Raw genomic sequence first — 53,480 nt, forward strand, 5'->3', positions numbered from 1 at the left:
CCGAACATTCAATAGTTCGGGTTTCACGCTATGGTTCAACTTTTTTACTGTCGCATTTAATTTTACAATTAACCAATGAAATTTTATTCATTTTTTGTGGCTGAAAACACTTGCAATTATATTCCAAATGCCCCGGAACATGTCTTTGACGCGCATCCAAAAAGTTCCATTATCCGTTTCCTCATTCGTGGTACTTTCGCCTTTGCTGTTTTCTTCCTTAATTTCCTGAGTGCGCATTATATATTGTATGCTGGCCGGAGTGTCATTTTTTGGTGAAGTAAGTGAAACAGGTTTGGCGTCTGCATCCATCAGTAACAGGTTGTTTTCGCCTCCGGTATACTTTTCCCATTCATCCTCTATCAAATTGGTTATTGTGTCTTTCGCTCTGCGGATAGTGCTAGTTTCGTTCAAGCCGGTAGCTGATTTGCGAAAAACTTCTGCCAAAGATGCCAGCAGCTTCCTGCTACCTTCATCCAAATCGCTCCCGCTGCTGCGCAGCAGGGATTCAGCAGAGCTGAGAAAACTATTTACGTCCCGCAGGTTTTCCGCCAAGGCGTTAGAAAGATTTATTGCGTCTGATAGAGCTTGCTGAGCGTCCGGCACATATGAGTTAACATTATCGTTCAGTTCCTGGATCAGAGCAAGAGCGGTGTCGGCATTGTTGCTGACACGGATTGCAAGATCTCCCAAGTCGTCCAGGTGCCTTGTCAGCTTTGCTAGTTCACCTTTATGTTCATTCAGGTCTGATAATAGATCTGAGGCTAGTATTGACATGCGCTCCAAATCGCCGCTTATTCCGGAATCTCCCAGTGAACTGCACAAATTTTCTAGATCGCTTACTACGTCTTTTGTGGGCCCTGTAATGCTTGAAATCAATGAATTTATTTCTCGGATTGTCTTATTGACAGTAGGAATTATAGCGTTTGCAGTTTCCATTAACTTGAGCTGCTCTTCAAAATCAGGATCATCTGCGGCATCGAGCAATGCGATTATGCCTTCAACTTCATCGGCACTTTTCCCTCCATATTGAGATAGAAAGTTCTCAAAAGACAGATCCGCTTCTGTTATGCCATTTGCTGCTAAAAACTGTTCATATTTGCTATATGCCTGCCTGGCCTGACTTACTGCTCTCTTCACTTCTTCTGCACTGGTCATGCCGCCAACGTTTATGGTGTCCACCTTAGAAATGCCAGAGACGCCATCCAATGTTTTTTTTAGCTGAGAAAGGCTGCTTTCCAGATCATCCAGATCGTCGCTCAGATCATCTAAGTCATTTTTCAGGAGATATGTTGTCCTTGCAGCAGATTTGTAATAGGATTCGACATCAGCCGTAAGGCTCCTGATATTTGCCATATCGTCCTGTAGTCTCAAGATGACATGGCGAATATCCTCTAATTCAGGCTTTAAGGCAATAGCATTTTGAGTCAAATCAGTAAGGCAATTTGTCACATCAGTTAAGGCACTAGAGGCTGTATGAAGATGTGACGCTGCAGGAACTATTGTATCAGTAAGAATGTTCATGCTATCTAAGGCCTTATCTGCCCTGCTGTATAAATTGTCTTTTCCGCTAGAGATGGTCTTCCTCACCAAGTTGAGCTGATCAAGGCCGTTCGCCGCGGTGCTTAAACTTCCGCTCATACCGTCTAGAGTATCAAGAATCACATCCAAACTGTCACAAATGGCATGATAGGAATCCTCAACCTGAACGCGGGCATTCCGGAGGTCTGCGATCTGGTCCAGTTGGACCAATGTAGCGGGAAAAGCCGTAAAGAGCATGCCTCCGAAAGAAAAGTTGTCAGTACCTACTCGAATGGTAAAGTGCTGTTCTTCCCCTGGCAAAATCATATAGAGTACAGAGCGCAGATTGCCCATAAGCTGAACTTGCGCTCCATCTGCCTCTAGTGACAAAATGTCGTCAGCATTGAAAATTGCAGTTGCCGCAAGCACTAAATTGTTCCGGTTGTATTCAGAAGCATCCCGCTTGGGAATTACATCGAGATTGATTTCAACCAGCCCAGCCTTGCCAGGCAGCTGCTCTGCCATCGTTGGGACGCCGTTGAGGCGGTAAGAAATGGATATGGTCCATGGTAGATCGCGGAAAGGCTTGTCAGTCTTGCCCTCAAAGTAAAAACGTTCGGGCTTTTCGATGCTGAGATCAAAGGTCACTTTGTCACCTGAAATTTCAGGTTCCTTATCGTCAGTGAGGTTTATAACCTCATCGTAGTCACCGTAATCGATTATTTTGGTGTTGCCGTAGGTGAGGTAGCTCTTAACTACGCTGCCTTCTACAATGTTTCCATAACAGTCCAGCAGGGCATAGAATGTTTCATCGCATGAAGGGGCGATAGTGAGAGAGCTAGCAGCTTTATTAGCATCAGTTGATAATGGCTCAGACAGCGAAGATGAAACAGTCGCTGCTACTGCAGGATATTCAGACATGTACATGACCGGGGCAAGTCCGGTACACGCTGTAAGCAAAACTGCGAGGAAACGTTTGAACCATATTGTATGCCTATTAACTCCTCTCATAACTAATCTCCTTTCAGAAGTATGTGAAGTCACGAGATGTTTAACCCGACACTGCAGCCAGATTGGCTTCTGCTTTTGCTATTACCTTTAACATTTTTAAACCCCCCACTTTTTCTCACACTCCTAGTGGTGATGGTTTTCCCAAGCAGCTAACACTAATATGACAATAATCAAACTGCGGAAAGCTTTCCCTCAGCCTGGTCTTTAGGCGGCTTTGGGGTTCGCCACCAGAGCGTAGTTTTCGCAATGAGCGGTTCACATGTCACGAGTATGGATGGAAGGATAAAAGTGATGATAGCGCAAGAAATCAATGCGCCGCGGGCAAGCAGGAGGCATATACTGCTGATGATTTCGATTTTTGAGACCATTGCAACACCAAATGTGGCATAGAAAAGCACCATTGAGCTGGTAATGATGGATTTATATGATGTTTTGGCTGCAATCTTCACGGCTGTTATGCGGTCATGCCTAATCTGTATTTCTTCCTGGAACCTGCTTATCATAAGATTTGCGTAATCGCATGTAGCCCCAAGCTGCACACAGCTTATTACAATGGGTGCTATAAACGGAATGGCATGGCCGGTAAAGTATGGCACCCCCTGATTGATAAAAATTGCCAATTCAATAGACAATCCAATAATGACAGGTATGCTGACCGATTTAAATAGTATTGTTACAACAATTAGGAACGTTATAACTGAGATATATCCGGTAACTTTGAAATCCTCGTCAGCAACGTTAATTAGGTCTTTACTCAATACCGCCTCACCGGTCACGGTTGCGCCTGGATCGTAAGCTTTAACGATCTTATTTATTTGGTCGATTTGCTCAGCTACTTCGTCAGTTGCTGTCTCATAAGCGGAAGTAACCATGATGAGCTGATAGCCATCTTTTTTGAAAATATCGCGGATTTCCTGCGGTACAAAGAAATCTGGCACTGCGTTAATATACTTATTGTAGGCAACTACTGATTCGATCCCTTCCAGATTTTCGATCTCCTCGGTCATTTTTCTGACTCTAGCCGTACTCAGTTCATCTTTTAAAATAATAAAGTGAATGGTGGACATATTGTAGTCGCTTTTGAGCTTGTTTGAGGCTACGATAGACGGCATATCCCGTGGCAGTGAACGGTCAAGATTGTAATATACTGGAGCATTTTGATGAGCATACAAAGCAGGAATAAACATTAACAAAAATAAAATTATTAAACCTTTTCTGTGGTTTAGCGTAAATTGTGCCAAACCGGTCAGATCCGGGAGCAGAGCCTTGTGATGAAACTTGTCAATGTATTTATCAAACTGGAGCAAAATTGAAGGCAGGACACAAACTGAAGTCACTAAGCCGATAGTAACCCCTTTAGCCATTACTACGCCAATATCCAGACCCAGACGCAGGCGCATAAAGCATAGCGACAAAAAGCCGGCTATGGTTGTCAACGAACTACTCATCAATGCCAAAAAAGATGAAGAAATTGCCTTTGCCATCGCGTCTCGGTTATCTTTATAATTTGCCTGTTCTTCCTTGTAGCGTTCATAAATGAAAATTGAAAAGTCCATGGTGACTCCCAGCTGTAATACAGCGGCAATTGCATTTGTTATATAGGAGATTTGTCCAAGGAAAATATTAGTGCCCATATTATAGAGAATTGCCAACCCTGTGCTAAAAAGGAGCGCCACCGGAAGCAACCACGACTCCATAGCAAGGGACATGACTATATATGAAAAGGCTACTGCTAAAGTTACATAAACAGGGAGCTCGCTATCTACTAGGTCTTTGGTATCTTTGATGAGAACGGAAAAACCTGCAAGGAAGCAATGCTTGTTGACCAGCTTGCGTATCCTGTCGATAGCTTCCATGGTTCTCTCCGAAGCCCCTGGCATGTCGTACTGAATAATCATTATTGTAGAATCACCAGAATAAAATTTTTCCCTTAATTCTTCCGTAAACATGTTGGTGGGAACCTGTATTCCTATTAGGCTGGAAATCCAAATCACATTGCTTACTCCGGGCACATCTTCAATTTTCTTCCTAAGTTCGTTAGTATAGCTCGGCGGCATATTTTCCACAATGAGCATGGTAGTTGCCGCACTTTTAAATGGTTCCTCTAAAAGTGCTTCGCCTTTGGTAGAATCTAATTCTGGCGGCAGGTAGGTCAAAATGTCATAGTCTATGCGGGTGGCAACAGCTCCTAAAAGACTGGGGATGAGGAGCAGCAATGCAACGGTAACCACTAGTTTGGGTTTTCTCGTAAGAGCTTGAGCTAGTTTGTGTGACAAGAGTTCCACCTTCTTTATTGCTTTTTACGTTATAAATCTTAGTTTTGCTGCAGGGAAAAGTCAAGATAACACACAGAACCTTTATAATTTTTAATAATTGCGCTCTATATAAAGACGCTATAATAGAAAATGGAGCTGATAACATGAAACGAAAAGTTCTCATTGTGGACGATGACACGTCAATTTTGATGTTGCTTTACGATGTCCTTACTGAAAGCGGCTTGGATGTTGAGATGGCGCAGTCTGGTGAGCACGCTCTCCAGCTTGTTAGAACTCAGCAGTTTGATCTTATCCTGCTAGATATCATGATGAAAGGGCTCAGCGGACTAGAAATATGCCGCGAGATCCGCGGCCAGGTGAGCTGCCCTATTCTCTTTCTCAGTGCCAAGGACAGCATTAGAGATATCATCCGTGGATTGGATCTTGGAGCTGATGACTACATAACAAAGCCATTTGTAGTAGAGGAACTTGTGGCACGCATTCATGCCCATCTGCGCAGAGAGGAACGGGCTGAATCGTCACAGCATCAAGCGCAGCCAATACAAATAGGCGACATCCGACTCGACCCAATGAAAATAACAGTGACGAAAAACGGAACATCTGTAGCTCTGTCTACCAGAGAATTTGAACTGCTCCATTACCTCATGCGCAACGCGGGGCAGGTTCTATCCCGGGAGCAAATTTTTCGAGACGTGTGGAAGACCGAATACGGTGATGTAGGTGCCGTTGCCATCAACATCAAGAACCTTAGAGCAAAACTTGACCCGGACTGGACATATATTAAAACCATCTGGGGTTCCGGTTACATGTTTGTCTCACAAAGCGCTTTTAATGATGAAGAAGCAGAGAAAAGGGAATGTGAGAAATGAAAAATAACAAAATTCGGGTATTCGGTATGACTTGGCTGAACCGTAGGCTGTCCAGAAAAATGGTGCTGGGTCTTATAATTGTTGCTGCTTTGAGCTGGATCTTCATGTGCCGAAGTTTTATGACCTATCTGAGCAACAACGCACGCCGGTCATACGATGTGATGATAAGTCATGCGGATGGCTATGCCCAGGACGTTGCTGCTATTCTTGAGAGAAGCGAAAACTTCAACAGGCTGCAGTATTACCTTGAAAAGCATGAACTAGGATGTATCGTGTGGGATGCAGACGGAAGGCTGATTTTTGCATATACAAACCCGGTAAATGATAACCATGGCGTAATTGCTTCAATCAAGCGTGAATCAACCCTCGGCAGTGGGCAAAATATTACTTTCCAGATTTGGACACACTCAACTCCCCAGCAGGATTTGATCGATTCCCTGCGGTATAAGGTGCGCAGCGGGCTTTTTCTTTTAAATGTTTGTATCTTCCTGCTTATGGCGGTTCTAATTTTTACTATCGTAGTAATTCCCGTTGTCCAGTTGCGTAAAACCATGCGGCTCTATTATGAGCAGGGAAAGCTTCCGAAGCGAAGTAATCGCATGGATGAGATCGGCAAACTGCAAAACACCTTTGCCGATATGGTGGAAGTAATTCAAGCAAAGGAGCAGGCTGAACATCGTTTGGTTGCCTCCATTTCCCACGATATTAAGAATCCTCTCACTTCTATTATGGGATATACTGAAAGGCTTCTTTCAACAGAATTGCCGCCGGAAAAACAGCGTCAGTACCTGCGATGTGTTTATGACAAAGCCCTGGGGATCAAATCACTGGTGGATAAATTCGACGAATACCTGGACGTAGGTTTAAGGGATACAGTGCCAATGATCTCTGTAAAGGCAAAAGACATCTGCAGCATGCTGCAGAAAGAATACGGAGCAGAGCTGGAAGATGCCGGGGTAAATTTTGAAATAAATTGCCGCTGCCCGGAAAGTTGCCTGATGTGCAATATGGACGATCTTAAACGATTTTTTGGAAACCTCATCGGCAACAGTATCTGCCATGCCGGCGCTGAGCATCTAGAGCTGCATATACTATGTCAAAAGCAGGAAGATCAAATTGAATTCTGCTTTTGGGACAACGGGCACGGTGTTGACCCGGTAATTCTGCCAAAAATTTTCGAGCCTTTTTATACTACAGACCGAGGTCGTAAAGTGTCGGGCCTTGGCCTTTCCATCTGCAAAAATATTGCAAAGGCCCACGGGGGAACAGTGTCAGCAGAAAATGTTCCGAAAGGCGGGTTACTGATCAGACTGTTGCTTCCATGTACTAAAAGCTAAAATAACGGGATTGTATGCTGATTTATGATTAAATCTGGCAGCAAAATAAATACAGCCCACTTTTTGTAGGCTGTATTTATAAGATTATCCCCTCTTGCGATGAGGGATTTCCAAGGGAAGTTCTATTGAAATCTCCACCAAACCCCCATAGTTTTCGTTTTCATCATACCAAGGCATCTGATGAATAAGTTTCTTTTTCCCATTTTTTTCGACGGAGTAGGTATTCGATTCCGCATTATCCAACAATCTTTTCAGTTTGCTCTTTGCAGGTTCCGGATGGCAGTCCAGCACGTTTTTGCCTATGAGTCCGCTGCCGCTGCTTTTTTCAAAGGTCTTGCAGGATTTTTCGTTCATGTAAATTATCTTGCCTTCAGTATCGCAAACAGTAATTGCTACGGGAAGATGTTTTACCCAGTCAAGATTCATATTGATCACTTCTCCTTAGTTAGTTTTTTGAGGTCTTCGACGCATTTTGTAAAAGGAAGACCAGTGCTTTCCCTTCAAATATCAGCTTTTCTTCTGTTCTTATACAGAGGCAGAATCGGCTTTTGAATAAGTGTTGATTCTTGTCGAACAGCCATAACATAAAGCTTTTTTAATAAACCTTTGTTCTTTAAAGCTTGTTACTCCATGAGAAAATTCAACTAAAACTTCGAAAATCCTTCCTTTTATTTAACTTTATGTATCTGTCCGGTCCTTATCATTTCACATATTTGTTCATATCTGAAACAGTCTACTACGTGGTCATTTACCAAACCCGTTGCCTGCATGTGGGAATAGATGATTATCGGCCCTAAAAATTCGAAGCCTCTGTTTCTTAAATCTTTGCTTATTTCTTCAGACAGCTTGGTTTTTGCAGGAAGTTCAGAGGTGTTTTTCCAGGAATTGATGATGGGCTTGTAATCGACAAATCGCCATATGTAGTTGCTAAAACTTCCGAACTCCTTTTGAATCTCTATAAACCTTTTGGCATTGTTAATTGATGCCCTTATTTTCCTTTCGTTTCTGATTATGCCGTCAAAGTTCATCAACTCTTCCACTTTTCTCTCGTCAAACTTGGCAACTTTAACGGGGTCAAAACCTTCGTATGCTTTTCTGTAGTTCTCCCGCTTTTTTAATATGGTAAGCCAGCTCAGGCCTGCCTGTGCAGACTCCAGCACCAGAAATTCAAACTGTTTTCGGTCATCAAAGACTGGAACCCCCCACTCTTCGTCGTGATATTTTATGTAAAGCTCATCATTTTCGCACCAAGAGCATCTTTTCATCACAACGTCTCCTTTGTATTTGTATGTGGTAGTAATTCATGAATGACCTTCTTTAATTAACCCAATATAACCGATTTATTTGATATTTAGTTAGATTCTTTTGTTTTTAGCACCCTTGTTTTCGGCAAAAATAGACAATATGGAGTATTTTGATACTCGCAACTGCTTACAGTGTTATTTTTACATTTTCAACTTCAAAGCTTTTCCCTCGAATTTCCTTATTGCTTGTTACAGCTTTTAACTCCACGCTTAACTCCGCTTGGTCACAGAATTGAAAGGCCAAACGGGTGGTCCCCATGTCATAGGTCAGGCAGTTTCCTTTAAATTGGGCGTTTGAAAATAGCTTTTGAATATAAGCCCAGGCTTCTTCGGAAAAGTTTCCTTTAACGATAGCTTCACTGATACCATCAATTCCATTGTCGGCTGCATTTGGCACCATGTACGCCTTCATCTTTTCCATAATATCAGGGCTGTCCAGTTCACCGAAACAAATTTGCAGGTCGGTACCGGGAATGGGTTCTGTAACCAGGCTCCTCCAGGGCATGGTTTTCTTAAGCAGCCCAAAGAACCACCGATAACTTATTCTTTCGGGTTCACTAACACTCATTCCCCTGCTCCTGAGCTCCTCAATTATCTCATCCAACCTGTCCGTCATCAAATATATTGCAATTATGCCGCGATGCCCATTGTTGTACTTTTCTACCCAATCAGTCCTCCAGCCCCCACCGTCCTTTCTCTTAAGCCATACCATTTCCAGATACTGCAATCCAATCCATATGTTTGCCACCTGAAATCCCTTCGTTCCCTTTCCCCATGTGGGTTCAAAGGGAAACCCTAAAGGTTCAATTTGCCTTTTTAACTCTTTTAGTCTTTTTATATCGTTGTCAATATTAATTACAAAATGGTCAAGTCTTATCATCAGTTCCCCCCCTTGAATTGCCCGAATCTTAATTTGATAAATGACCAATAATTCTTGAAATATTTAATACAACCATTTCTTTATTCTTATAAACATCCGCTATTGAAATCAATTAAGCGTTTATTCATAATTTCCCTCTATGAAATTGAGATAACGTCATAGTCATGTTACATAGAGAATCACAATTGATTTTCTATGATAAGTCATTTTCAATTTAAACGTAGATCGGATGGCAACAAGGTCAGGGCTGCGGAAATACCCACAATGCTAGAAATGCTGCAGATACGTCCAAATACATAATATAACAAAGGGTGCTTTGATAGATTTGTTTCATCGTCAAAGCACCCGCTTAAATCTACGATAGTTTCACCAGGTGATAAATCTTCTTACCTTTTCTAATTAGCAAGCTGTTGTCATCGTCAAAATCCTTTGCGGTTATCTTCAAATCCACATCATCGATGCGGGAGTTGGCTACATAAATTCCGCCCTGGCTAATTAACCTCCTGCCCTCGCTCTTTGACGATGTAAGGCCCGTCAGCATCAAGAGTTCAAGCAAGTCCATGCCATCTCCCAATTGTTCCCTGGTAATGTGAGTCTGTGGCACCGAAGACATGTCGGCTCCGTTTTGGAAAAGGGCCTTTGCAGCATTTTGCGCCTTTATGGCCTCCTCCTCGCCGTGTATCAGTTTTGTTACTTCAAAAGCTAGGACTTCCTTGGCCTTGTTAATTTCGGCACCTTCCAGGCTGCTTAAGCGCCTTACTTCATCCATGGGCAGGAAGGTTAGAAGTTTTAGGCATTTTTCCACGTCCCTGTCATCCACGTTTCTCCAGTACTGATAAAAGTCGTATGGTGATACTTTCTCAGGGTCAAGCCACAGGGCACCGGCTTGTGTCTTACCCATTTTGACACCTTCGCTGGTGGTAAGGAGAGCTATGGTCAAACCGTATGCCGAGCCGTCTTCCACGCGCCGTATTAAGTCTACACCGCTGATGATGTTTGACCACTGGTCATTGCCGCCTATCTGCAACTTGCAGTTATATTTCTGATACAGCACCAGAAAGTCGTAAGACTGCATCAGCATGTAGTTAAATTCTAAGAAGGTGAGACCCCTTTCCAGCCTCTGCTTGTAGCACTCGGCTGTCAGCATGCGGTTTACTGAAAAATGCCTGCCAATTTCCCTGAGGAATGATACATAATTTAAGTTAAGGAGCCAATCCGCATTGTTTAACATGTAAGCTTTATTGTCGGAAAAGTCAATGAGCCTTTGGAATTGCTTTTTGAACCGCTCTGCATTGTGCTGGATCTGTTCTAAGGTCAGCATTTTGCGCATATCCGTCCTGCCGGAAGGGTCTCCCACCATGGCAGTTCCGCCGCCCAGCAATGCAATCGGAATGTGGCCTGCCCTTTGCATGTGAGCCATGGCCATCATGGGGAGAAGATGTCCAACGTGAAGGCTGTCGGCAGTGGGATCAAAGCCAATATAAAACACCACCTTCTCCTTGCCCAAAAGCTCACGAAGTTCTTCTTCATGGGTGACCTGTTCTATAAATCCTCTTTCCTTTAAAACATCGTATACGTTCTGCACTTTATGTGTCCTCCTTAAAATTCTTTATAAAAGTAAAGGGCTTCCAAGTCTTTTAAGGACGAGGAAACCCGTGGTACCACCTTAATTCGCATCTCAAAGATGCCTCATTATGATAACGGTGACGATCACCGCCGAAAAATCGGACACTCCCGGGCGTAATTCGCCACTTTCGGTGCTGCGGCCCTTTCACCCGCCGGACCGCTCTCTTTATTGTAACCCGAAGTAACTACTGCACCCGTTCATTGCTCTTTTTATGAAGTTGATGCCTATATATTATCATATTTAGCCATGCTATTGCAACAAATGCTCGCTAGTTTCAGCAGTGTCGCTCTTTTCCCCTGGTTGACTTTTTTCGACCTGGACCTTTAGCTTGTCGATGATCTGTTCGTACTCTTTGATGGTCTTTGCCTGCTTCTTTATCTGAAGGTTCAACTTTATATGCCTTATTACGCTAAAAATCGTAACGCTCAAGGCTCCTAAAATGGCAGATCCTATAATAACTAAAGCCAGCGATGTTGTAAATTGCCCCAACAAGGGGAATCTCACTACAATTTCCGTTGCATTCCACAGGGCAAAGATGGCTACAAGAAATGCAAAAATTAGACCTCCAATCAAATAAAATTGCATTTTTCCACCCCCTATGACAACCTTAAATCATTTATTCTTTAAAGGGCGATGGAAATCCTGCCAGTTTGTGAAATTATTTCGTCTTTTTTCAAGCTTCTTCCAAACAGCAAAGCCCCTGCCTATGCTTTTTCAGGGGCTTTATGGCTATTCTTTTTTGCTTTCCTCTATGGATTTCATGACATCCTGGACATTTTTTTCAGCTATTTGGGCCTTGATTTTTATGAGGTTAGGGTCTTTTTCCTTTATGGCCTGGCTCAGTTCGTCCAAGGAAAACTGAACCTTTGTGGCCTCATTTGTGTCTTCCACCTGGAATTTTACGCTCTCCCAGGAAGCAAGGGCATTGCTCATAGCATCCTGGGCTCCAATTTCGTCATTGTTTAATATTTTATAAGCAGCCATCCTGCCATAATAGAGCACTTTCCTTATTTCAGGAGGAGATTTGGTCTTAAAGAGCTTTTCAAAATCTACCGTTTTGCCGTATAGGTCGTTGATCAACAACAGGCCTTGATATAATTCCTGTCTCGTCAAGGTCATGGTGAGCTGATTTAGAGTATCGCTAAATTCACCTATCATCCCAGAAGTGGCGCCGCTTTTTACAGCTTCTGCCTGGAAGCTGTTCCACTGCTCATGAATTCTGGCAATATCCTGTTCAAATTTTGGCCAGTCAGGTTGAGGTGGGGCACCAGCCTGATTTTGAGAAGACTCCTGCTGGCCCTGCTTGCCTTCCTGTTCTTTATTTGAGCTTGCATCCCCCTGCCCAGATTTTTGCTGCTCCTTGTCTTGGCCCTTTTGTTCATCTTCCTTTTTCTGTTCAGCTTCGGGAGCCTTCGGAGGAGGTGCAGTCTGCATCAGGTATACTTTTTCATACTCCTTTATTATTAACTCTATGTCCGTCTGCAGCTCTTTTAGTGCCTGGGACTCCTTTTTTTGCGATTCAGTGCTCTTGGGAGGTGATTTGGCTGGGCTTCTGGAGCAACCGGCTGCAAAATTTAAAATAATTAAGGCAACAATAAGTATTACTGCTGGGGCAGCAAATATTTTAGGGCCTCTACTATGAAACATTTCCTTCACCTCAGTAAGAAAATTTACCCAAAGCTTTAGGCAATTCTTTTCCTTACTGATTATTTTTCCCGCTTGCTCCCCATTTATCCTAAAACTTAATTTTCTACAATAGCAAACATCAATTCACCTTCTGCTGCAATCTCTCCATCGACGGTAGCCAAAGCTTTCCCTTTTCCGATACTGCCCTTTACCTTGGTAAGCTCCACTTCAAGTCGAAGCTGGTCACCTGGTATTACCTGTCGCTTAAATCTCATTTTGTCAATTCCGGCAAAAAGTGCTATTTTGCCCTGGTTTTCTTCACAGCTTAAAATAGCGCAAGCTCCAACTTGAGCCAGTGCTTCAACTATGAGCACTCCGGGCATTACGGGCTTTTGCGGAAAGTGACCCTGAAAAAACTCCTCATTAGCTGAAACGTTTTTAATACCTACAGCCCTTTTGCCTTTTTCTAGTTCTAAAATTTTGTCTACCAATAAAAATGGGTATCTATGGGGAAGGATTTTTTTTATTTCTTCAATGTTGAGCATAGCCACCATCCTTTTCAAAGATATATTTTATTTATCAAATTCAATCAATGTTTTAAATATACTTCGACCCAAAAAAGCCTTTTAAATCATTTAGGGACGAACAAATTGTTCGTCCCTTTTATTTTTTGCAAATGAGTTCAAACATATTTTGAAAGTTCTTCATAGAGCTGCTTGGCCAAGCCAATTCCACCATTTAAGGAAATCTCCTCAGCCAAAGCCTGATCATGCATTGACAGTACAATATCATAAGTTACGCCTTTGTCAAATAGACCGCCATCCGGCACAGTAGCTCTCATGGATTTTAACATGTAGTTTATAAATATTGATTCAAACTGCTGGCAGACTTCTTTAAGCTTTTCTTTATCTTGGCTTTCTGCCTTTGCTAGAGTTGCTTCGGGCCGATATATTTGGGATAAAACTAAATTACTCCTCATCATTTCCATATTTTATTCTCCTACCGCCTTAGGTTGTTAGCCTGAGCCAGCATTTCATCTGCAGTTTGTACAGCTTTGGTGTTTACTTCGTAAGCTCTTTGAGCAACAATAAGGTTTACCATTTCTTCCACAACTTTTACGTTTGACATTTCCAAATAACCTTGAAGCAAAGTACCGTAGCCAGGAGCTTGATCATCGTCTTTAACTATGGGTTCTCCGGAAGCTTCGGTTGCTTCATAAAGGTTGTTGCCAACTGCCAGCAAACCAGCAGGATTTGAAAATTTCACAAGCCCGATGCGGCCAAGTTCTTCTACTGTCCCATCTTCTGCAACTGCCGTAATCATGCCGTCTGCGGAAATGCTAATATCGGTATATTCCTCAGGAATAATTATGTAGCTTTCATTTTCATCTAAAACATAATACCCATTAGAAGTAGTTAGGATTCTATCCGTTCCATCTAATGACAATTTAAATGAACCGTCGCGGGTAAAGGCAAGGCTGCCATCTGGCCTTTCTACCATGAAAAAGCCAGGCCCTTCAATAGCTACATCTAAAGGATTGTCTGTAGGTTGAAGGTTACCTTCGCTAAAATCCCTGGCAGTAGCACTAGGTCTAACACCGTGACCTACTTGCAGCCCTACAGGAGCTGCAGCACCGGGCAATAAATCGGGACTTTCTGGCCTGCGCAATGTCTCATATATTAAATCCTTAAATTCGGCGCGGTTTTTCTTAAAACCTGTTGTATTAACATTTGCCAAGTTATTGGAAATAATATCAACACTAAGCTGCTGTGCTTGCATTCCGCTGCTTGCACTCCAAAGTGCACGCATCATATTACATCCCTCCTATGATCTTTCACTGCATCAGTCGTTCAGCAGTGGAGGGCCCCTGAAAATTCAGTCCGGCCCTAAAATTAAACTCTCCCTACATCGTTTACTGCCTTGTCCAATGTAGCATCATGGGTTTGAATGACCTTCTGATTAGCTTCATATGCTCTAAAAGCGCTGATTAAATTGACCATTTCCGAAACAATATTTACATTTGCCTCTTCTAAAGCACCTTGGGCAATTTGCACATACTGAAGCGGTATAGGTGGCACATCGGAAATGTACATGTTATCACCTTGTTTTTGAAGCTGATTTGTTTCGACAAAAGTAACTGTATTTAATCTGTCTACATACTCTTCATTGACAAAGATTTCTCCTTGCTCACTTATGACTATGTCGCCCTCTTGCGTAAGTTGCACAGGCCCGTTATTGCCCAACACATAATAACCGTCTTTTGTTACTATATAGCGGTCTCTGTTTAAGGTAAAGCTGCCGTCTCGGGTGTACCTTATGCCATCAGGAGTTTGCACTTGAAAAAAGCCTTCGCCTCTTATGGCCAAATCAAGAGGATTTGAAGTGGTCTTAAAAGATCCTTGGGCAAAATCAGTATTTATTTCATCTAACATTACACCTGTACCTAGCATGCCGATGAAAGGCCTAGGATCAACTACCTTGTCAATGCCGACCGGTACAGGATCGTGGATTCGATGTATGTTCATCTCCGGAAAAGCCCTAAAAATTGCCCTATCTTTTTTAAAGCCCGTAGTGTTTACGTTTGCCATGTTGTTTGATATTACATCTGTCCTTGCCATCTCAACAAGCATGCCAGATGCTCCGGTGTATAGACCTCTTATCAATTTATCACCTCCTGATAAAAGAGCTATTTGGTATATATAGCATGGGGTCCAAGCTTGTCCAAATTTTCTAAAGCCTTACCAGCACCTATAGCAACTGAAGAAACCGCGTCTTCAGCAATAGTAACGGGAATACCGGTTCTGAGGCTGATCAATCTATCCATACCCTTCAGCAGAGAACCGCCGCCGGTCATTACTATACCTTTTTCACTGATATCAGATGCAAGTTCCGGCGGAGTCTTTTCTAACACGCTGAAAATGGCATTTATAATTTGTTCTACCGGTTCTTGCAACGCTTCACATGTCTGAGCTGCAGTTATTGTAACATTTTGCGGTAGACCGCTGATCAAACTGCGACCTCTAACTTCCATTGAAGCGGCTTTATCTTCGTCACTTTCAGGAAAGACATTGGCTATGTTAATCTTAACTTCTTCGGCAGACCTTTCGCCAATCATTAGATTGAATTCTTTCTTTACATATCTTACTATAGCATCATCAAACTTGTCTCCGGCAACCCTTAAAGATTCACCGCAAACTATGCCTCCCAATGACAGGACGGCGATATCAGTAGTTCCACCACCAATATCTATAACCATACTACCAAAAGGCTTGGATATATCCAAACCTGCACCTATGGCAGCTGCTATAGGCTCCTCTATAAGATATGTTTGGCGGGCACCTGCAGCATTGGCAGCCTCGATTACTGCTCGTTTTTCAACCGTAGTAATTACCGCAGGGACACAGACCATCATCCTTGGACGGAATATTCTGCGTGGTGCCACTTTATTCAAAAAGTACTTAAGCATAATTTCTGTTGTGGAGTAATCGGCTATAACCCCTTCTCTCAAGGGTCGAATCGCCACTATATTGCCAGGAGTGCGCCCAATCATTTTGCGGGCTTCCTCGCCTACAGCCAACAACTTGCCGGTAGATTTATCCATAGCTACTACGGAAGGTTCTTGGAGCACTATTCCCTTGCCTTTAACATAAACTAGTATTGAAGCAGTTCCCAAATCTATACCTATATCCATGAAATTCTTACTTCCTCCTGTCAAATTTACGCATTTAGGACTTAATTCTACATTTTTTGTAAAAATCCTCCTTTTTCCTTAATTCAGGCTAAGGTATTTTTTCTTTGTGGCTCTTCCACCTCTAATATGCCGTTGGGATTTGTTATATTCCAAGACTTTCTTTACAAGTTTTGCCTTTTCTGGATTTATCTCTAAAAGTCGTTCCGTCATGTCTTTATGTACAGTGCTCTTTGACACTCCGAAGACTTTGGCGGCTTGCCTAACGGTAGCCTTAGTTTCAATAATATAGTCTGCAATTTCAAGAATTCTTTCCCTCATGTAATCCTTCACGGCAGCTCCCCCTCTAAGCAGTTTTAGTAAATATATATGACGCAACATGCATTTATAGAAGGGAAATAAATAATTATGTTGCACAAAAAAAAGCGGGCAATTTTGCCCTGCTTTCGTACGACTTGCCTGGCACCTAAGTTATTAAGTTGTTGTATAGCAAAAAAAGCGGCCTTATGGCCGCACTGTAAATAGTTAATTGAGTTTGGGGAGATACTGTTCAGGATTTATATTTTTGCCGTCTTTTATTACTTCAAAGTGTAGGTGCGGGGGATCTTCGATCTCAAAGGGTGCCATTTGACCTACAGCTCCTATTACCTGACCCTTTTCTATTTTGTCTCCCTTTTTCACCAGTTTATCTGATTGAAGGTTTCCATAGAGTGTTTGAATGCCACCGCTGTGGTCCAAAATGACCACTACGCCTAACCTGGGGTCATTGTTTTTGACTTCAGCAACTATCCCTTCCATAGCCGCTTTAACTGGTGACCCCAGGTCAGCTGCTATATCAATGCCGTTGTGGGTATTCCATTGCTCCAGCGTTTTTGAATACACTAAGGTATCCATAGCAAAAGCTGTTATAACTTTTCCCACAGTAGGCATTGCCATGGTAGACAGAGCAGAAACCTGAGCTGTTTCCTTCGGTTTTGTTTCGGGTTTTGTCTCAGGTTCTGGTTGGGTGTTAATAGGCTCATCAGTAGGCGCTTCATCCTGTTTTTGTTCAGGTTCTGTTTCTTCAGAGGAAGTCTCTACTATCTCTTGAGTTTCATTTTGATTTTCGATAGGAGTTATTGAAGCATATTGTTTTCGCAGTTCTTCTTCATCAAGGCCCTGCTCGTTCATATCGACTTCCCACTCATTGGTTATTTCTTCCTCAGGCTCCTGGCTAAAGTCAAAGCCTCCGTGGGTAGCTCTGTACCACCAGAATACACTGTTGGCACCTATTAAAAGTGTAATTAAGACAACAGCCAGCACTGCTGTTTTAGGCAGTTCTCTTATGCGCTTAATTGGTTTAGCGCTTAAAAGCACAGTAAATTTGTCTTTTATCCATTTAAAAATTGAGGAAAAATTTACTGGCCATCTCAATCTGTACATATAATGAATCACCTCATCTATATTATGACCAGTATTTTCCTCAATATACATTTTGATCCTCAATTTGTTACTTTTTTTGCATCTTTCTAACTTCTACACCAGAATAGTAATGTTTTATTATATCTATGTAATTGGCTCCAGTTTTTGCCATAGCATTGGCCCCATATTGGCTCATGCCGACTCCGTGACCAAAACCCTTACATGTAATTTTTATATTTTTGCCTGATCTTTCCCACTTAAAGTCTGTGGACTTTAGTTCAAAAAGCTGCCTAAACTCTGTACCTTTGATAACCTTGTTTCCCATCTGCATTGTCTTAATTCTGCCCCCAGCGCTAAATTCGATTACCTTCCACTGCCTTTCCGGATTTTTACTGTCGATGACAATATCAGGCCACTTTTCTTTAAGGCGCGATACAACCAGGTCCACGGGGATTTCTTTAACAGAAACAAAATGCGGTGAATTTTCCTCTCCGGGACTTTCTACGCTTCTAAGATAAGGAACCCGATTTTCCCAAACATCTTCAGAATTCTCAGTTTTACCATTGCTAGTTGAAAAAAACAGTGGGTCAATTGGCTCGTTCTGATAAAGTATGATCATACCTGCTGTAGCGTTTACCGCTTGGTTTATCTTGCTGTAATAGTGATAATATGAAAAAATCCCCCACTTTTTCAACATTTCACTTTTGGTAATCCAAGCCTGACAGTGAGTAGGTTCATCGCATATATCTGCTCCTGGATGTAAGCTGCAGCCTTTGCCGGAAGCTGCCCTCCACCTTTTATAGGCATATGTCCTGGCTGCCACTGCCTGTGCTTTAATTGCTTCAATATTAAAGCTGGCAGGCATTTCAGCAGCGACTACCCCTTTTACATATTCCTCTAAAAGTAGATGTTCTATTTTTCCGGTTGAATTTATGTAAAGGCTGATAGTTTCACTATCAGCAGCCTGCTTTATTCTTTCGGATTCACCAGGGCTTTGAGGCCGTATCGGTTTACAGCCCCTTACCACTCCCGCTGGCACAACAATGATGATAAGAATCATAAAAAAAATTATGTAGTATCCTGCCCCCTTCATTAAACCCCTCCAAAACATAAACTGAATATTATATTTTTATTAGACACATGAGGGATATATGATTATAAAAAAATACGGGTTCCTGTGAACCCGTATACCCGTATTTTAATCAACTTTTTTAATGCTTGCACCTAAATTTTGTAGCTTTTCTACGATATTTACATAACCCCTGTCAATGTGGTATGTGTTCATTACCTTGGTAGTGCCTTCTGCGGCAAGCCCCGCTAAAATCAGAGCTGCTCCAGCTCTTAGGTCGGTGGCTTTTACCGGTGCACCGGAAAGCTTTTCTACACCTTCTATGACAGCACTTCTTCCTTCAATCTTTATTTTGGCACCCATGCGCTTTAGTTCTTCTACATGCATAAAGCGATTCTCAAAAACCGTTTCTATAACCATGCTCGTCCCGAGAGCAGTACTTAAATAGGCCATAATCTGAGCCTGCATGTCCGTTGGAAATCCGGGATATGGCATGGTCTTCACATCTGACGCCATTGGCCTGCCATTGCCAATCACTCGAAGGCCTTCAGGCTCTTCGATAATGGTAGCGCCGCATTCCATGAGCTTGGCAATTACCGGTTTTAGGTGTTCAGGCACTACATTTTCCAGTAGGATATTCCCTCCGGTTATGGCTCCAGCCACTAAAAAAGTGCCGGTTTCGATTCTATCAGGAATAACTGTATATGAAATACCGGAAAGTTCCTTGACACCTTCTATTTTTATAATATCGGTGCCTGCCCCTCGGATTTTTGCTCCCATGCTGTTTAAAAAATTGGCTATATCGATTATTTCAGGCTCTTTAGCTGCATTTTCAATGGTCGTCTGTCCTTCGGCCAAGGCAGCAGCCATCATTATATTTTCCGTTGCTCCTACACTCGGAAAATCCAAGTAGATAGTGGATCCCGTAAGCTTTTTGCATTTGGCTTCTACATATCCATGGCCTAATTCAATTTCAGCTCCTAATGCTGCAAAACCTTTTAAATGTAAGTCTATAGGCCTTGAGCCGATAGCACAGCCACCCGGCATGGATATCCTTGCTCGTCCTTTTCTTGCAAGCAGCGGACCCATTACCAAAAAAGAAGCCCTCATTTTTCGAACTAAATCGTAGGGGGCCTCAAAAGAATTAATTTCGCTAGCAGTAATCTTTATAGAATCTCCTTCTCGTTGGGCTCTAGCTCCCAAAGATTTTAAAACCTCTATCATAACTTTGACATCTTCAAGTTCAGGCGCATCTTCGATAATGCATTGTGATTCAGTTAGCAGTGAGGCAGCGAGAACAGGCAGTACTGCATTTTTGGCACTGCTGATTTTGACAGTACCTACAAGCGGCCTGCCTCCTTCAATGACAATGCTTGACAACGATTTCCCCTCCGATAGTCTATAATACTACTTTCAGTAAAATCTTTTAATATTCTAATGAAATAACTGGTGATCCTATCCATATATATGTCTTATCGTCTTCTAAGTTATATCTCATTGCGATGTGTACATTATAAGTTTTGTCTAATATCTGTATACCATTTGTTAGTAATGGACTGTATCCCATGAAACTAAAAGTATACTCGTCTTCCATTTTTGCTGTATCTGACATTTCAAGAAATCCCTTAATATTCTCAAGAACTTGTTTATGCTTGGCCTCATCTAGTTTACCATTAAATGACCCAGTAAGACAAGAGGCAATTTCTGACTTACCGTTTAATAAAACTACAGCTTCTTGAACTTTTTGCCCGTAGTCAACAAATTTATCCAGTTTCTTGCCGCTGACACTTATTACCAGGTATGTTTGGGGCTCCTTTTCATATTCTTCCGGCAAATGCACCGATTGTAGAATAATCTGTAAAAATGTATCAGAATCTAGTTTTGCCCTAGTATTTAATATTCGATATATTTTGCTGTTTTCCTGCGTTTCATCAAATATTTTCCCTTTTGCGTCAAAAATATGCAAAATTTTATCGCGGTACTGTTCCATCTGGGGAAAATCAAGGAACTCTCTGTTTATCACAGACCAATCCACTATGTCCATCATTTCTGCATTTGCTCCTGCCACTTCAAATGCTTCCAGTAAAAATTGTTCATTTTCCGTGCCAAAAGCCACACTCGGAGTCATCAACATAATTAAAATAATGGCGACAACGATTTTTATAAGCTTCATAAAATAGCCTCCCAAATTTATAAACATAATTTAAATTATGCCTTTCATTTAAAATTATTACCCCTTTGTTTAATATTATGCTGACTTTTCTCATTGAAATATATATTAATTGGACTAAAATCCTACTTAAACAACCTAATAGATGCTCTTAATTATTTCTTTAAAAATTCGAGTGTGTTCCATATATTTCCTTCAATGAATCCTGCCTGTTTTTGTCTATTAGAAAAATATATTTTTTGCATTTGATGACTTATTTTCGTGAAAAAGCTGTTTTAATAACATTTTTTTCGGTATTACAAGTTAGTAATACTACAACTTAAAATGCCCCTCACCGCTGTTTTAGCAGTGAGGGGCTTTGTGGGGCCTTAGATTTAGGCTGCAGAAATATTATCTTAATTTGAAGGCGCTTCAAAAATACCAAGTAAACGTTGATTATTCTTGTAACCAAGCACATTGATGTTTCACAATAAAAAAGGTGAATCTGCAGGGATTTTTCCCTTTTGATTCACCTTAACAATTCAATAATTAACCTTCCATTACCATTTGTTTGATTTTCATAAGTCGCGTTATGTTGCTGCGTTCATTTTCATCCAGTTTCATAGTTATGAATTTGATGGTTTCTTCCATAGAAGGAATCATAACATACTCTAAAGCATTAACCCTACGGCGGGTCTTCTCGATTTCATCAGCCATAAGCTGACAGGCTTTTTCGATTTCGGCTAGTTTCAACATCTTATCTAACATTCCTGACAGTATAGTTATAGCGCTGTCAAGCTCTGCCGACGTCGTGGCAAGGCCATATGAATATATGTTGCTGCCTTCTTCTTTATTGATTTTAATCTTAGGCACGTTTACGCTCATTATATTTTGTTTGCCTATATCAATGCTTATGCGGGCAGATGGAATCATCAGGCTTTCTTCCAGCACTTCCTGGGGCATTTGACTGCGTGCCATTGTAAAGTTGCGAAAAGCCATTTCTAAATCCTTCTCGATTTCTTCCCGCAGTCTTTTGTTTTCTTTGACCATTTCGATAAATGTTTTTATCAACTCATCCTGCTTATCTTTTAGCAGCTTATGGCCACGCCGGGCTGTAACTATCTGCCTCTTTAATCTGGTTAACTCCATCCGGGTTGGATTTACCCGAGTTTGCATCTTTACTCTTCTCCTTTTTTAGGCAGGTATTTTTCAATATACTCGTCTCTAATTCGCTTAAGTTCTGCCTTAGGTAAAATTGTCAAAAGTTCCCACCCCAAGTTCAGGGTTTCTTCTATGCTTCGATCTTCATTTTCGCCTTGGGAGACATACCGCTTTTCAAATTCATCGGCAAATTGTGCAAAGAGTTTGTCTGTGTCGCTCAGTGCAGCTTCGCCAAGGATAACTGCCAGCTCTTTGGCCTGCTTACCTCTGGCATATGCAGCAAACAACTGGTTCATCGTATCGGCATGATCTTCCCTGGTCTTCCCTTTGCCTATACCTTTGTCCTTTAACCTTGACAGAGAAGGCAATACATCGATAGGTGGCATTACGCCTTTTCTGTAAAGCTCTCGGCTCAAGATTATCTGACCTTCGGTAATATAGCCAGTCAGGTCTGGAATTGGGTGGGTCTTATCATCTTCAGGCATTGTCAAAATCGGTATCTGTGTAATGGAGCCTTTTTTGCCTCTGAGACGACCTGCCCTTTCGTAAATTGTAGAAAGGTCGGTATACAGATATCCCGGGTAGCCTCGGCGGCCAGGCACTTCTTTTCTAGCAGCTGATACTTCTCGAAGTGCTTCACAGTAGTTGGTCATATCAGTTAAAATAACCAGAACGTGCATGTCCTTTTCAAAGGCTAAGAATTCAGCACAGGTAAGTGCCATTCTAGGCGTAGATATACGCTCAATAGCCGGGTCGTCAGCTAAATTTATGAAAAGCACAGACCGATCAATAGCCCCGGTCCGTCTAAAATCTGAGATAAAGTAATCGGCTTCTTCAAAGGTAATACCCATTGCCGCAAATACTACAGCAAATTTGCTGTCAGTTCCAAGCACCTTAGCCTGCCTTGCAATTTGAGTCGCAAGCTGTGCATGGGGCAAACCTGATCCTGAAAATATGGGAAGCTTTTGACCACGAACCAGTGTATTTAATCCGTCAATAGCGGAGATTCCAGTCTGGATAAACTCAGACGGATAGTCTCGAGCTGTTGGGTTTATGGGGCTTCCATCAATATCGAGGCGTTTTTCGGGAATTATCTTGGGCCCGTTGTCTTTAGGCCTTCCGGAACCGTCAAAGACTCTTCCCAACATATCAATAGAAACTCCCAGCTGAATGCTCCTGCCCAAAAATCTTATTTTACAGTCATTTATGTTAAGACCGGTGGAGCCTTCAAAGAGCTGAACCAATGCTTTATCTCCGTCGACTTCCAGCACCTGGCCTCTGCGTATCTCACCGGATGCTGTCTCAATTTCTACCAGTTCATTGTATTTTACACCTTCGACGTTTTCAACCATCATCAATGGACCGGTAATTTCTCGGGCAGTTTTGTATTCCTTAATCATTCAGATTCCCCCCTTCCATCAGCTTTTCAACCTGCTGCTTAAGCTCTTGTTCGATTTCATCGAAAACTTTTATATCCTTTTCGTCTAAATACTTTGCCCTAGCTATGCGCTCTCTAACCGGTAAATTTTCGATTTCAGAGAACACTACGCCTTTATCTATGGCCTTCTGAGCTTCTTCATAGAACATTAGGATAAGCTTTAGCATCCGATATTGTTTGTTCAAAGAAGTATACGTGTCAACTTCATGGAAGGCGTTTTGATGCAGAAAGTCTTCTCGGATTGACCGAGCTACTTCCAGTATAAGCCTGTCTTTTATTGAAAGGGCATCAATACCTACCAGTCGCACAATTTCCTGTAAGTTGGACTCTTCCTGCAGGAGGCGCATTGCTTCGCTACGCAAGTTTTTCCAGTCTGGTGAAATGTTTTGGTTCATAAAATCTTCAACTTTATCGGAATACAGCGAATAACTGGTCAGCCAGTTGATAGCAGGAAAATGCCTTGCATATGCCAGTGAAGCGTCCAGTGCCCAGAATACTTTTACTACCCTAAGGGTTGCCTGAGTTACAGGTTCTGAAAGGTCACCGCCGGGCGGTGAAACAGCACCGACTACAGTTACAGCACCTTCTCTTTGTTCACTGCCTAGGGTAATAACTCTACCTGCCCTTTCGTAAAACTCTGCAAGCCTTCGGGAAAGATATGCAGGATATCCTTCATCACCGGGCATTTCCTCAAGACGACCAGACATTTCTCTAAGGGCCTCTGCCCAGCGCGATGTGGAGTCAGCCATCAGCGCTACGCTGTAACCCATATCTCTGAAGTACTCAGCAATGGTTATACCTGTGTATATGGAAGCTTCACGGGCTGCAACCGGCATATTTGATGTGTTAGCTATGAGGACTGTTCTCTTCATCAGTGGCTCCCCGGTTTTAGGGTCAGTAAGCTCGGGGAATTCCAAAAGAACGTCGGTCATCTCGTTGCCGCGCTCGCCGCATCCGATGTAAACTACAATTTCTGCATCTGCCCATTTTGCCAGCTGATGCTGTACTACTGTTTTGCCACTGCCGAAAGGTCCGGGAATACATGCCGTTCCACCTTTTGTTACAGGGAAAAATGTGTCGATGACCCTTTGACCTGTTGCCATGGGCTCTTGAGGCGGAAGTTTTTCACCATATGGCCGTGGCTTTCTTACAGGCCATTTTTGCATCATCGAAACATCTACAATGTTGCCGCTGTCGGTTTTTACCCTTGCAACAGTATCTGTTACGGTAAAGCTTCCTTCGTAAATTTCTACTATTTCGCCTGATATCCCCGGCGGCACCATAATTCGGTGCTCCACTATCACCGTTTCCTGTACCGTGCCAAGGATATCACCACCTGTAACCCTCTGGCCTTTTTTTGCAGTGGGGACAAAATCCCACTTTTTCTCCCGATTAAGGGCGGGTATGTCAATACCTCTTGTGATAAAACTTCCTGCCATGGTTTCAATTACATTGAGGGGGCGTTGGATTCCATCGAATATCCCCTCCAGCATTCCCGGTCCTAGTTCAACGCTAAGGGGAACACCTGTTGAGACCACCGGATCCCCGGGACCTATTCCTGATGTTTCCTCGTAAACCTGTATAGAGAGTTTTTCGCCGTGAACTTCTATAACCTCACCGATAAGGCCCTGTTGGCCCACCTTGACTACGTCAAACATTTTAGCTTGGGGCAGTCCCGTTGCCACAACGAGGGGACCGGAAACCTTAACAACTACACCATTTGTCATTCCTCTCCCTCTCTTCCAAATAAGATATCCACTCCAATGGCTTTTTCCACGGATTTTTTCACTTCTCCTATTCCAATTCCAAGGGTGCCCCGGTTACTCGGGATTAAGGTAATAGCCGGAATCATCTGATTCCTGTACTGGGCTATCTTTTCCGGGATTTCCTTGGCAACCTGCTCCGTAACAAAAATGACCGCATAATTTTCCTTAGCAAGCTTCGTGATTGTAAAATTAGCTTCCTTTTCATTTAAGACGGGAAAGATGTCGACTCCTAAAGACTTAAATGCCAATACCGTATCCTTATCTCCTACAACAGCAATTTTATACATAGACATTTCTCAATCGCTCCCTTATCATATCAGAAGGTATGCCGTTAATCTTTCCCACCATTATAATCCTAAGAAGTTTCATCTCGTTTTCCCTGGCAGCCAAATAGCCTATAACTGTTTCAGACCCAAAGGGCTTGTAAAGGCCTCGTCTTGCCAATGAAATCATGTAATTGTCCATCAGTTTTTCAAAAACTGATGGGCTGCCTGTCTGATCCCAATGGGTAATACCTTCAGATACAACCTGTTGGTAAGGAGTAGCATCGAGAGCCTCAATAAGGCTTTGACTGCTTTCCAAAAATTTCTCTCTAAAAAATACTTTCGGCAAGCTTCCACCACCGACTAAAGCATTGTCAAGTGTTCGAATATCCCCGTCCATTTTTTTTAGTCTCATCATTGTTCTGATATTTGTTAAATCTGCTAGCGCAGTTAAATACTCTTTCAAAAAGGCATCTCTTAAATTATCAGCTATTTTGCCCATTTCATCAAAAAGGGCTTGATCCAAAACGAAATCAATTTGTTGAGGGTCTTTTGTCAATTCATAGGCTTCCATTGCTCTATGATAGGCTACCTTTAGGCTGTCAGGTATACTGGCACTAGTTTCCCCTTCAGCATATTTTTTTATTTCTTCAGGGGGAACTTCGCCTAAATGAGAAAGATACATATTATCATTGCCTAAAATCATCGCCTTAATAATTACTTTCAAATTGTGAAAATCATTTTTTAGTGTAAAGAACGTTATAATCTCATGGTCTTTAAAAGATTCCTTTAAGGTTTTGATTGTGCGAAGCATGCTTTTGCCCAGGGCATTTTCAAATTCATATATATTTTCCATTTCTGCTATATCGCTGCCGTATTCGGAATCACTTAATATTTTAAGTGCTTCATCCGTTCCCGGGGCATCAAGTATGCGTTCGATATCATTTTTGCCGAGGAGTTTGCTTTCCAGATATTTTATACGCGCTGAAACATATAGAAAATCTGTGTCTTTTGCCATTTAATCACTCCTCGAAAAGTATTTTGGCAATTTCTGTTTCCAGTTCTTCCCTTCCCATATTTATAAGGGAATCAAAAGTACTGTTTATCTCCAAGTCTTGGGATTTTAGTATAAAGCCACCTATCATCTGCCCGTAAGTTTCAGAAAGTTTGAGACCTGCTTGTTTGCCCATGCCTTGTAAAGTGCTGTTGATTTTTTCAATAAAATCTGGTGTTATTCTGTTTTTATCATGTTCCGAGATGATTACTTCTTCATTGCCGACAAGAGCACTGTTTATGAGCATGTTTGCAATCAACTTCTGATATTCCTCATCGGGCATCTTTTTAAGTGCAATTTTTGCTTTTTCAAAAACTTCATCTATAATTTGCTGTTTGGCTTGTAATAGTACCTTCCTGTTTTCAAGCTGAGCCATAGAAAGGATTCTGCGCTTCTTTTCTTCTGCAGATTTTGCCGCTTTATCCAAAATGCCATCTAGTATCTCTTTCGCCTTATGCTCATATTGTTTCTTTATATTCTGAGCTTCAGCCTTGGCCTCTTCAATAATCTTTTGTTTTTGTTCCTGGGCTTCACTCAAAATCCTTTCTTTAATTTTCGCTATGCCCTCCATGGTATAACACTCCCTTATATTTGGATGCCGAACAGCATCAATATGGTTGCAAGCAGTGCAAGTACCGCGTATGTTTCTACCATGGCGGCAAAGGTGATACCTTTAGCTACTTCTTCAGGCCGTTTAGATATAATGCCAATACCGGCAGCAGCAACTCTTCCCTGATAAATGGCTGACAAAAAGCCAACTATGGTAATAGGCATACAAGCAGCAAAGATGAGCCAACCTTGATATGCTGTCAAATTTACCAAGCCACCACCTAGCAATCCAATTTTTTGGATGGTAAGGAATCCTGCCAAGAAACCGTATATACCCTGGGTGCCAGGAAGTGCCTGAAGAATCAATGCCTGACCAAATTTGCCTGGATCTTCTGTAACTAATCCGGCGGCACTCTCACCGACGATTCCTACTCCCCTTGCAGATCCAATTCCAGGTAGACCTACGGCTAATGCCGCACCAAATAAAGCTAATACTTGTCCTAATGTTAGTGACATTTATACTCCTCCTCCAAAGTTTTATACTTTTTATTATTTAAATATCTTCTAAATCCACATAAGTTGTTTTAACTCTTAACGGGTCAAAAGCCCTTCCTCCGCTGTCATAAAACTTGCCAAAAAACTCAATATACTGCAGACGACTGCTGTGAACATAAGCACCAAGTACGTTTATGGCCAGATTGAATACATGCCCGCCTAAAATAATCAGCACCATTACGACATATCCTATGAAACTGCCTGATACTGTTTTTGCCATAGTGTTTATAACAGTAGCTATAACACCCGTAGTAAGACCCAGTGCCAGCAGTCTTGAATATGACAGGACATCGCTTAAATATCCGGTTATATTATACAAGCTCAATACACCAGATGTGAATTTCTTAATTATGCTTGTTTGGGCTCTTCCTTGGGTCAATATCAGGCCAACTGCACCAATTATGGCCATGTACTTTCCTATCGGCATTAGCTGTGGCATAGCAAACATTAAAAGACCTGTCAAAAGTACCAGCCACAATCCCTGATCCATTATTGCATCGGCTACGTGACCTGCCCTGATGTTTTTATATGCACTTAGCATAATGCCTGCATATATCTGTACAATTCCCATAATAAAGGACAATATGAGCACTGAAAGGGGATTGTTCAAGGGATTTATCCATAATGGCTTGAGTGCAATCAAGTCTCCAAACCACCCGCCAAAAATTGCTCCCCATATTACCGTTGATATGCCGCAGAGAAAAACCAAAGCGGCAAACTTTTTGGCAGTGCCCACCAGTTTGAACTTGTACAGCGCATATCCTGCCAGCAAGCTCATGATAATGCCGTAGCCTGCGTCACTTAGCATCATTCCAAAAAACACGAAGAAAAACGGAGCCATGTAAACATTTGGGTCGATTCCCCTCGGATCAGGCAGACTATATAATTCAGTTATTACTTCAAAAGGCTCGACTAATTTGGCATTTGAAAGCAACACAGGTATGTCATCTTCATCTGATGGAGCGCTAAATTCCATATAGACTGTATCGGTTACTTTTAATATTTTGCTTTTTATCAATTCTTCGTGTTCCTCTGGAAGCCAAGCCAGCATCGAAAATGTTTTATCAGTATCCATCACTTTCAAAAGGGCACTTTTTCTGTCCTTTTCAACTGTATAATAATCGTAGAGAATCTCAAAATATCGTATATTATCTGATAATCTTTTGGCCTCTTCTTTTACATTTGCCCGGTCATTTTCTATATTTTTAAGTCTTGTCTCAGCTGCGGTGATTAGCTGTTTAGGAGTACCCTCAAAATTTGCAAAATCTTGGAGGTTTACCGAATACTCCTTAAATAAACTTTCCATGTTTTCTTTGTGGTCTTTGTGATATACGACCAGCGTATACACATCATCCTGGCTTTCACTTAAGGTAGTAATTTGTGCTAAAAGGCTCTCCTCGGCTATTTTTTTGTCAAGTTCCACTCTGGCTTTTCTTGACATTACTGCCGCTGTAAAAATAGTCCTTGAGGTTTCGCCCAATTGTTCTAAAGGAATATCCAAGGAGCGCCAGGGCGAAAACATTTCGATTTGATTTAACAGTTTTGATTCTTCTGCCTTAAGCTGCGAAATTTTCTTATCTAATTCAAAAATGGCCCGAAGGCTATCCAAAATACCGTTTTCTTTTGAGAGAATATCTAGCAGCTCATCTTTTTTAATGTTCGGTTTGCCGTGTATAAGAGGATTAGTGGATTTGACATATGGTTTTAAAAAATCAATCCCAAATTTCAGATTATTTAGCTTATTTTCCAACTCTAGCAATTCTTTATTAAGTTCTTGGTTTAGATTAACTTCCTGCACCTCACCACTTAGCTCTTCGGCATCTTCTGATACATCATTTTCCACCAAATCAACTACTTCAACTATACCCGTTTTTTGCAAGGCTTTTAGGATTTTTTCTTTCTCTCTTTTTAGGCCCAGGAGGTGCATTTTTTTCATGTTAACTATTGCCATGGACCTTCACAATCCTCTCTAAAATCATGTCCACCGCTTTGTTCATCTTATCAGCGGAAATCTTCCTTAAGTGCTCGACTTGCTCTTGGCACTCTTTCTTGAAGGACTCAGCCGTTTTTACCGCTTCAGCTTCTGCCTGCTGGATTAGTTTCTTGCTTTGTTCTTTCCCTTGCAGTTTAGCATCTTCAATCATAGCTTCTCCGCTTTTTGAAGCCTCTGCGATTATGGCTTTAGCTTCCTTTTCAGCTTCAGCTAAGATATTATTAGCTTCTTGTTCAGCTGCTTTTACATCTTCTAATGCCTCTTTCAACAGCTACCACCTCCCTTGAAAATAGAAAAAATTATATAAGATTTTAACTTGTAAAAACCCCATACCTTTCCCTAAAAGTGCCTATAAATAAAAAGGCGCTACCACTGAAAAAATCTTGCCCAATTAAGCCTCGTCACTTACCACCTACTATAGGTAGTGCATATTTATTCCAATTAACCACAATATAGCGGAAATTTTTTATCTTTTTTCTATAGATTATACAATACTGATAAATATAATTCAAATTATATTTTAATTTGTCTTTTGTTTGTCAATATATCTAGTTTATATTATATGTGAAAGGTATCACATTCGCAATACCTAATTTTACTTTAAGCATTTTCAGAAAAAAAATAATGGGGAGATACACTCCCTACTCCCTATGTTTATTTAATTTTTATTGTTTTTGTTTCTATTTTTTGTTTTAGCCTCATTTTTGAAATCCCTTGGCCTTTTGTCGTTTTTCTTATCACTGGGATTGTTTTTACGCTGACCTGATTTATTTATATTCTCTTCTTTGTCCTTTAACTCTTTTTTGATTTCTCTGCTGACATTATCTTTAATTTCTTTGCGATAATTTTTCAGTTGTTCTTTGGTTTCTTTAATCTTTTCTTTTAATTCGTCTTTATTTTCTTTTTGTATATCCTTCAACTGTTTATTCATACTGTTTTCCAACTGTTTAATATTTTTCAACTGCTGCTTTTTATCCTCATCTGTCGGCTTTCTTTTATCACTAGAGTTGCCATTGGGCCTGGCTTCTGATTTGTCTTTAAGTTCTCGTTTTACCTTTTCGATTTCCCTAAGAATTTGTGATACAGAAGCTTCCTTGACATGACTTAGGGCCGCATCAGGTTTAACTTGCTTTAATTTTTCATATAATAAAAGTTTACCCTGTGACACTTCTTTTTTCTTAGCTTCCTGGTGCTTTTTATATGTTGTATCCTCAACTATGACTTTAAATTTACTTTTATTTGTATCCTTTACATTATTTTTGGCTCCATTAGTATTGGAGCTTTCGACAAGGGTATCAGGCTTTTGCTGCTCAGTAGGAGTGACTTTCTCTTCTTTTTCAATTATATTGCTCAATTGGGTTTTGGCAATTTCCTCTAATTGCTTTTTTTTGTCAGATGAAATAGAATCTTTTACATTAGATACCGTAAGCATTACAGTATTTGCATCTTTATTTAAAAAATCCCTTTCAACAGCTTTAGAAAGCACCAAATTTAATGCTTTATCAAATTTCATATTCTTGTATTCCCGACCATCGCCGATGATAATCTTACCTTCTTCGTTTAGGCCGCGAGCACCTCTTACTACATCATATCTGTTAAGGGAAAATTCAACACTAGGGTTGATATCTACGGTCACATAGGTAACAGGATTCATGTAGCCATATATGCCATAACTTGTTATCAGCATACACAGTAAACACGCTGCAAGTGTTAAAACCTTTTTTGATGATAGCATTGATCTTAAAAGAACGGCCATGTTTTCTTTTACTGTTATTTCATCACCGATCTGGCAACCCGGGTAATTGTTGTATATTCTTTTAAAGTCGCCTCTGCTGTTTGCGACAATTAAATAATCTCCATCAAAATCCACTATTATAGCCTTCAATGCTATCACCTCCACTTAATGTATTCATTAATAAATTGATAGTCACCTGATAATATCAATACTGCTGCTACTATATAATTTCGGCCTCTTTCAATTTGCTTGCGGGGTATTTTAAGGGCTTCAGCGATTTTTTGTATTGGAAGATACTTCTTAGTTTTGATTATATCAGCCATATCAGGGTTATTCATTATAAAATCTATAACAGCTAAATACCTGCGGCGGGTGCTTTCATGTTTTGGTGAGCTTTTTGCCACATCAGCAAAGGATATGCCCCACTGGGCAAGTTCCTTCTTGATCTCCTGAAGTTCCAGTCTCCTTAACTCACTTTTTTGCGCCTCTGTATATTCTTTTACGGATTCGGCAGCATAGAGATTTGCCAGTTCTTCATCATCCTCTTGCTGATCCGGCTCCACGCAGACTATCTGGCCTCGAAGCTTTTGCTCCTTTCTAAAATAATCTATTAGCCTATTTTTTATTGTAATTTTTGCAAAGGATAGGAAGCTGCCCTTTTGTATGTCATATTTTTCGATAGCTTCATTAAAGGCTATAAGCGCTATACTAAGTTCATCATCAATTCCATATTCTACATATCTGCCCAGATGTTTTTCTACTGTGGAAGCTATAAATGGCTTATACTCTTCTATTAAACGATTTTTTTCTTCAGTATTTTGTTTTATGTTTATAATTCTCTGATTTAAGCTTTCATGTTTTTCCATATTATTCCCCTGCTATCTTTGATTTGAGGTAGCTGACATTTTATCAATTCTACATTATGCCATAATTTCCTTTGAAATTATTAGGAAATATGTGGAAACATATGGATAAAAAATAAAGAGGACACGTAAGTTCCTCTTAATTTAAAAAATTAATCAGGGTACAGGCAACTCAACTTTCTTTTGGCAATACCTTATTTAATATTATACCGAGGATAGCTGCCAAACCCATACCGCCAATTTGTAAGCCCCCACCAAAATTTATAACAGCACCGCCTATGCCTACCACCAGAATAACGCTGGAGATGAAAAGGTTGCGGGGTTGGGTAAAGTCTATCTTATTTTCCACGACAGTTCTCACTCCAACGCTGGCAATCATTCCAAAGAGAACGATTGATATGCCTCCAATTACGGGCGCGGGAATGGTCCTTATGGCAGCACCTAACTTTTGCACGAAGGAAAGGCAAATGGCAACTCCGGCTGCAACTCTCATAACTTCGGGTTTCCATACCCGAGTAAGTGCCAAAACTCCCGTATTTTCCGAGTATGTTGTATTGGCTGGACCGCCCAAGAGACCCGCTAAAGAAGTAGCTATGCCGTCGCCAACGAGTGTTCTGGAAAGCCCCGGATCTTTGACAAAGTCTTGTTCCACCGTGGCACCAACTGATATTACATCACCCACGTGCTCCACCATAGAAGCGATAGCAACCGGAGCTATTAAGCCTATAGCCGCCATGTCGAATACCGGCCATGAAAAGTCCGGCACGGCAAACCATGCCGCTTCTCTGATGGGAGTAAAATCCACTATATTTGCAAAAAGACAGAGTATATATCCCACAATAATTCCGGAAATGACAGGTAACATTCTCAAAAAACCTTTTACATATAAGTTAACATATGCGACAACCAAAAGCACGGCAATAGCTATGAGCCAATTTTCGCTGGCACTTTGTATGGCAGTAGGTGCCAGGTTTAAGCCAATGACCATAATAATAGGACCAGTAACTATTGGTGGCAGCAGTGATTCCATAAATTTTGGACCTAAGAAATACATAAGAGCTGCCATTAGGCAGTAAAGTAAACCAGCTACGATAATACCGCCCTGAGCTGCTGGAATTCCTTTTTCTTGAACGACAAGTGTTACCGGAGCAATAAATGCAAAAGATGAACCCAAAAATATAGGAACTTTCCGGTTTGTGACCAAATGAAACCAGAGAGTTCCAAGACCTGCAGTAAATAACGCGACACTAACACTAAGACCCGTAATAATTGGCACAAGCACAGTTGCACCAAACATTGTAAATGCATGCTGAAGCCCAAGAATAAGTAGTTGACCGAAAGGCAAATAGTCCCCTGGCCGTATGGCTTTTGTAACTGTTTTGTTTTCATCATGGACCTTTGACGTGTTAATAGGAATCGCCACCTTTCATATAAGTTGCAAAATATATGTACATACCTTTTATACTTTAGCGGAAAATAAATGTAAAATCAAGCTGTTTTTTTTCGAAAAAAGTATTATATAAAACTTTAGGTGTAGATAAGGTAAATATTTCTTAAACACTCATCTGCACCTAAAAATAAATAAGCAACTTATATGCAAAATTCTTGTGGCTTGTCCTGTTTTTTACCAAAGTAATAAAGCAAAAAATCTGCAATTCGTATTGAAGCATTGCCGTCACCGTATGGGTTTACGGCGTTTGCCATTCGGTCATATTCATCTTTATCTACAAGCAGTTTTGCAGCTTCTTTAAATATGGTATCGCTGTCTGTGCCTATCAGCTTAACTGTACCTGCCTTTACAGCTTCCGGGCGCTCAGTTTCATTTCTTAAAACCAGCACCGGCTTTCCTAAAGACGGAGCTTCTTCCTGAAGTCCTCCTGAGTCGGTTAAGATCAAAAAGCTCTTAGCCATTAGATTATGCATTTCATCGGTATCTAAGGGTTCAAGGAGCATTATGCGCTCATGATGACTCAAAATGTCAAAAACAGTGTCTCTGACGGCGGGATTAAGATGCACAGGATATACTAATAGGATATCCGAGAAACTGTCCGCCAATCTCCTAATTGCATGACAGATATTTTCTAAAGGCTTGCCTAAATTTTCCCTTCTGTGGGCTGTCACTAAAACTACTTTTTGGCTCTTAAAATCTATTTTATTTAAAATTTCAGTTGAAAATACATAATATTCCTTGACCGTAGTCTTTAAAGCATCTATCACTGTATTCCCCGTTATGAAAATGTTTTTAGGCTCTACACCCTCTCGTAGGAGATTTTCTTTAGCCTGCTGTGTAGGAGCAAAATGCACATCTGCCAAAGCCCCGGTAAGCTTTCGATTCATTTCTTCAGGAAATGGAAGCCATTTGTTATAAGTTCTAAGACCTGCTTCTACATGGCCTACTTTGATTCCATTATAAAAAGCGGCTAGTGCCCCTGCAAATGTGGTAGTTGTATCACCATGGACTAAAACCATGTCAGGCTTAGAATGAGCTAAAACGTCTCTCAAGCCTAAGAGGGATTTCGTTGTAATGCTAAACAGTGTTTGCCTATCTGTCATTATATTTAGATCATAATCTGCATTTATACCAAAAAGGCTCAACACCTGATCCAGCATCTGTCGGTGTTGAGCTGTAATGGCCACCTGGCATTGAAAAATATCTCTACGCTTAAGCTCCTTAACTAATGGCGCCATTTTTATGGCCTCAGGCCTAGTTCCAAAAATCGATAAGATTTTTATTTTATCCAAGACTTATTCCCCTTTACATTCCATGGGTTGATTTTTTAGCATCTAGAGTTATATTTATATACCTTACGCTAACCAATAGCATAAAAATCACCAAAGCCAGGGCTATCATAGCCTGTTTTACGCCAAATATTGCTAGCACAAGCGAACATATGCCTAAAGAAATACTTATTACATACATAAATAACACAGCCTGTTTTTGAGATAAACCTATAGCTATCAATCGATGGTGAACATGACCTTTATCGGCCTGCATAATAGGTTTACCGTTTACAAATCTGCGCAAAATGGCAAATGCCGTATCAAAAATAGGCAGCCCTAAAGCTAATATTGGAACAATCAAGGCTATAGCAGTTGCACTTTTAACAGCGCCTTCTACAGCCTGTGCTGCCAGGACAAAGCCCAAAAACATTGCACCGGTATCTCCCATGAAGATTTTAGCAGGATTAAAATTATAGGGCAAAAAGCCTATAGCTGCACCTGCAAGAATTGCCATAACCAAAACTCCGTCAATCTGTTCCAAGCTAAGGTTTACAAGCATCATTGTAAATGCAGCGATAGCTGCTATCCCGGCTGCCAAGCCGTCAAGGCCGTCAATGAAGTTTAATGTATTTGTAATTCCCACTATCCAAAACAGGGTAGCCGGAATGGCATATTTACCCAGGATAAACATTCCGCCAAATGGATTTGTAATTAGCTGAACTTTTACGTCAAACATTATCAAAATACCAGCTGCTGCAATTTGCCCTAATAGTTTAACCTTCGCTGGTAAATTATATACATCATCTAAAATGCCCACAATTACAATTACGGTAGCACCTAGAAGTATTCCCTGTATAGATGCTTGCTTAATAGGTAATATCAACAAACCTGCCACTACAAAGGCAAAGTATATAGCAAGCCCTCCAAGCCTAGGCATGGGCTTTTTATGGACACGCCGAGCATCTCCAGGCTTGTCGATGGCCCCTATTTTCCAAGCCAATTTCATTACTTGCGGCGTAATCATATATGCCAAAACCATCGAAATCAGAAAACCGTATATGTAACGTGGCATGAAATCGCTCCTTTTGTATGGTTTATCTTTAACCATTGTATTTCATATGTGAATGTTTGTCAATCGTTCTGCCTTTAAGTGCCGGCAAAGGAACGATTTCAATCATGTATAAGTATCTCTATTTAAGATTTTCAACCATTTCCTCAGCAACTTTTACGATATTTTGCGCAGATAATCCATAGTGTTCCAGCAATTGCTCCGGATCCCCAGACTGACCAAAGGTATCATTTATGCCAATCCTTTTCATTTGTGCTTTCATTCCTTTTTCTACAAGCACTTCTGCCACAGCAGAACCCAGACCACCTAAGATCGTATGTTCTTCAACGGTAATAACTTTACTTGTCTTCGCAACTTCCTTTAATATAAGATCCTCGTCTAAAGGCTTGATCGTGTGGATATTGATCACTGTTGCATCTATTCCCCTATCCCCTAGAGTTACAGCAGCTTCCAAAGCTTTAGCCACCATTAGCCCTGTGGCAAAAATAGATACGTCTTTACCCTCTTTTAAGACTTTAGCTTTCCCTATTTCAAAATTGTCTTCTTCTTTAGTTATTATTGGAGCAACTGGCCTTGCTATTCTAATATATACAGGTCCTTCAATATCAGCCGCTGCAAATACGGCTTTTTTCGTCTCAATAGCATCACATGGGACGATTACCGTCATATTTGGCAAAGATCTCATTAAGGAAATATCTTCTATGGCCTGATGACTTGCACCATCTTCACCGACGGTTACACCCCCGTGTGTCACAGCTATTTTTACATTCAATTTAGGATAACATATGGAGTTCCTTATCTGTTCAAAAGCTCTACCTGCCCCAAAAATCGCAAAAGTACTTGCAAAAGGTATAAAACCGCATAAAGATAAACCGGCAGCAACTCCCATCATGTTTTGTTCCGCAATGCCAAGATTAAAAAACCTATCTTTAAATCTCTCACCGAAAAGTGCTGTTTGTGTTGCATGAGCTAAGTCTGCATCCAAGGCCACTACGAGTTCATTTTTTTCTCCAAGCTCAACTAAGGCTTCTCCATAAGCGATCCGTGGTGATTTCATATTTGTCATATTGTTGTACCTCCTATATCTGCCAGAGCTTTTTCAATTTCTTGGGCATTGGGAGCTTTTCCATGCCAACCCACCTGGTTTTCCATAAATGAAACACCCTTGCCTTTAACAGTATGAGCTATAATAAATCTGGGCTTTTGGGCAATAACCGGAGCAGACAATGCATTATATATCTCTTCATGGTTATGCCCGTCGATTTCATGTACATCAAAACCAAAAGCCTGCATACGCTCTCTAATGTTGCCTAGGCTCATTACCTCTTCATTGGGGCCGTCAATCTGCAGTTTATTGTAATCAAGTATGATTGTGAGATTATCAAGTTTATAGTGAATTGATGACATCAAAGCTTCCCATATCTGACCTTCCTGCATTTCCCCGTCTCCGATAATAGCGAAAACCCGATACTTCTTATTTTTCAACTTGGCACCTAGAGCTAACCCCACAGCAACTGATAAGCCCTGTCCCAGAGAGCCAACTGAAACATCTATTCCTGGCGTTTTTCTCATATCAGGATGCCCCTGAAGCATAGATCCAAGTTTTCTCAGGCTCCAGAGCTGCTCCACATCAAAAAAGCCTTTTCGAGCTAAAATAGAATATAATGCAGGACATCCGTGTCCTTTGCTCAGTACCAATCGGTCTCTGTCCTCCCAATTTGGATTTTTGGGGTCTACTTTCATAACTTTATTGTACAGCGTAACCAATATATCGACTATAGACAGCGAACCACCTGGATGCCCTGATCCTGCTTTGCCGATCATTTTGATAACATCACTTCGAACCTCGGCGCTAATCTTTTGTAGTTCATTCACTTGCATCATATGATCCTCCTTTAGAAAGTAAGAAACTATCCTTTAACGGCTCCAGCCGTTAAACCTTCAACTAGTTTTTTCTGTATAAGCATAAACAGCACTACTACTGGAATAGTTGTCACTACTCCTCCGGCAGTCAGCAGGCCCCACTGAATCTCGAACTGGCCAATAAAAGTTTGCAAAGCTACGGGTAAAGTCCTGGTAGCTTCGTTAGTAAACATCAATGCAAAAATAAATTCATTCCAGGCTGTAATAAAAATATATATCCCTGTAGCCACAATGCCGGGTATAGTCAGCGGCAGAGTAATCCTGATAAAAGCCTCTAGCCTGCTGCACCCATCTACCATGGCCGCTTCCTCTAGTGACACTGGCAGATCTCGTATATATCCGGTTAATAGCCAAACTGAAAAAGGTATAGTAAATGTAGAGTAAGCTATCATCAGAGAAAATGGAGTATACAGCAGTCCCAATTTTCGCATTATGGTAAACAGCGGAGTCAAAAGCAATACTGGCGGAAACATGTTAATGAGCAGAAAAGAACCCAGAAAGAATGTTTTGCCCTTAAAATTAAATCTAGCAAAGGCATACGCTGCCAAAACTGATACAAAAAGACTAATAATCGAGGTAACTCCAGCTACTAATAAACTGTTCCACATGTTTTTAAAGAAGTTGCTCTTACTAAAAAGGGTTACATAGTTTTCCAGAGTCGGCTCTGCGGGTAAATACCTTAAAACCGATGTGTAAAGTTCCCTTTCAGGTTTTATTGAAGTGAGAAAGGTCCAGAGGTAGGGAAAAATGGCAAAGGCTATAAGTAGAATCAATGGAATATAAAAAAATAGCAAATCATTGATAAATTTATTTTTCTTCACTTCACCTTACCTCCTTCAAATTTAAATTTTTAAAGTATACAAAAGCTACTGAAGCTAACATCACTGTGAGATATATGGCTAATGTGGCTGAATAGCCGAAATCTAAAGCCTTTTGAGCTTTGATGTAAGTATAAACGCTTAAAGTGTGAGTGCTGTATCCAGGACCTCCACCTGTCATTATATATATTACATCAACTGAATTTGCCACCCATATAATCCTAAGGAGTGTTGAAATGAGGATCGTAGGTTTGAGCATGGGAAGGGTAATATGCCAGAAAGTATGCCAGCTCCCGGCTCCATCCACATAAGCGGATTCATATAATTCCTGAGGTATTGCTTGGAGGCCAGCCAAAAGCATTATTGCAAAAAACGGTATCCCTTGCCAAATAATGGTGATAATAACAGATGCCATAGAAGTATCGGAACTGGAAAGCCATGGAATAAAATTATCTATGATGTGCAGCTTTGAAAGAATGTCATTTATGACTCCATAGTTGCCATCATACATCCATCTCCACATAAGACCTATCAATACACCTGGAGTGACCCATGGAATCAAGATGACTGATCTTACTATTCCTCTGCCTTTAAATTTCCTGTTTAAAAGCAGTGCAAGAATTAACCCAAAGAGAAACTGAAAAAATACACCGAATACAACCCATAAGACAGTATTTAACAAAGACTCTCGAAATATAGGATCGCTCAATACTTTTAGGTAATTTGCCAATCCTACAAATTTTATATCTTTAGGCTTAAATAAGGTATAGTCTAAAAAACTCATATAAATTGAATTTAATATTGGATAACCCACTACAAGAAGCATTAAGATAAATGCTGGCGCCACTAGTATATACGGGATTAATTTAGACCAGTGTTTTTGCATATATACACCCCTTAAGAACACAGTTCAAACAAAAACATAGGGGTCGTATACGAAATATATATTTTATTTTCGATTTTCCGACCCCTATTATTCCTCTAAATTTTTAGCAAATTTACTTTGTCATGCCTTCTGCCAGAATCTCCATCATTGTTTTGCTATCGATTTTACCTTCAAGTGCTTGCTGAGTAGTGGCAGGCCATAAGGATTCGATCCACTCACCCATGTTTTCGTTTATAGGATACACATGAGCATATGGCATTGATTCAAATGAAGCTTGCATGAACCGGTTGTTTTTAAATTCATCTTCATCCTGCAGTGACTTCAAAATAGGAACATTTCCTGTGGTTTTGCACCATCTTAACATCTGTTCTTTTTCAGATAGCCATGAAATGAAAGTAAAAGCTTCTTTTGGATGCTTGGTGGATTTATATATAACATTTTCTGTATCTCCCATGGAAGTCCACCTTCCGTGTGGACCGGCAGGCACTGCAAAGGCATCTACATCGTCACCAAACTGCTGTATCATATCGTTAGAGGATTTGATATGATGAACAACCATAGCCGCTTTTCCGCTCTTGAAATTGGCGATTATCTCATTGAAGCCATCTCCAGGTGCGGTGGGCGGAACAACTTTATGTTTCCTGTACAAATCCAAGAAGAATTCATTTGCCTTAATCGCTTCCGGAGTTGTGAAGGTACAGTTGCCGTTTTCATCGAAGAATGTATTTCCGGGTACGCTTGCCAGAACAAAACTTGCCCACGGCTCATGACCGCCTCTGGCACCTCTCATGGCAAAACCGTATTGATCGATTTTCTCATCTCCGTCAGTATCTTTAGTAAGTTTCTTGCAAACTTCCAAAAAATCGTCCCATGTTTCCGGAACTTCAACTCCAGCTTCTTTGAACATACTGGGTCTATAATACATATAAAGTACCTGAAGCTCCCAGGGCATTACATAATGTTTTCCATCTTCGTACTTCAGTACGTCCCAAAGATTATCAACCACATCGGACTTGCCCTGCCATTCATTTAAGAAATCATCTAAGGGCAAGAGAGCATCCTGACCGATAAATTCAGGTTGCCAGGTGAGTTTAAACGATGAAGTATCAGGGCCACTACCACCAGTTACGCTACTTAACAGCTTTGTGTGAAAGTCATTCCATCCAATAACCTCAAATTCAACCTGTATATTGGGATGTGTGTTATTAAACTCTTCTACCAGCTGAGCAAAGGTCGGATCATTGGGATTATCGAGCCAAAGCCAGTGTTTAAGCTTTACAACTTCTCCTTCCTTATTTTCCTCTTCCCCAGGCTGTGAAGTGTTATTCCCCCCGCCACATCCAGTCATAAGACTTGCCAATAACACAAAGACAACCACTAAGCCTAATACTCTCTTAAGGTTTTTCTTCACAACTTAAAACCTCCCTTTTGTTTTTCTAGGATACCAATATCCTTTAATGTCTCATTTAAATGATCTTTCATGGCTTTCTCAGCCCCATAGGGATCTTTGGCCTTAATGGCCCTAAATATTTTGTAGTGATACTGCAGAGCCTTATGGGCACTCCCTGGGACATTAACCGTTTCATAATAACCTTCCATAATGGACTCAATAACTATAGGTATAATCCTTTCAATAATTGGATTTTGGGTAGCTTTTGCTATGTTTGTATGAAATTCTATATCGATGTCCCTATGGTTTTCCTTATTTGCAATTACCACCTCCATGCTCGTTAAAATACTCTCAAGTTTCGTTATCTCTTCTGCTGTTGCCCTTTGTGCTGCTAAATATGCCACTTTTGGTTCGATCAATAACCTTGTTTCAAATAGGGATACAATAATGTTATTATCACGGATAAAGCTTACTCCTAAAGGATCGTTCACTAGGCCCGGCTTTTCAGCCACAAATGTCCCTTTGCCTCTAATTATTTTTACTATATTGTTTGACGCAAGCGATTTTATAGCTTCGCGAATTGTAGTTCTGCTTACATTAAACATCTTTGACAATTCCATTTCATTAGGCAGCTTGCTACCGGGTTCATATTTATTATTTCGTATCATTTCAATTATTAAACTAGATACTTCTTTAGACAAATTTTTTCTCAAATTAGGCACGATCAAAATAACCTCCACTACGTCATCATACGTCATACGTCGTTTGATTTAATTATTCTACATATTTTATTAAAATCCTTCTTTCCAACAAAAAAATTATTCTTGCACATATAAAATCACCCTCTAATTCTTGATAAAGGGTGACTTGAAGTTTTTTATCTCAATAAAATAAATAATAGTAACACAAGAAATAAGGTGACTTTGTCATAAATCCACAGGTAAATTAACTACTTCTATCCAAGGAGCATCTTTAAACCAATCATAATCAATATGATAGTCTTGGGCATATACGACTCTTTTAATACCCGAGTTTATAATGAGCTTGGAGCACTCGGCACATGGGCGGGCAGTAACATATATAGTGGCACCTTTCCTCTCCTCAGGTGTGCATTCAAGCAGGGCATTGACCTCAGCATGTATAGTCCTTACACAGTGATTTCCCCTCATCATACACCCTACGTCTTCACAATGGGCCATTCCTGAAGGACTGCCGTTGTAGCCGGTACCCTTTATTCTATTGTCCTTCACTACAACTGCACCTACCTGGAGCCTGGGGCATGTAGACCTACCCCTTACTTGAAAAGCTATATCCATAAAATACTCATCCCAATCTTTTCGCATACGCTATCCCCTTTTAATAAAATTAATTGTCGGCCTCTAAAATCATAATTATTCTATCAATAATCTCAAAAACCTTCTTTGAATTTTCTTTGGCTATTTGATACTGCTTTTTAGCCTCATCAATTTTATCATTCTTTATAGCAAGCAGTGCCTGCTGCCCTGCATTATGTAAGTTTTTGTGATATTTATCAATGCTTTTCCAAAGCTCACTTAAAGCACTGTCTTTTATTATGAGGGCATTGTAAAAATGGCCAAAAGCACACCTGTTAGAATCGACCTGCAGAGGTATAAGTTTAGCTTCAGACACTGCCTCTTCTAATGTTTCCATCCAGATGCTGTGCTGTTTCCTGGCATTTTCTAAAATCTGCATCAGCTCTTTTTTTGTAATTAAATTGTTGTTATCCATAAATTTCTGATAATACTCTTTGCTTTGAGCGGTAAATTCCTTATCCATTTTATCAATATGTTCTTTAATGAACCCTAATTTTGCCAAACTGCTGTCTAGTCTATTTACCACATGAACTATATCCTCTGTTTCAAGGGAGACACTGTTCATGGCAGATGATATCTGACTGGCAGCGGTGCTGATCTGTTGAAAAGAAGCTACAAAACCTTCCATATCACTTTTAATTTTATTTACTGCATTGAAATTTTCTTTAACTGCTTCTTTTATTGCACTTGTTACCGACGGAATTTGCTTCATCACATCATTTGTCCGCTTCATGCTTTCAAGGCTTTGGGCTGAATCTTTGTGAATTGCCTGCGCGAAGCTTTTAAACTTGTCCAAACTTTCTTTGGTGCTGTCAGCTAGCTTCCTTATTTCTTCCGAAACCACCGCAAACCCTCGACCTGCTTCTCCAGCCCTTGCAGCTTCAATGCTGGCATTTAGTGCCAGAAGATTTGTTTGATCTGCAATCTGCTCTATTACTTCAACTATATTGCCAATTTCCATTAAATTGTCCAATAGTTTTGTTAAAGTTTGATTAACTACGTTATTGCTTTCAGTCACTTGCCTGCATACTTCGTCCATTAATTTTAAACTTTCCATGTTTTTATTGTTGTTTTCAACGATGCTTTCAATATTGCTATGAATCTCATCTACGTTTTTTACATTGGCCTCGATGGCCGTATCTATTTCCTCCATTGAAGCAGTAGTTTCCTTCACAAACTCCAAAGTATCTTCCGACTGGGAGCTGAGTTTACCCATTATAACTTCAATTTCGTCCATTAGGTGTTTTATGTTTACTTCTATGTTTCCCAGGGTGGACGTCAATGAAATAGTTTTCAAAAGCATTTGCCTTGCATCTTCTTTTAAATCCTGCAGCTGAGCAATTTTTTCGAAAACTCTTTTAACCCTGACATTTTTAGTTGCCAAAGGCTTGTCGTTTATAATGGCATCCATTACCTTATTTGTCTTGTCAAAAAGCAATGTCATACACCTCTCTGTTTTAAATTTCAAGTAAAATTGGCTGCCCCTAATATATACTTAAGATGAAGATGAAAGTTTTACTAAAAATTAAGGCCATCCAATAGGATAGCCTTCTCCAATTATTATTTCGTTCCAAACAGTCTATCTCCTGCGTCGCCAAGTCCTGGCACTATATAGCCATGAGAATTGAGTTTCTCATCAATGGCAGCAGTGTATATTTCAACATCTGGATGTTCTTTGTGAACAGCTTCTATCCCTTCAGGTGCCGCAATTAAGCACATGAGCTTTATATTTGTCGCACCTTTCGATTTTAACACTTCTACTGCCTTAGCAGCAGAACCTCCCGTAGCCAGCATGGGATCTAGGATTATTAGTTCCCGCTCGCTTACGTCAGATGGCAGCTTACAGTAATATTCCACCGGCTGAAGTGTATCAGGATCACGATATAGGCCTATATGACCAACTTTGGCAGCTGGTATAAGTTTCAACATGCCATTTACCATTCCAAGGCCTGCACGCAAGATAGGAACAATGCCCAACTTTTTGCCTGAAATCATTCTGACCTTGGCCGGTCCTACTGGAGTTTTAACTTCTACCTCTTCTAACGGCAGGTTTCTGGTGACCTCATAAGCCATTAGAAGCGATAATTCTTCTACTAATTCACGAAATTCCTTAGAACCTGTGTTTTCATCCCTTATTAAAGCTAATTTATGCTGGATCAGGGGATGATCAAATACGAATACGTTATTCATGAAAAGCCTCCTGTTTAATTGGAATAAAGAGGGAATTCTTCACACATAGCCTTTATTTCTTTTGATATTTTTGCTTTTACTATTTCATCATTGCCAGAAGTTAGTGCTTTGTCCATTAAGTCTGCAATCCTTTCCATCTCCTGTTCTTTCATTCCCCGAGATGTAAGGGCAGGTGTCCCTATGCGAATGCCACTTGTAACATTGGGACTTTGCGGATCATAGGGTATGGCATTTTTGTTTACTGTAATTCCAACTTCGTCCAGAAGGTGTTCTGCCTCTTTTCCTGTGAGGTTTTTGTTTCTCACATCAACTAAAATCAAATGGTTATCTGTACCTCCTGAAACCAGATTGTAACCCTTGTCCAAAAGTGCCTTAGCCAATGCTTTAGCATTTCTCACCACTTGATTTTGATATTCTACAAACTCTTCAGTAGATGCTTCTTTCAGGCAAACAGCTTTAGCAGCAATTACATGCATCAGCGGGCCGCCCTGAATTCCCGGGAAAATGGCCTTATCTATAGCTTTTCCATACTCCTCTTTGCAAAAGATCATACCACCTCTTGGGCCCCTTAAAGTCTTATGGGTGGTAGTTGTTACGAAGTCACAGATTGGCACAGGATTTGGGTGCAAACCTGCGGCAACAAGGCCTGCTATATGAGCCATATCAACCATAACATATGCTCCAACCTGTTTTGCTATTTGAGCAATCTTGTCAAAATCAATGATTCTGGGATATGCACTGGCTCCAGCTACTATCATCTTCGGTTTATGTTTTTTGGCCAAAGCTTCCAATTCATCATAGTCGATGTACCCGGTTTCCTTAGAAACTCCATAAGGGATAAACTCAAAATACTTGCCTGAGATATTTACCGGGCTGCCATGGGTTAGGTGGCCGCCATGGGCAAGGTTCATACCCAAAACTTTGTCGCCGTAATTCAGATATGCAAAATAAACCCCCATATTGGCCTGTGAACCGGAATGAGGTTGAACATTTACATATTCAGCAGAAAATAGTTTTTTGGCACGCTCTCGAGCAAGGTTTTCGACGATATCTACAAACTCACAGCCACCATAATAACGCCTGCCCGGATAGCCTTCGGCGTATTTATTGGTTAGCACGGAGCCCTGTGCTTCCATTACAGCTTTACTGGTAAAATTCTCCGAGGCAATCATCTCCAGTTTGTACTGTTGCCTATAGGTTTCTTTTTCAATGGCGTCAGCTATCTCTGGATCTACTAATTTAAGTATATTCATTTTCTCGCACCTCTTTTTTATGTTTTTTTCATATTCATACACTATTTTCGTATTCGGATATTTTGTTTAATCTCCGTTCATGGCGCGCTCCTTCAAAATCAGCAGCAAGCCATTCCTTAACAATAGCGGTAGCAAGTCCCGGACCTATTACTCTGCCACCCATGGTTAAAATGTTGGCGTTGTTATGCATACGTGACATGCGGGCAGAAAACGTGTCATGGCACAGGGCAGCTCGAATACCCTTGACTTTATTGGCGGCGATGCATACGCCTATTCCAGTACCGCAAATAATTATGCCTTTTTCATATTCACCTCGTGCAACGGCCTCAGCGCAGGGAATAGCTATATCCGGATAGTCCACTGATTCGGTAGAATATGTCCCTAAATCGGCATAACTCACCTTATTTTCCTCGAGAAATTTTATTATCTGTTGTTTTAATTCGTAACCCCCGTGGTCACTGGCTATAGCTATAGTCAACTCTTTCCCTCCTGACAAAAAGCATTATCTTATTAATTATATACTCAAATAATGGACATTGTCTAGATTTTTTCCAAGCGTTCGAGCACTTTCGACAATTTATGTTTTAGTTCATCAGCAACTTTTTTGTAAACTTCAACACCTTGACCAAAAGGGTCGCTGATTTCACCATAGTCACCTGCAAATTCCCCTAATAAAAACACCTTGCCCTTAGCTTTGGGAAAGCGGTTAAGTATATAATCTTTATGGCTTTGGGTCATGGCAAGGATTAAATCTGCATCAAGAACTGCTTCGCTTATCTGCCTGGCTTTGTGCCCTTTTAAATCGATTCCTTCCATTTCCATGACTTTTCTTGCATTTTCAGATGCAGGCTGGCCTTCAATAGCAGCAATGCCATATGATTCCACTTTAATTTGATCCTGTTTACCCAAATCGTGAAGCATTTTTCTAAAAAGAGCTTCGGCCATACTGCTGCGACATGTATTACCTGTACACACAAACACTACTTTTTTCAAAGGCCGCGCACCTCCTATACTTTTATAACATTGTATCCGGCGGCTTTATAAAGCCTGTTCATTACGGCAAGACCTATGCCGTCTTTAGAAATGCCTTCTGCAAGAATCTGATCTACTCCTAGACGGTCAAATTTCCTCAAAATAGTAAAAATATTAGACGAAATCGTAAGCGGTGCTGTTCTATCACCTGCAGAAATTATATGGCCGCTTGTGTAGAGATGACGTGTCTGCGCAGTTGCCATTATTCCCACTTTCAAACCCTGTGATTCCAATTTCTCTGCCAATTCATTGATGGTTTTAACCTGCCTGTCAATAGGCCCTTCTACCAAGGTCATGGGAGCATCAGGAGCGTAATGACGGTATTTTTGTCCCGGAGAACGGGGCTTTTCGCCCGGCGCAAGACCCGGATCCAAATCCACTCTGCCTAAAACCTCTTGCAATTCTTCACGAGTGACTCCACCGGGTCTTAAAATGATTGGAACTTCTTCAGAAAGATCTAATACTGTAGATTCTACTCCTACAGAGGCTTTGCCACCATCCAATATCATGTCAATCCTTCCGGTCATATCTTCGGCAACTTCCTCGGCACATACGGGGCTGGGCTTTCCGGATATATTGGCGCTTGGAGCGGCAATTGGGACACCTGCCTCTTTTATTAGTTCAAGGGCAACTGGATGAGAAGGCATCCTAATTGCTACCGTATCAAGGCCTCCGGTAGTGCCAAATGGGACCACATCGTTTTTATGAAAAATGATAGTCAGGGGACCGGGCCAGAACTTGTCCATTAAAAGCCTAGCCTTTTCCGGTATTTCTTTTACTAACTGATTGAGCTGGGAAATGTCCCAAATGTGAACAATCAACGGATTGTCTTGAGGCCTGCCTTTTGCAGCATAAATCTTTTTGGCAGCATCTTCATCAAGGGCATTGCCTCCTAAACCGTAAACCGTCTCAGTGGGAAAGGCAACAAGGCCGCCCTTTCGTATGATTTCGGCTGCCATTTTTATCTTGTCCCGTTCCGGCTGATTTTTATCTACTTTAATTATTTTAGTTTCCAGCATAAAACTACCTTCTTCTTCATTATGATTGATTCTTTTTTTATATAAAGATTCTATATAGATTCTGATTTAGGCAGTGAAGACGACGGCAAACGCTCCCGTTAGTTAGACCGTAGTCATTCTTGAATTTGGTGCAAACGGAGCAGTGGCAGCGCGCAGGATGCGCGCTGACGGGCTCTCGGCAGGATGCCGAATTGCCCGTGAAACCCTGGAGAGTGCAGCACCAAATTTTTAGAATGACAGGTCTAAATTTCGGGAGAGGTGCCGTTGTCTTCACCGTTAAGCATCAACAAATTTCATGCGATGACCTTATTATATTCTACAATATTATAATGTGTTAAACAAAATTATACCTGTAATTATGCCCCAAATAAGGCCCCAGGGAGAACTTCTCCCAATCACAAAAGTATCCGGCAGTATTTCTTTGCAAACTGTGTATATCATGGCCCCTGCCGCAAAACCCAAGGATGCAGCAATAAAAGCCGGAGAAACCTGGCCCAGTTTCTGTCCCACAACTGAACCTAAAACCATCGGTAAACCTGCCAGGGCCGTTGCCATAAAAGCAGAAAATGCACTCATGCCTGACAATCTAAATGCAGTAGCTATTGCCATACCCTCCGGAATATTGTGGAGAGCCAAAGTCACCACAAGGACCAATCCTGTGAGCTCAGACGCTTCAAAGCCGCTGCCTATGGCAATTCCCTCGGGAAAGTTGTGACTTGCAATAGCAAAAAAAAGCATGGCGCCAGTCTTTACAAAGTGCTGCATAGTGTTATTTTTTTGAGGGGTCATAAATTCAAGCAAAGCATCAGACCACATCAAAAACATTATCCCTATTATTATTCCAATAAGTGTGTGAAAGAGCCCGGAAATCTCTATGGCTTCAGGAATAAGTTCTGAAAATACCGCCGTCAGCATTATTCCACTGGCAAAACCTAAGACCGATGTCATTTTGTCAGCCTTGACTTCTCTCAAAAAAAATGTATAAAAGCCGCCCATTCCAGTACCGCCCACTCCAGCCAAGAAGCTTAAAAAAGTAGTGCTTGATATTCCCATGCGCTCACCTCTTCTAAAAATCATATGCGCCGATTATTTTGTTATTCCTAAAACTCCTGTTACTACTCTGTCAAAACCGGCATAATCTTTTCGGACTTGTATTTCTTTAAACCCCTCTTTTTCTAGTAGGTATTTTACATCTTGTGCTTGATTCCAACCTATTTCAAAAATCACTCTGCCACCAGGTTTTAAATATTCGGGAGCTTTTGATATTATCCTGCGATAAAACTCTAAACCGTCAAAGCCGCCATCTAATGCAATTTGTGGTTCCTTTTTTACATCATTTGGGAGATTTTTCAGCTCTTTTGAAGGAATGTAGGGGGGATTTGATACTATTATATCCAACTCTCTTATATTTCTTTGCTCAAGGGGTTCCCACAAATCACCTTGAAACAGCAAAACCCGGTCTTGAACACCATGGACATGTATATTTTTTCTCGCGACTTCACAAGCAACATCTGATATTTCAGTTGAGTAAACTTTAGCTTCCTGGTTGTTCACCGCAAAGGCCACTGATATAGCTCCGCTGCCGCAGCATAAATCAGCAATAACGGGATTTGCGATTTTGCTTGCAGCTTTTAAGGCTTCTTCAACAACAAATTCGGTCTCAGGTCTTGGAACCAACACTCCTTTTGTTACATACAAATTAAGGCCGTAAAATTCCTTCCGGCCTATAATATACGCTACAGGGACAAACTGACACCGCTCTTTTAATAATTTGTCATAGCATTCCTGCTGCTCTTTTGTAAGCTCTATTTCATCATATACCAAGAGCTTTAGCCGGTTTGTTCCTAAAACATGGCATAAGATCAGCTGTGAATCCAAAGCGGGATTTGCTACACCAGCCTCATAGAGCCGTTTTTGGCCAATGCTCAAAGCTTTTCTTACATTCACTGAAAACACCTTTCTCTATTCCATCTGAGCCAGCCTTTTGGCCTGATCTTCCGCTATTAAAGCATTTATTATTTCATCAAGTTCTCCCTCGAGGACATTTGCCAACTGGTGAATGGTAAGACCGATTCTGTGATCTGTAACTCTGCCCTGTGGAAAGTTATAAGTGCGTATCCGCTCACTTCGATCACCGGTGCCTACCTGGCTGCGTCGGCTCTGAGCAATTTTTTGATTCTGCTCTTGTTGAGCCTTTTCCAAAAGGCGTGCCCGCAGAACCTTCATGGCTTTTTCCTTGTTTTTTAGCTGTGAGCGCTCGTCCTGGCAAGACACCACAATACCTGTAGGAAGGTGGGTTATTCTCACTGCAGAATCTGTGGTATTTACGCTCTGACCTCCATGACCCGAGGATCTAAAAATGTCTATTCTAAGGTCATTGGGATTTATCTCAATATCAATTTCCTCTGCTTCAGGCAGCACCGCTACCGTTGCTGCCGAAGTATGAATCCTGCCGCCCGCTTCGGTAGTTGGAACTCGCTGCACACGGTGAACTCCTGACTCGTATTTCAAACGGCTGTAAGCACCATGGCCATTGACTTCAAAAATGATTTCTTTAAATCCACCAAGTTCTGTTGGATTTGAATCTATTACTTCGATTTTCCACCCTTGCTTTTCAGCATATCGGCTGTACATGCGGAAAAGGTCACCAGCAAAAAGGGCCGCTTCTTCACCACCGGTTCCTGCCCTTATCTCTACAATTACGTTTCTTTCGTCGTTTGGATCCTTCGGAAGCAGCAATATTTTTAATTGTTCCTCCAGCTTAAGCTTCTTTTCTTCTAACTCTTCCAAGTCGCTTTTCACAAGCTCCTCCATTTCACTGTCACCGGAGGCTTCTTTCAAAAGCACCTGGTTTTCTTTTATCTGCTCAAGAGTCTTTTTGTAATCTCTATAACAATTTACGATTTCTTCAAGGGATGCGTGTTCCTTAGCAAGTTTTCTCCATTCTTCGTGTTTTGCTATAATTTCCGGATCTGCTACTTTTTCAGTCAGCTCAATATATTTCTTTTCTACGGCTTCCAACTTTTCTATCACATTAAATCACCTTCCTGAAATAAGACTCAGTTTAAAACACTCTTAAGTGCAGCTATGGCTACTTCTAATTGTGCTTTATCAGGCTCTCGGGTAGTAAGTCGCTGAAGCCACATGCCAGGGGCATTTAATATTCTTATAATTGGATTATTGCACTTTCCAGCAAGCCTTATAAACTCATATGAAACTCCCGATACTATAGGCAGCATAACTATTCTTGATACTATCCGCAAGATTACCCCAGGCCACCCCATAAATGAAAAAAGTAAAATGCTTACCACCATTACTATCATCATGAAGCTGGTACCACATCTAGGGTGAATGGTAGAATATTTTTGGGCGTTTTCAGGTGTTAACTTCTCGTTGTTTTCATAGCAGTGAACTACCTTGTGCTCTGCACCATGATATTCAAATACTCGTCTAATGTCCTTCATTAAAGAAATGACTGCGATATAAGTCACAAAAATAGCTATTCTTATTAGGCCTTCCACAAGACTTAGTAAAAATGAATTTTGTAAATTGCCACTAATAATATATCTTACGGCAAGGGTAGGCAGTACTATGAAAAGTAATACAGCAAAACCCAAGGCAGAAACAAGTGCAAATGCTATATCCTTGCCGGTAAGCTCCTCCTCATCTTCCAGCCCCGCAACACTTGCAGAATAAGACAGAGTTTGGATGCCGAGAACCAGCATTTCTATTAAGGCCACTATACCTCGCAATATGGGTAGTTTCAGAAATTTGTACTTATCTTGCAATGAGCGGTTTTCCTGAGTTTTTATAACAATATCGTCATTTTTCCTTACAGCTACGGCTGTGGTTTTGGGGCCGCGCATCATAACGCCTTCAATTACCGCCTGCCCTCCAATTTTGGGTTTGACAGGTTGCAACATTTTAACCTCCCTAAATATTAATTAAGAAAAAAGGTCAGAGATAACCTCTAACCTTCTTAAACTACTCTGCATCTTTTAAGCCATATCTCTTCTTAAATCTTTCTACCCGACCACCGGTATCTACCAATTTCTGTTGACCTGAAAAGAAGGGATGGCATTTTGAACATATTTCTACACGCAGGTCTTCTTTGGTAGACCCCGTTTCAAAGGTATTTCCGCAAGCACATCTTACTGTAGCCCTCATGTATTTTGGATGAATTCCCTTTTTCACTCTGTTCACCTCTTTATTGTAAGTTGAATCACTCTAAGACATGTATCTGTAGAGTATTTTATAAAAATTTGTGCAAAGTTGTACCTGGGTTTTAAAAGTCAACTAGTATTATAGCATAGGCTATACATTTTCACAAGAGTTTTTATAAAGCAGTATCCGTGAATTCCACATAGGTTCAAACATGGCGAAGACTTTGGCATTTTCGTCAAGAATTTTAAAAGACTCTATAATATTTGTTGGCCTTTGGTTTATTTTTGTTCTACTTTCTATGTATGTTATAACTTTTTGTAAAAATTTCCTTTATGGTTTCGACACGGGAAGTTACATTTCCCGGGAAATAGACATTTTAACTAACTCTCTATCAAAGATACAAAGCCTTTGCAGTAAGGGCATCTGTTATCTTTAACTTTTGAGTGTGTTTTGTAACCTGCCCTCCTGATTATCAGTTTTTTACAAGTAGGGCAATAAGTATTATTTCCAACATCATCTGCTATGTTTCCTGTATAAACATAATCAAGGTACTTCATGGCAATATCTCGCGCTGTCTTTATTCTCTCTACGGGGGTAGGTGGAATGTCCAATTTAAAATTTGGGAAATAACGGGTGATATGAAGGGGTATATCCTTTCTAAGGGACAAAAGCCATTTGGCCAGTTCCTCAATTTCTTCATCTCTATCGTTCATACCGGGTATTATCAGCATGGTTACTTCAACATGACATCTGGCCTGAGCTATTTCTACAGTTTGCTTCACTGGCAAAAGGCTTCCGAATACTAAGTCTTGATAAAAATCTTCGCTAAAAGCTTTTACATCTATATTCATAGCGTCAATATAAGGGAGGAGCTCTTGGAGAGGTTCTTTCTCTATAAAGCCATTGGTTACAAGGACGTTTTTAAGGCCTGCGTACCTAGCCAATTTGGCACATTCCAAAATATACTCATACCATATAGTAGGCTCATTATAGGTGTAGGCAATGCCTATATTCTCCTCTTTTCTTTTAGCTGTTTCTATTAACTCCCCTGGGGAAATCTGCAGAGTTGGAATATCGGTAAGCTGCGCTATTTGCCAGTTTTGACAGAATTTACACCTAAAATTGCATCCTGTGCTGCCAACTGAAAAAATCATGCTGCCCGGATAAAAGTGATACAGGGGCTTTTTTTCTATTGGGTCCATCGCCCAGGAAGAAACCCTGCCGTAGTTAACAGAATACAACTTTCCATCAATATTTTTTCGCACTTTACACGTTCCAACTCGCCCCGGTGCAATCCTGCAATGGTGAGGACATAAACAGCAGTTGACATAACCGCCTGCAGATTTTTCATAATACATAGCTTCTCTCATAATTATTAGGCGGCCTCCTCCTGTGTTTTGAAAAGGCAAAAATTTCACATAAACTTACTTGTACATTATACCTTTAACATTAATCTTGTTGCAAGATTAGTCTGATTTTCGATCGCGTCAAGATACTATGGGTTTTAAAATAAAAAGTATTCCCTCTGGATATATCTTTTCCTTAAGCG

Annotated in this window: 53 protein-coding genes and 1 other annotated feature; of the genes, 2 read left to right on the forward strand and 51 right to left on the reverse strand. The window is 40.9% G+C overall.

Going from position 1 to position 53,480, the window contains the following annotated elements:
- Positions 1-87 precede the first annotated feature (87 nt).
- Positions 88-2,529 (reverse strand): hypothetical protein, encoded by a 2,442-nt coding sequence (locus JT739_RS06660; RefSeq protein ID WP_237660324.1) that lies wholly within the window; start codon positions 2,527-2,529, stop codon positions 88-90.
- A gap of 170 nt (positions 2,530-2,699) precedes the next feature.
- On the reverse strand, positions 2,700-4,805 hold the full coding sequence (locus JT739_RS06665; RefSeq protein ID WP_237660325.1) for an RND family transporter: 2,106 nt from the start codon (positions 4,803-4,805) through the stop codon (positions 2,700-2,702).
- A gap of 44 nt (positions 4,806-4,849) precedes the next feature.
- On the opposite strand from JT739_RS06665, the gene JT739_RS06670 reads away from it, so the two are divergent.
- Together JT739_RS06670 and JT739_RS06675 are read left to right on the forward strand one after the other, a co-directional pair.
- On the forward strand, positions 4,850-5,674 hold the full coding sequence (locus JT739_RS06670) for a response regulator transcription factor (protein ID WP_237660326.1): 825 nt from the start codon (positions 4,850-4,852) through the stop codon (positions 5,672-5,674).
- Positions 5,671-7,011 (forward strand): HAMP domain-containing sensor histidine kinase, encoded by a 1,341-nt coding sequence (locus tag JT739_RS06675; RefSeq protein ID WP_237660327.1) that lies wholly within the window; start codon positions 5,671-5,673, stop codon positions 7,009-7,011. The genes JT739_RS06670 and JT739_RS06675 overlap by 4 nt, the downstream gene beginning before the upstream one ends.
- Positions 7,012-7,095: 84 nt before the next feature.
- Here the strand turns inward: JT739_RS06675 and JT739_RS06680 are convergent, their stop codons facing one another.
- The 49 genes from JT739_RS06680 to amrS form a co-directional block, all read right to left on the reverse strand.
- Positions 7,096-7,437, reverse strand: a complete 342-nt coding sequence (locus JT739_RS06680) for a PAS domain-containing protein (protein WP_237660328.1) — start codon at positions 7,435-7,437, stop codon at positions 7,096-7,098.
- Between the two features lie 242 nt (positions 7,438-7,679).
- A complete protein-coding gene (locus JT739_RS06685) occupies positions 7,680-8,276 on the reverse strand; it encodes a DNA-3-methyladenine glycosylase I (protein ID WP_237660329.1) in 597 nt (198 codons plus the stop codon).
- A gap of 166 nt (positions 8,277-8,442) precedes the next feature.
- Positions 8,443-9,195, reverse strand: a complete 753-nt coding sequence (locus tag JT739_RS06690; RefSeq protein WP_237660330.1) for a hypothetical protein — start codon at positions 9,193-9,195, stop codon at positions 8,443-8,445.
- A 355-nt stretch (positions 9,196-9,550) separates the two neighbouring features.
- Positions 9,551-10,780: a tyrosine--tRNA ligase gene (gene tyrS, locus JT739_RS06695; RefSeq protein WP_237660331.1), complete on the reverse strand. Its 1,230-nt coding sequence runs from the start codon at positions 10,778-10,780 to the stop codon at positions 9,551-9,553.
- A gap of 51 nt (positions 10,781-10,831) precedes the next feature.
- Positions 10,832-11,032 (reverse strand) — a binding site (T-box leader).
- A gap of 39 nt (positions 11,033-11,071) precedes the next feature.
- Entirely contained in the window at positions 11,072-11,407 is a 336-nt protein-coding gene (locus tag JT739_RS06700; RefSeq protein ID WP_237660332.1) for a lipopolysaccharide assembly LapA domain-containing protein, read from the reverse strand.
- 144 nt (positions 11,408-11,551) lie between these two features.
- Positions 11,552-12,469 (reverse strand): hypothetical protein, encoded by a 918-nt coding sequence (locus JT739_RS06705; RefSeq protein WP_237660333.1) that lies wholly within the window; start codon positions 12,467-12,469, stop codon positions 11,552-11,554.
- Between the two features lie 95 nt (positions 12,470-12,564).
- Complete coding sequence (gene fabZ, locus JT739_RS06710; protein WP_237660334.1) at positions 12,565-12,993, reverse strand: 3-hydroxyacyl-ACP dehydratase FabZ; 429 nt, start codon at positions 12,991-12,993, stop codon at positions 12,565-12,567.
- Between the two features lie 137 nt (positions 12,994-13,130).
- Entirely contained in the window at positions 13,131-13,436 is a 306-nt protein-coding gene (locus JT739_RS06715) for a rod-binding protein (protein WP_237660335.1), read from the reverse strand.
- An 11-nt stretch (positions 13,437-13,447) separates the two neighbouring features.
- The gene (gene flgG, locus JT739_RS06720; protein WP_237660336.1) at positions 13,448-14,260 is read right to left on the reverse strand and encodes a flagellar basal-body rod protein FlgG; all 813 of its coding nucleotides are present in this window, start codon (positions 14,258-14,260) and stop codon (positions 13,448-13,450) included.
- Between the two features lie 80 nt (positions 14,261-14,340).
- On the reverse strand, positions 14,341-15,111 hold the full coding sequence (gene flgF / locus JT739_RS06725; protein ID WP_237660337.1) for a flagellar basal-body rod protein FlgF: 771 nt from the start codon (positions 15,109-15,111) through the stop codon (positions 14,341-14,343).
- Between the two features lie 23 nt (positions 15,112-15,134).
- Positions 15,135-16,139 carry a rod shape-determining protein MreB gene (mreB, locus tag JT739_RS06730; protein WP_237660338.1) on the reverse strand — a complete coding sequence of 335 codons (1,005 nt, stop codon included), beginning with the start codon at positions 16,137-16,139 and terminating at the stop codon, positions 15,135-15,137.
- A gap of 78 nt (positions 16,140-16,217) precedes the next feature.
- A complete protein-coding gene (gene spoIIID, locus JT739_RS06735) occupies positions 16,218-16,469 on the reverse strand; it encodes a sporulation transcriptional regulator SpoIIID (RefSeq protein ID WP_237660339.1) in 252 nt (83 codons plus the stop codon).
- A gap of 192 nt (positions 16,470-16,661) precedes the next feature.
- Positions 16,662-17,609, reverse strand: a complete 948-nt coding sequence (locus JT739_RS06740; protein ID WP_237660340.1) for a M23 family metallopeptidase — start codon at positions 17,607-17,609, stop codon at positions 16,662-16,664.
- A 16-nt stretch (positions 17,610-17,625) separates the two neighbouring features.
- Positions 17,626-18,630 carry a stage II sporulation protein D gene (spoIID, locus tag JT739_RS06745; RefSeq protein ID WP_237660341.1) on the reverse strand — a complete coding sequence of 335 codons (1,005 nt, stop codon included), beginning with the start codon at positions 18,628-18,630 and terminating at the stop codon, positions 17,626-17,628.
- Positions 18,631-18,735: 105 nt separating this feature from the next.
- Positions 18,736-19,986 carry a UDP-N-acetylglucosamine 1-carboxyvinyltransferase gene (gene murA / locus JT739_RS06750; protein WP_237660342.1) on the reverse strand — a complete coding sequence of 417 codons (1,251 nt, stop codon included), beginning with the start codon at positions 19,984-19,986 and terminating at the stop codon, positions 18,736-18,738.
- Between the two features lie 46 nt (positions 19,987-20,032).
- Positions 20,033-20,779 carry a YwmB family TATA-box binding protein gene (locus JT739_RS06755; RefSeq protein WP_237660343.1) on the reverse strand — a complete coding sequence of 249 codons (747 nt, stop codon included), beginning with the start codon at positions 20,777-20,779 and terminating at the stop codon, positions 20,033-20,035.
- A gap of 525 nt (positions 20,780-21,304) precedes the next feature.
- The gene (locus JT739_RS06760; RefSeq protein ID WP_237660344.1) at positions 21,305-21,931 is read right to left on the reverse strand and encodes a V-type ATP synthase subunit D; all 627 of its coding nucleotides are present in this window, start codon (positions 21,929-21,931) and stop codon (positions 21,305-21,307) included.
- Between the two features lie 2 nt (positions 21,932-21,933).
- The gene (locus tag JT739_RS06765) at positions 21,934-23,316 is read right to left on the reverse strand and encodes a V-type ATP synthase subunit B (protein ID WP_237660345.1); all 1,383 of its coding nucleotides are present in this window, start codon (positions 23,314-23,316) and stop codon (positions 21,934-21,936) included.
- Positions 23,309-25,081 (reverse strand): ATP synthase subunit A, encoded by a 1,773-nt coding sequence (locus JT739_RS06770; protein WP_237660346.1) that lies wholly within the window; start codon positions 25,079-25,081, stop codon positions 23,309-23,311. Before JT739_RS06770 ends, JT739_RS06765 begins: the two co-directional genes overlap by 8 nt.
- The gene (locus tag JT739_RS06775) at positions 25,078-25,407 is read right to left on the reverse strand and encodes a V-type ATP synthase subunit F (RefSeq protein WP_370642594.1); all 330 of its coding nucleotides are present in this window, start codon (positions 25,405-25,407) and stop codon (positions 25,078-25,080) included. Before JT739_RS06775 ends, JT739_RS06770 begins: the two co-directional genes overlap by 4 nt.
- Positions 25,400-26,401 (reverse strand): V-type ATP synthase subunit C, encoded by a 1,002-nt coding sequence (locus JT739_RS06780; RefSeq protein ID WP_237660348.1) that lies wholly within the window; start codon positions 26,399-26,401, stop codon positions 25,400-25,402. Before JT739_RS06780 ends, JT739_RS06775 begins: the two co-directional genes overlap by 8 nt.
- A gap of 4 nt (positions 26,402-26,405) precedes the next feature.
- A complete protein-coding gene (locus JT739_RS06785) occupies positions 26,406-27,008 on the reverse strand; it encodes a V-type ATP synthase subunit E (RefSeq protein WP_237660349.1) in 603 nt (200 codons plus the stop codon).
- Positions 27,009-27,022: 14 nt separating this feature from the next.
- On the reverse strand, positions 27,023-27,502 hold the full coding sequence (locus tag JT739_RS06790) for a V-type ATP synthase subunit K (protein ID WP_237660350.1): 480 nt from the start codon (positions 27,500-27,502) through the stop codon (positions 27,023-27,025).
- Positions 27,503-27,539: 37 nt separating this feature from the next.
- Positions 27,540-29,492 (reverse strand): V-type ATP synthase subunit I, encoded by a 1,953-nt coding sequence (locus tag JT739_RS06795; protein WP_237660351.1) that lies wholly within the window; start codon positions 29,490-29,492, stop codon positions 27,540-27,542.
- Entirely contained in the window at positions 29,479-29,802 is a 324-nt protein-coding gene (locus JT739_RS06800) for a hypothetical protein (protein ID WP_237660352.1), read from the reverse strand. Before JT739_RS06800 ends, JT739_RS06795 begins: the two co-directional genes overlap by 14 nt.
- A 390-nt stretch (positions 29,803-30,192) precedes the next feature.
- Positions 30,193-31,419, reverse strand: coding sequence for an anti-sigma factor domain-containing protein (locus tag JT739_RS06805; RefSeq protein ID WP_237660353.1), 1,227 nt, complete (start codon positions 31,417-31,419; stop codon positions 30,193-30,195).
- A 5-nt stretch (positions 31,420-31,424) separates the two neighbouring features.
- Positions 31,425-32,135: an RNA polymerase sigma factor SigI gene (gene sigI, locus JT739_RS06810; RefSeq protein WP_237660354.1), complete on the reverse strand. Its 711-nt coding sequence runs from the start codon at positions 32,133-32,135 to the stop codon at positions 31,425-31,427.
- A gap of 169 nt (positions 32,136-32,304) precedes the next feature.
- Positions 32,305-33,495, reverse strand: coding sequence for a uracil-xanthine permease family protein (locus JT739_RS06815; protein ID WP_370642595.1), 1,191 nt, complete (start codon positions 33,493-33,495; stop codon positions 32,305-32,307).
- A 227-nt stretch (positions 33,496-33,722) separates the two neighbouring features.
- Positions 33,723-34,874, reverse strand: coding sequence for a non-hydrolyzing UDP-N-acetylglucosamine 2-epimerase (gene wecB, locus JT739_RS06820; protein WP_255688490.1), 1,152 nt, complete (start codon positions 34,872-34,874; stop codon positions 33,723-33,725).
- 13 nt (positions 34,875-34,887) lie between these two features.
- Positions 34,888-35,925 carry a glycosyltransferase family 4 protein gene (locus JT739_RS06825; RefSeq protein ID WP_237660356.1) on the reverse strand — a complete coding sequence of 346 codons (1,038 nt, stop codon included), beginning with the start codon at positions 35,923-35,925 and terminating at the stop codon, positions 34,888-34,890.
- 118 nt (positions 35,926-36,043) lie between these two features.
- Positions 36,044-36,988 (reverse strand): transketolase family protein, encoded by a 945-nt coding sequence (locus tag JT739_RS06830; protein ID WP_237660357.1) that lies wholly within the window; start codon positions 36,986-36,988, stop codon positions 36,044-36,046.
- On the reverse strand, positions 36,985-37,803 hold the full coding sequence (locus JT739_RS06835; RefSeq protein WP_237660375.1) for a transketolase: 819 nt from the start codon (positions 37,801-37,803) through the stop codon (positions 36,985-36,987). Before JT739_RS06835 ends, JT739_RS06830 begins: the two co-directional genes overlap by 4 nt.
- 29 nt (positions 37,804-37,832) lie before the next feature.
- A complete protein-coding gene (locus JT739_RS06840; protein ID WP_237660358.1) occupies positions 37,833-38,666 on the reverse strand; it encodes a carbohydrate ABC transporter permease in 834 nt (277 codons plus the stop codon).
- A 1-nt stretch (position 38,667) separates the two neighbouring features.
- Positions 38,668-39,549 (reverse strand): carbohydrate ABC transporter permease, encoded by an 882-nt coding sequence (locus JT739_RS06845; protein WP_237660359.1) that lies wholly within the window; start codon positions 39,547-39,549, stop codon positions 38,668-38,670.
- A gap of 112 nt (positions 39,550-39,661) precedes the next feature.
- Positions 39,662-40,960 carry a sugar ABC transporter substrate-binding protein gene (locus JT739_RS06850; RefSeq protein ID WP_237660360.1) on the reverse strand — a complete coding sequence of 433 codons (1,299 nt, stop codon included), beginning with the start codon at positions 40,958-40,960 and terminating at the stop codon, positions 39,662-39,664.
- Complete coding sequence (locus JT739_RS06855) at positions 40,957-41,661, reverse strand: FadR/GntR family transcriptional regulator (RefSeq protein WP_237660376.1); 705 nt, start codon at positions 41,659-41,661, stop codon at positions 40,957-40,959. The genes JT739_RS06850 and JT739_RS06855 overlap by 4 nt, the downstream gene beginning before the upstream one ends.
- A 204-nt stretch (positions 41,662-41,865) precedes the next feature.
- A complete protein-coding gene (locus JT739_RS06860; protein WP_237660361.1) occupies positions 41,866-42,282 on the reverse strand; it encodes a dCMP deaminase family protein in 417 nt (138 codons plus the stop codon).
- Between the two features lie 22 nt (positions 42,283-42,304).
- Entirely contained in the window at positions 42,305-43,741 is a 1,437-nt protein-coding gene (locus JT739_RS06865; RefSeq protein ID WP_237660362.1) for a methyl-accepting chemotaxis protein, read from the reverse strand.
- 92 nt (positions 43,742-43,833) lie between these two features.
- Entirely contained in the window at positions 43,834-44,463 is a 630-nt protein-coding gene (gene upp, locus JT739_RS06870) for a uracil phosphoribosyltransferase (RefSeq protein WP_237660363.1), read from the reverse strand.
- A 14-nt stretch (positions 44,464-44,477) separates the two neighbouring features.
- Positions 44,478-45,716 carry a serine hydroxymethyltransferase gene (gene glyA / locus JT739_RS06875; protein ID WP_237660364.1) on the reverse strand — a complete coding sequence of 413 codons (1,239 nt, stop codon included), beginning with the start codon at positions 45,714-45,716 and terminating at the stop codon, positions 44,478-44,480.
- A gap of 34 nt (positions 45,717-45,750) precedes the next feature.
- Complete coding sequence (gene rpiB / locus JT739_RS06880; RefSeq protein WP_237660365.1) at positions 45,751-46,194, reverse strand: ribose 5-phosphate isomerase B; 444 nt, start codon at positions 46,192-46,194, stop codon at positions 45,751-45,753.
- Positions 46,195-46,256: 62 nt separating this feature from the next.
- Positions 46,257-46,709, reverse strand: a complete 453-nt coding sequence (locus tag JT739_RS06885) for a low molecular weight protein arginine phosphatase (RefSeq protein WP_237660366.1) — start codon at positions 46,707-46,709, stop codon at positions 46,257-46,259.
- 14 nt (positions 46,710-46,723) lie between these two features.
- The gene (locus JT739_RS06890; protein WP_237660367.1) at positions 46,724-47,767 is read right to left on the reverse strand and encodes an L-threonylcarbamoyladenylate synthase; all 1,044 of its coding nucleotides are present in this window, start codon (positions 47,765-47,767) and stop codon (positions 46,724-46,726) included.
- Between the two features lie 324 nt (positions 47,768-48,091).
- On the reverse strand, positions 48,092-48,820 hold the full coding sequence (locus JT739_RS06895) for a ZIP family metal transporter (RefSeq protein ID WP_237660368.1): 729 nt from the start codon (positions 48,818-48,820) through the stop codon (positions 48,092-48,094).
- A 33-nt stretch (positions 48,821-48,853) separates the two neighbouring features.
- Entirely contained in the window at positions 48,854-49,714 is an 861-nt protein-coding gene (gene prmC, locus JT739_RS06900) for a peptide chain release factor N(5)-glutamine methyltransferase (protein WP_237660369.1), read from the reverse strand.
- Positions 49,715-49,729: 15 nt separating this feature from the next.
- Entirely contained in the window at positions 49,730-50,800 is a 1,071-nt protein-coding gene (prfA, locus tag JT739_RS06905) for a peptide chain release factor 1 (protein WP_237660370.1), read from the reverse strand.
- Positions 50,801-50,826: 26 nt separating this feature from the next.
- Positions 50,827-51,690, reverse strand: coding sequence for a DUF1385 domain-containing protein (locus JT739_RS06910; RefSeq protein ID WP_237660371.1), 864 nt, complete (start codon positions 51,688-51,690; stop codon positions 50,827-50,829).
- Positions 51,691-51,751: 61 nt separating this feature from the next.
- A complete protein-coding gene (gene rpmE / locus JT739_RS06915) occupies positions 51,752-51,961 on the reverse strand; it encodes a 50S ribosomal protein L31 (RefSeq protein WP_237660372.1) in 210 nt (69 codons plus the stop codon).
- 350 nt (positions 51,962-52,311) lie between these two features.
- A complete protein-coding gene (gene amrS / locus JT739_RS06920; protein ID WP_237660373.1) occupies positions 52,312-53,301 on the reverse strand; it encodes an AmmeMemoRadiSam system radical SAM enzyme in 990 nt (329 codons plus the stop codon).
- Positions 53,302-53,480: the final 179 nt, after the last annotated feature.

The sequence above is a fragment of the Tepidanaerobacter sp. GT38 genome, from assembly GCF_021991635.1.
Classification (GTDB): Bacteria; Bacillota; Thermosediminibacteria; order Thermosediminibacterales; family Tepidanaerobacteraceae; genus DTU063.

Bases quoted from the DNA above. Each gene is read 5' to 3' on its own strand.
- JT739_RS06830 (WP_237660357.1), bottom strand. From the start codon at position 36,988: ATGACAAATATGAAATCACCACGGATCGCTTATGGAGAAGCCTTAGTT.
- glyA (WP_237660364.1), bottom strand. From the start codon at position 45,716: ATGAATATACTTAAATTAGTAGATCCAGAGATAGCTGACGCCATTGAA.
- JT739_RS06690 (WP_237660330.1), bottom strand. From the start codon at position 9,195: ATGATAAGACTTGACCATTTTGTAATTAATATTGACAACGATATAAAA.
- JT739_RS06685 (WP_237660329.1), bottom strand. From the start codon at position 8,276: ATGAAAAGATGCTCTTGGTGCGAAAATGATGAGCTTTACATAAAATAT.
- mreB (WP_237660338.1), bottom strand. From the start codon at position 16,139: ATGGATATAGGTATAGATTTGGGAACTGCTTCAATACTAGTTTATGTT.
- JT739_RS06890 (WP_237660367.1), bottom strand. From the start codon at position 47,767: ATGCTGGAAACTAAAATAATTAAAGTAGATAAAAATCAGCCGGAACGG.
- JT739_RS06860 (WP_237660361.1), bottom strand. From the start codon at position 42,282: ATGCGAAAAGATTGGGATGAGTATTTTATGGATATAGCTTTTCAAGTA.
- flgG (WP_237660336.1), bottom strand. From the start codon at position 14,260: ATGATGCGTGCACTTTGGAGTGCAAGCAGCGGAATGCAAGCACAGCAG.
- JT739_RS06715 (WP_237660335.1), bottom strand. From the start codon at position 13,436: ATGGAAATGATGAGGAGTAATTTAGTTTTATCCCAAATATATCGGCCC.
- JT739_RS06775 (WP_370642594.1), bottom strand. From the start codon at position 25,407: ATGTATAAAATTGCTGTTGTAGGAGATAAGGATACGGTATTGGCATTT.
- JT739_RS06770 (WP_237660346.1), bottom strand. From the start codon at position 25,081: ATGACAAATGGTGTAGTTGTTAAGGTTTCCGGTCCCCTCGTTGTGGCA.
- JT739_RS06680 (WP_237660328.1), bottom strand. From the start codon at position 7,437: ATGAATCTTGACTGGGTAAAACATCTTCCCGTAGCAATTACTGTTTGC.
- spoIID (WP_237660341.1), bottom strand. From the start codon at position 18,630: ATGAAGGGGGCAGGATACTACATAATTTTTTTTATGATTCTTATCATC.
- JT739_RS06705 (WP_237660333.1), bottom strand. From the start codon at position 12,469: ATGTTTCATAGTAGAGGCCCTAAAATATTTGCTGCCCCAGCAGTAATA.
- JT739_RS06755 (WP_237660343.1), bottom strand. From the start codon at position 20,779: ATGAAGCTTATAAAAATCGTTGTCGCCATTATTTTAATTATGTTGATG.
- JT739_RS06760 (WP_237660344.1), bottom strand. From the start codon at position 21,931: ATGCAAACTCGGGTAAATCCAACCCGGATGGAGTTAACCAGATTAAAG.
- amrS (WP_237660373.1), bottom strand. From the start codon at position 53,301: ATGAGAGAAGCTATGTATTATGAAAAATCTGCAGGCGGTTATGTCAAC.
- JT739_RS06790 (WP_237660350.1), bottom strand. From the start codon at position 27,502: ATGTCACTAACATTAGGACAAGTATTAGCTTTATTTGGTGCGGCATTA.
- JT739_RS06845 (WP_237660359.1), bottom strand. From the start codon at position 39,549: ATGCAAAAACACTGGTCTAAATTAATCCCGTATATACTAGTGGCGCCA.
- JT739_RS06660 (WP_237660324.1), bottom strand. From the start codon at position 2,529: ATGAGAGGAGTTAATAGGCATACAATATGGTTCAAACGTTTCCTCGCA.
- JT739_RS06675 (WP_237660327.1), top strand. From the start codon at position 5,671: ATGAAAAATAACAAAATTCGGGTATTCGGTATGACTTGGCTGAACCGT.
- JT739_RS06910 (WP_237660371.1), bottom strand. From the start codon at position 51,690: ATGTTGCAACCTGTCAAACCCAAAATTGGAGGGCAGGCGGTAATTGAA.
- upp (WP_237660363.1), bottom strand. From the start codon at position 44,463: ATGAATAACGTATTCGTATTTGATCATCCCCTGATCCAGCATAAATTA.
- JT739_RS06765 (WP_237660345.1), bottom strand. From the start codon at position 23,316: ATGATTAAGGAATACAAAACTGCCCGAGAAATTACCGGTCCATTGATG.
- sigI (WP_237660354.1), bottom strand. From the start codon at position 32,135: ATGGAAAAACATGAAAGCTTAAATCAGAGAATTATAAACATAAAACAA.
- JT739_RS06795 (WP_237660351.1), bottom strand. From the start codon at position 29,492: ATGGCAATAGTTAACATGAAAAAAATGCACCTCCTGGGCCTAAAAAGA.
- fabZ (WP_237660334.1), bottom strand. From the start codon at position 12,993: ATGCTCAACATTGAAGAAATAAAAAAAATCCTTCCCCATAGATACCCA.
- JT739_RS06740 (WP_237660340.1), bottom strand. From the start codon at position 17,609: ATGTATATTGAGGAAAATACTGGTCATAATATAGATGAGGTGATTCAT.
- JT739_RS06785 (WP_237660349.1), bottom strand. From the start codon at position 27,008: ATGGAGGGCATAGCGAAAATTAAAGAAAGGATTTTGAGTGAAGCCCAG.
- JT739_RS06835 (WP_237660375.1), bottom strand. From the start codon at position 37,803: ATGCAAGTGAATGAACTACAAAAGATTAGCGCCGAGGTTCGAAGTGAT.
- JT739_RS06780 (WP_237660348.1), bottom strand. From the start codon at position 26,401: ATGGCAAAAGACACAGATTTTCTATATGTTTCAGCGCGTATAAAATAT.
- JT739_RS06895 (WP_237660368.1), bottom strand. From the start codon at position 48,820: ATGGGAATATCAAGCACTACTTTTTTAAGCTTCTTGGCTGGAGTGGGC.
- JT739_RS06700 (WP_237660332.1), bottom strand. From the start codon at position 11,407: ATGCAATTTTATTTGATTGGAGGTCTAATTTTTGCATTTCTTGTAGCC.
- JT739_RS06825 (WP_237660356.1), bottom strand. From the start codon at position 35,925: ATGCCACGTTACATATACGGTTTTCTGATTTCGATGGTTTTGGCATAT.